This window comes from Subtercola boreus, from assembly GCF_003399625.1.
GTDB lineage: Bacteria > Actinomycetota > Actinomycetes > Actinomycetales > Microbacteriaceae > Subtercola > Subtercola boreus_C.
In genome coordinates this window covers 56,022-113,381 of sequence record NZ_NBXA01000006.1, presented here as the reverse complement: position 1 = coordinate 113,381, position 57,360 = coordinate 56,022, and the positions used below count along the sequence as shown (strand labels likewise).

At 67.2% G+C, this 57,360-nt stretch carries 51 protein-coding genes, 1 tRNA gene and 1 other RNA gene (2 of these 53 running past the window's edge); 15 read left to right on the top strand and 38 right to left on the bottom strand.

Going from position 1 to position 57,360, the window contains the following annotated elements; genetic code table 11:
• From B7R21_RS03600 to B7R21_RS03585, 4 genes are all read left to right on the top strand, one after another.
• Positions 1–676 carry the 3' portion of a hypothetical protein gene (locus B7R21_RS03600; protein ID WP_116281886.1) on the top strand. 554 nt of this gene lie to the left of the window's left edge, so the window shows 676 of its 1,230 coding nt (coding positions 555–1,230); the start codon falls outside the window, past its left edge; the stop codon is at positions 674–676.
• A 579-nt stretch (positions 677–1,255) separates the two neighbouring features.
• Positions 1,256–1,756: a glycosyltransferase family 4 protein gene (locus tag B7R21_RS20370; protein ID WP_216364099.1), complete on the top strand. Its 501-nt coding sequence runs from the start codon at positions 1,256–1,258 to the stop codon at positions 1,754–1,756.
• Positions 1,756–3,168, top strand: a complete 1,413-nt coding sequence (locus B7R21_RS03590) for an O-antigen ligase family protein (RefSeq protein WP_116281885.1) — start codon at positions 1,756–1,758, stop codon at positions 3,166–3,168. Before B7R21_RS20370 ends, B7R21_RS03590 begins: the two co-directional genes overlap by 1 nt.
• The gene (locus B7R21_RS03585; protein WP_116281884.1) at positions 3,165–4,433 is read left to right on the top strand and encodes an acyltransferase family protein; all 1,269 of its coding nucleotides are present in this window, start codon (positions 3,165–3,167) and stop codon (positions 4,431–4,433) included. Before B7R21_RS03590 ends, B7R21_RS03585 begins: the two co-directional genes overlap by 4 nt.
• On the opposite strand, the gene B7R21_RS03580 is transcribed toward B7R21_RS03585, so the two are convergent.
• The 5 genes from B7R21_RS03580 to B7R21_RS03565 form a co-directional block, all read right to left on the bottom strand.
• Positions 4,414–5,913 (bottom strand): cellulase family glycosylhydrolase, encoded by a 1,500-nt coding sequence (locus tag B7R21_RS03580; RefSeq protein WP_172592034.1) that lies wholly within the window; start codon positions 5,911–5,913, stop codon positions 4,414–4,416. The genes B7R21_RS03585 and B7R21_RS03580 overlap by 20 nt on opposite strands.
• Before the next feature lie 43 nt (positions 5,914–5,956).
• Positions 5,957–6,196, bottom strand: a complete 240-nt coding sequence (locus B7R21_RS19955) for a hypothetical protein (protein ID WP_172592033.1) — start codon at positions 6,194–6,196, stop codon at positions 5,957–5,959.
• Between the two features lie 31 nt (positions 6,197–6,227).
• Entirely contained in the window at positions 6,228–6,740 is a 513-nt protein-coding gene (locus B7R21_RS03575) for a DUF1707 SHOCT-like domain-containing protein (protein ID WP_116281882.1), read from the bottom strand.
• Positions 6,737–7,843: an aspartate-semialdehyde dehydrogenase gene (locus tag B7R21_RS03570; RefSeq protein ID WP_116281881.1), complete on the bottom strand. Its 1,107-nt coding sequence runs from the start codon at positions 7,841–7,843 to the stop codon at positions 6,737–6,739. The genes B7R21_RS03575 and B7R21_RS03570 overlap by 4 nt, the downstream gene beginning before the upstream one ends.
• Before the next feature lie 67 nt (positions 7,844–7,910).
• Complete coding sequence (locus B7R21_RS03565; RefSeq protein WP_116281880.1) at positions 7,911–9,209, bottom strand: aspartate kinase; 1,299 nt, start codon at positions 9,207–9,209, stop codon at positions 7,911–7,913.
• A gap of 78 nt (positions 9,210–9,287) precedes the next feature.
• On the opposite strand from B7R21_RS03565, the gene B7R21_RS03560 reads away from it, so the two are divergent.
• Together B7R21_RS03560 and B7R21_RS03555 are read left to right on the top strand one after the other, a co-directional pair.
• Positions 9,288–9,722 (top strand): cupin domain-containing protein, encoded by a 435-nt coding sequence (locus B7R21_RS03560; protein WP_116281879.1) that lies wholly within the window; start codon positions 9,288–9,290, stop codon positions 9,720–9,722.
• Between the two features lie 27 nt (positions 9,723–9,749).
• A complete protein-coding gene (locus B7R21_RS03555; RefSeq protein ID WP_116281878.1) occupies positions 9,750–11,438 on the top strand; it encodes a putative Ig domain-containing protein in 1,689 nt (562 codons plus the stop codon).
• Positions 11,439–11,480: 42 nt separating this feature from the next.
• Here the strand turns inward: B7R21_RS03555 and B7R21_RS03550 are convergent, their stop codons facing one another.
• From B7R21_RS03550 to B7R21_RS03540, 3 genes are read right to left on the bottom strand one after another with little or no spacing between them, the layout of a single operon-like run.
• Positions 11,481–13,274, bottom strand: coding sequence for an AtzH-like domain-containing protein (locus B7R21_RS03550; RefSeq protein WP_116281877.1), 1,794 nt, complete (start codon positions 13,272–13,274; stop codon positions 11,481–11,483).
• Between the two features lies 1 nt (position 13,275).
• Positions 13,276–13,875 carry a recombination mediator RecR gene (recR, locus tag B7R21_RS03545; RefSeq protein WP_116281876.1) on the bottom strand — a complete coding sequence of 200 codons (600 nt, stop codon included), beginning with the start codon at positions 13,873–13,875 and terminating at the stop codon, positions 13,276–13,278.
• Positions 13,876–13,878: 3 nt separating this feature from the next.
• Positions 13,879–16,659, bottom strand: a complete 2,781-nt coding sequence (locus B7R21_RS03540) for a DNA polymerase III subunit gamma and tau (RefSeq protein WP_116281875.1) — start codon at positions 16,657–16,659, stop codon at positions 13,879–13,881.
• Positions 16,660–16,776: 117 nt separating this feature from the next.
• Here B7R21_RS03540 and B7R21_RS03535 point away from each other — a divergent pair, with 117 nt between their 5' ends.
• Positions 16,777–17,205, top strand: a complete 429-nt coding sequence (locus B7R21_RS03535) for a GNAT family acetyltransferase (RefSeq protein WP_116281874.1) — start codon at positions 16,777–16,779, stop codon at positions 17,203–17,205.
• A 1-nt stretch (position 17,206) separates the two neighbouring features.
• Here B7R21_RS03535 and B7R21_RS03530 read toward each other — a convergent pair whose 3' ends face one another.
• The 3 genes from B7R21_RS03530 to ffs all read right to left on the bottom strand — a co-directional run bounded on the left by B7R21_RS03530 (position 17,207) and on the right by ffs (position 20,870).
• Positions 17,207–18,418: an acetate/propionate family kinase gene (locus B7R21_RS03530; protein WP_116281873.1), complete on the bottom strand. Its 1,212-nt coding sequence runs from the start codon at positions 18,416–18,418 to the stop codon at positions 17,207–17,209.
• On the bottom strand, positions 18,415–20,607 hold the full coding sequence (gene pta / locus B7R21_RS03525) for a phosphate acetyltransferase (RefSeq protein WP_116281872.1): 2,193 nt from the start codon (positions 20,605–20,607) through the stop codon (positions 18,415–18,417). Before pta ends, B7R21_RS03530 begins: the two co-directional genes overlap by 4 nt.
• Positions 20,608–20,773: 166 nt before the next feature.
• Positions 20,774–20,870, bottom strand: an RNA gene (gene ffs, locus B7R21_RS03520) — signal recognition particle sRNA small type.
• A 95-nt stretch (positions 20,871–20,965) separates the two neighbouring features.
• Between ffs and B7R21_RS03515 the strand changes: the two genes are divergently transcribed.
• Positions 20,966–21,619, top strand: a complete 654-nt coding sequence (locus B7R21_RS03515; protein ID WP_116281871.1) for an SDR family oxidoreductase — start codon at positions 20,966–20,968, stop codon at positions 21,617–21,619.
• Between the two features lie 69 nt (positions 21,620–21,688).
• Positions 21,689–21,776 (top strand) — tRNA-Ser (locus tag B7R21_RS03510).
• Positions 21,777–21,878: 102 nt separating this feature from the next.
• Here B7R21_RS03510 and B7R21_RS03505 read toward each other — a convergent pair.
• From B7R21_RS03505 to B7R21_RS03490, 4 genes are all read right to left on the bottom strand, one after another.
• The gene (locus B7R21_RS03505) at positions 21,879–22,088 is read right to left on the bottom strand and encodes a hypothetical protein (RefSeq protein WP_116281870.1); all 210 of its coding nucleotides are present in this window, start codon (positions 22,086–22,088) and stop codon (positions 21,879–21,881) included.
• A gap of 62 nt (positions 22,089–22,150) precedes the next feature.
• The gene (locus B7R21_RS03500) at positions 22,151–23,251 is read right to left on the bottom strand and encodes a hypothetical protein (protein ID WP_116281869.1); all 1,101 of its coding nucleotides are present in this window, start codon (positions 23,249–23,251) and stop codon (positions 22,151–22,153) included.
• Positions 23,252–23,320: 69 nt separating this feature from the next.
• Positions 23,321–24,595: a saccharopine dehydrogenase family protein gene (locus tag B7R21_RS03495; protein WP_116281868.1), complete on the bottom strand. Its 1,275-nt coding sequence runs from the start codon at positions 24,593–24,595 to the stop codon at positions 23,321–23,323.
• A gap of 46 nt (positions 24,596–24,641) precedes the next feature.
• Positions 24,642–25,838 (bottom strand): ROK family protein, encoded by a 1,197-nt coding sequence (locus B7R21_RS03490; RefSeq protein ID WP_116281867.1) that lies wholly within the window; start codon positions 25,836–25,838, stop codon positions 24,642–24,644.
• A 152-nt stretch (positions 25,839–25,990) separates the two neighbouring features.
• On the opposite strand from B7R21_RS03490, the gene xylA reads away from it, so the two are divergent.
• The 3 genes from xylA (at position 25,991) to B7R21_RS03475 (ending at position 30,316) form a co-directional block, all read left to right on the top strand.
• On the top strand, positions 25,991–27,181 hold the full coding sequence (gene xylA / locus B7R21_RS03485; protein ID WP_116281866.1) for a xylose isomerase: 1,191 nt from the start codon (positions 25,991–25,993) through the stop codon (positions 27,179–27,181).
• Between the two features lie 2 nt (positions 27,182–27,183).
• Complete coding sequence (locus B7R21_RS03480; protein WP_116281865.1) at positions 27,184–28,758, top strand: xylulokinase; 1,575 nt, start codon at positions 27,184–27,186, stop codon at positions 28,756–28,758.
• Positions 28,759–28,939: 181 nt separating this feature from the next.
• Complete coding sequence (locus tag B7R21_RS03475; RefSeq protein WP_116281864.1) at positions 28,940–30,316, top strand: hypothetical protein; 1,377 nt, start codon at positions 28,940–28,942, stop codon at positions 30,314–30,316.
• Positions 30,317–30,345: 29 nt separating this feature from the next.
• Here the strand turns inward: B7R21_RS03475 and B7R21_RS03470 are convergent, their stop codons facing one another.
• From B7R21_RS03470 to B7R21_RS03435, 8 genes are all read right to left on the bottom strand, one after another.
• On the bottom strand, positions 30,346–31,278 hold the full coding sequence (locus tag B7R21_RS03470) for a sulfurtransferase (RefSeq protein WP_116281863.1): 933 nt from the start codon (positions 31,276–31,278) through the stop codon (positions 30,346–30,348).
• Positions 31,275–32,450, bottom strand: a complete 1,176-nt coding sequence (locus B7R21_RS03465) for a glycerate kinase (RefSeq protein WP_116281862.1) — start codon at positions 32,448–32,450, stop codon at positions 31,275–31,277. The genes B7R21_RS03470 and B7R21_RS03465 overlap by 4 nt, the downstream gene beginning before the upstream one ends.
• A gap of 185 nt (positions 32,451–32,635) precedes the next feature.
• Entirely contained in the window at positions 32,636–33,610 is a 975-nt protein-coding gene (nrdF, locus tag B7R21_RS03460) for a class 1b ribonucleoside-diphosphate reductase subunit beta (RefSeq protein WP_116281861.1), read from the bottom strand.
• 104 nt (positions 33,611–33,714) lie between these two features.
• A complete protein-coding gene (nrdE, locus tag B7R21_RS03455; RefSeq protein WP_301182547.1) occupies positions 33,715–35,877 on the bottom strand; it encodes a class 1b ribonucleoside-diphosphate reductase subunit alpha in 2,163 nt (720 codons plus the stop codon).
• Positions 35,862–36,263, bottom strand: coding sequence for a class Ib ribonucleoside-diphosphate reductase assembly flavoprotein NrdI (nrdI, locus tag B7R21_RS03450; RefSeq protein ID WP_116281860.1), 402 nt, complete (start codon positions 36,261–36,263; stop codon positions 35,862–35,864). Before nrdI ends, nrdE begins: the two co-directional genes overlap by 16 nt.
• Positions 36,264–36,319: 56 nt before the next feature.
• Positions 36,320–36,553, bottom strand: coding sequence for a glutaredoxin-like protein NrdH (gene nrdH, locus B7R21_RS03445; protein ID WP_116281859.1), 234 nt, complete (start codon positions 36,551–36,553; stop codon positions 36,320–36,322).
• Between the two features lie 274 nt (positions 36,554–36,827).
• Positions 36,828–38,120 carry an MFS transporter gene (locus B7R21_RS03440; RefSeq protein WP_116281858.1) on the bottom strand — a complete coding sequence of 431 codons (1,293 nt, stop codon included), beginning with the start codon at positions 38,118–38,120 and terminating at the stop codon, positions 36,828–36,830.
• Positions 38,121–38,255: 135 nt separating this feature from the next.
• Positions 38,256–38,984 carry a cyclase family protein gene (locus B7R21_RS03435; RefSeq protein WP_253259615.1) on the bottom strand — a complete coding sequence of 243 codons (729 nt, stop codon included), beginning with the start codon at positions 38,982–38,984 and terminating at the stop codon, positions 38,256–38,258.
• A gap of 157 nt (positions 38,985–39,141) precedes the next feature.
• Between B7R21_RS03435 and B7R21_RS03430 the strand changes: the two genes are divergently transcribed.
• Positions 39,142–40,119, top strand: coding sequence for an ROK family protein (locus tag B7R21_RS03430; protein ID WP_116281856.1), 978 nt, complete (start codon positions 39,142–39,144; stop codon positions 40,117–40,119).
• A gap of 207 nt (positions 40,120–40,326) precedes the next feature.
• Positions 40,327–40,575, top strand: coding sequence for a hypothetical protein (locus B7R21_RS03425; protein ID WP_116281855.1), 249 nt, complete (start codon positions 40,327–40,329; stop codon positions 40,573–40,575).
• Between the two features lie 24 nt (positions 40,576–40,599).
• Here the strand turns inward: B7R21_RS03425 and B7R21_RS03420 are convergent, their stop codons facing one another.
• The 13 genes from B7R21_RS03420 to B7R21_RS03360 form a co-directional block, all read right to left on the bottom strand.
• A complete protein-coding gene (locus tag B7R21_RS03420; protein ID WP_116281854.1) occupies positions 40,600–41,754 on the bottom strand; it encodes a cystathionine gamma-synthase in 1,155 nt (384 codons plus the stop codon).
• A 121-nt stretch (positions 41,755–41,875) separates the two neighbouring features.
• Positions 41,876–43,240, bottom strand: a complete 1,365-nt coding sequence (locus tag B7R21_RS03415; protein ID WP_116281853.1) for a cystathionine beta-synthase — start codon at positions 43,238–43,240, stop codon at positions 41,876–41,878.
• A 91-nt stretch (positions 43,241–43,331) separates the two neighbouring features.
• The gene (locus tag B7R21_RS03410) at positions 43,332–45,203 is read right to left on the bottom strand and encodes an ABC transporter ATP-binding protein (RefSeq protein ID WP_116281852.1); all 1,872 of its coding nucleotides are present in this window, start codon (positions 45,201–45,203) and stop codon (positions 43,332–43,334) included.
• A gap of 96 nt (positions 45,204–45,299) precedes the next feature.
• Entirely contained in the window at positions 45,300–46,280 is a 981-nt protein-coding gene (locus B7R21_RS03405) for a carbohydrate ABC transporter permease (protein ID WP_116281851.1), read from the bottom strand.
• A complete protein-coding gene (locus tag B7R21_RS03400) occupies positions 46,277–47,419 on the bottom strand; it encodes a carbohydrate ABC transporter permease (RefSeq protein WP_116281850.1) in 1,143 nt (380 codons plus the stop codon). Before B7R21_RS03400 ends, B7R21_RS03405 begins: the two co-directional genes overlap by 4 nt.
• Before the next feature lie 93 nt (positions 47,420–47,512).
• Positions 47,513–48,871, bottom strand: coding sequence for an ABC transporter substrate-binding protein (locus B7R21_RS03395; protein ID WP_116281849.1), 1,359 nt, complete (start codon positions 48,869–48,871; stop codon positions 47,513–47,515).
• A gap of 245 nt (positions 48,872–49,116) precedes the next feature.
• Complete coding sequence (gene rplL, locus B7R21_RS03390; RefSeq protein WP_116281848.1) at positions 49,117–49,500, bottom strand: 50S ribosomal protein L7/L12; 384 nt, start codon at positions 49,498–49,500, stop codon at positions 49,117–49,119.
• A gap of 3 nt (positions 49,501–49,503) precedes the next feature.
• Positions 49,504–50,022 (bottom strand): 50S ribosomal protein L10, encoded by a 519-nt coding sequence (rplJ, locus tag B7R21_RS03385; protein WP_116281847.1) that lies wholly within the window; start codon positions 50,020–50,022, stop codon positions 49,504–49,506.
• Positions 50,023–50,244: 222 nt separating this feature from the next.
• Positions 50,245–50,961, bottom strand: a complete 717-nt coding sequence (locus tag B7R21_RS03380) for a YqjF family protein (RefSeq protein ID WP_116281846.1) — start codon at positions 50,959–50,961, stop codon at positions 50,245–50,247.
• A 52-nt stretch (positions 50,962–51,013) separates the two neighbouring features.
• Positions 51,014–51,868: a DUF1684 domain-containing protein gene (locus B7R21_RS03375; RefSeq protein WP_116281845.1), complete on the bottom strand. Its 855-nt coding sequence runs from the start codon at positions 51,866–51,868 to the stop codon at positions 51,014–51,016.
• Positions 51,869–51,896: 28 nt separating this feature from the next.
• Complete coding sequence (locus B7R21_RS03370; RefSeq protein ID WP_253259614.1) at positions 51,897–53,408, bottom strand: sensor histidine kinase; 1,512 nt, start codon at positions 53,406–53,408, stop codon at positions 51,897–51,899.
• Positions 53,405–54,169: a response regulator transcription factor gene (locus tag B7R21_RS03365; protein WP_172582171.1), complete on the bottom strand. Its 765-nt coding sequence runs from the start codon at positions 54,167–54,169 to the stop codon at positions 53,405–53,407. Before B7R21_RS03365 ends, B7R21_RS03370 begins: the two co-directional genes overlap by 4 nt.
• An 83-nt stretch (positions 54,170–54,252) precedes the next feature.
• Complete coding sequence (locus B7R21_RS03360) at positions 54,253–55,095, bottom strand: NAD-dependent epimerase/dehydratase family protein (RefSeq protein WP_116281843.1); 843 nt, start codon at positions 55,093–55,095, stop codon at positions 54,253–54,255.
• A 58-nt stretch (positions 55,096–55,153) separates the two neighbouring features.
• Between B7R21_RS03360 and B7R21_RS03355 the strand changes: the two genes are divergently transcribed.
• Positions 55,154–55,789, top strand: coding sequence for a YqaJ viral recombinase family protein (locus B7R21_RS03355; protein WP_253259613.1), 636 nt, complete (start codon positions 55,154–55,156; stop codon positions 55,787–55,789).
• 9 nt (positions 55,790–55,798) lie between these two features.
• Here the strand turns inward: B7R21_RS03355 and B7R21_RS03350 are convergent, their stop codons facing one another.
• Together B7R21_RS03350 and B7R21_RS03345 are read right to left on the bottom strand one after the other, a co-directional pair.
• Positions 55,799–56,842 (bottom strand): hypothetical protein, encoded by a 1,044-nt coding sequence (locus B7R21_RS03350; protein ID WP_147305789.1) that lies wholly within the window; start codon positions 56,840–56,842, stop codon positions 55,799–55,801.
• On the bottom strand, positions 56,832–57,360 hold the 3' end of the coding sequence (locus B7R21_RS03345; protein ID WP_172592032.1) for an Ig-like domain-containing protein. It continues 2,198 nt past the right edge of the window; 529 of the gene's 2,727 nt are visible here — the last part of the coding sequence; its start codon lies beyond the right edge, outside the window — the gene reads right to left on this strand; its stop codon occupies positions 56,832–56,834. The genes B7R21_RS03350 and B7R21_RS03345 overlap by 11 nt, the downstream gene beginning before the upstream one ends.

Sequence of the window (57,360 nt, the reverse complement as noted above, 5' to 3'; positions counted from 1 at the left end):
ACCCGGGGGGCTCCGGGAGAACGTGCTGCTGCTCGGCGACGCGTTCATCATCAGCCTCTACCTGCAGGGCGACATCGTGCTGCTGGGCATCCTGACCTCCGACGAGGCCGTCGGTGCCTACTCGGTGGCATCCCAGATCGCCCTCGCCCTCTCCGTTCTCGGCCAGCTCTACGCCCAGGGTTTCACCGTGCGGCTGCGGGAGCAGCACGGAGACCCGGCCGCCGGCCCGAGACCGCGGCTGCTCGTGGGGCTGGCGGCGTTCTTCACGCTCGGCACCTTCGCCGTCGGGGTCCTCCTGCTGCTCATCGGGTACCAGACCGGGATCGGCCTGGTACTGCTGGTGATGAGCGTGTTCGCCGGGCTCCGCACGATCGACAATGCCTGGACGACGGTGCTCTACATCCAGCGGCGGGATGCGCCGAGGATCGCGCATGCCGGGGTGGCCCTGGCAATCAAGTTCGGAGCCATCCTGCTGCTGGTCCTGCTCCTCGGCGGACCGGGTTCGCTCGCCGCCGCCGTGGCGGCCGTCGCCGCGGAGGTCTACCTCTGTGTCATGTACACCCGGCTCGTCCACCGCCCGCAGGTGGCTCGGGGAGCCGTGGCATCCCGGGAGATCGCGGCGACCCGGGAGAACGTGGCGACCCGGGAACAGACAGGGCAGAGGGAGCACCGGTGACCCGTATCCTCGACTTCCTGCTGGCCAAGGACCCGGTGCTCGAACGAACCGGTGACATGGCTATGGCCTCACTCGTGATGGAGCTCGCCGCCGAAGCGTACGCGGTGCGCTACATCTGCCTGTCGAAGACCTCCGGTGCCCGCGGCACGAACATCCTGGTCGAGAAGCCGCGGGTGTCCGCACCGCACCTGCTGCTGAGAGCGGCGCGCGAGCGCCAGAGCCTCGTGCACACCCGTTTCAGGGTGCCGGCCCTCACCCGCGCCATCGAGTCGAGCGGCGCGGACACCTTCGTGGCCGACCACTCCTACATGGCCGAATCGTTCGCCGACTCGTCGAGAACGGGCGGTGACCTCCGGGTCAACTCGGTCGTGTCGGAGTCGTACGTCTGGCATTCCTCGCACGGCATCGTCGGGCGGGTGCAGAGATCCGCGATCGAACGCGACCAGCTCCGGGTCGCCCGCCTGGCTCGCTCCCTCGCCACCTATGACGCCGAGGAGGCCGAGCAGTACCGGGCGCAGGGTGTCGCGCACGCCCGCTGGCTCGAGCTGAGCCTCGAACCGGCCCCGCGTCACGAGCACACTGGCAGCGCGCCTCGCCTTCCTGGGCGACCGCACCTGGGCGCCCAACCAGGAGGGCTACGAGCAGCTCCTCGCCTGGTGGCCGCGGATCGCAGCGGGAATTCCGGATGCCGAACTCGTCATCATCGGAAAGCCCGGCCGACTGATTCCGCTGCCGGACGGCGTTCGCGACCTCGGCTTCGTCGACGACCTCGACGGTGCGCTCAACTCGAGCCGCGCCATCCTCGCCCCCCTCCGCACCGGCGGCGGCGTGCGGGTCAAGATCCTCGATGCGGTGAGGCGCGGCATCCCGCTGGTCGCCACCGGCACCGCCATCGGGTCACTCGGCGGCATGTTCGACCTCCGGGCCAGCAACACCGAAGACGACTTCGTCGCGGCCGCCCGGCGCCTGCTGCTCGATCGTGCGGCGTCCCGGCAGGAGGGCGCTCGCCTCTACGAAGAGAACCGGCAGCGCTGGGAATCACGCGTGCCCCACACCGCCGTCGCAGAGTGGCTCGCGTGATGCGCCGCCGCATCCTGGTCGTCGTCGCCGTCGTGGTGGGCGTCGGAATCATCTTCGCCGCGCTCCGCCAGGGCTCGTTCATCTCGATCTCGGTCGGACTGCTCGTGCTCGTGTCGCCACTGCTCCTGCTCGCGGGCATCCGGAGGCCAGCTCTCTACGGCTGGCTCTTCGGGCTCGTACTCGGCGCCGCCCCCTTCGCCACACTGCCCGGAACCGGCACCCAGCTCGTGTTCTTCCTCGCCGCACTCTTCGTCGTCGTCGCGGTCGGCCATGCGCGCGAGCGGCGCCGGGAGACCCGCACGACGACGCTGGCGATCTGGATGGCGGTCACCATCGCCGCCTGCCTGATCTCCATGATCGCCACCTTCGACGGCGCTGAGGCGCTGAACCAGTGGGCGCGCTGGGCTCTCGCCTCCGTGCTGGTCTGCGTCGGCGTCTGGATGTCGCCCCTTCTCCGCATCGCCCTCAGCCGCTCCTACGTGGTCGGCACCTGCATCGGCGCCGTGCTGTCGATCATCCTGAGCGTCGTCGACAAGACCGGTTCCTTCGTGCAGGGGCTGACGTTCGTCGGCTACGGCGGCGCAGGCAGCCCGATCGTTCGAACCGTCGAGGTCAGCGGCTCCCTGTCGGTGCGGGCGACCGGTCTCTACACCGACCCGAACACCGCCGGCCTCTTCTTCGTCATGGCGCTGGGGGTCGCTGCCTTCGTGTTCAGGGGCTCCGCGCGGGTTGTGACAATGGTCGTGCTCACGCTGGGGATCGCCGCAACGCTCAGCCGCTCGGCCATCCTCGCGGTGATCTTCGCGGCATTCATCGTGCTGATCGTGCAGAAGCAGTCGACCGTGCGACGCATCGTGATCGGCCTGGTGAGTGCGATCGCTCTGGCCTTCCTCGCCCTCACCCCGAGCATCGCCGGCCGCCTCACGAATTCGTTCAGCAACTCCGACAAGGGCGCCCTCGACCGGTTCGCGGCCTACGCGAACTACCCCGGGCAGCTCGAAGGCCACTGGCTGTTCGGCCGTGGCTGGGCGCTCCGGGAGTTCACCGACTCGTACTACGGCTATCTGGTCAACCATGTGGCGAACACACCCCTCCTCGTGGTCTACCGCGGCGGCATCTTCGCCGGTCTCGCCTTTCTGGCACTGCTCATCGTGGGTCTCGCCATCTCCGTGCGGGGCCTCCGTTCAGACGACATCGGGTTCGGCATGATGGGCGCGGTCTTCTTCGGCCTCGTGATCGTGGCCTTCCAACTCGACTTCCCCGTCGTCACCCAGCCGCCGCTCACGATGGCCTTCTCGATCCTGCTGATGAACCTGGGCGTCGCGGGAGGCCGGCCTCTCGGGCCGATACCTGGCATCCGTTCGCCGCAGACCGCGTTCATCCCTCAGCGACAGGGGGCTCTCACACCATGAGCCAGCAGCTCCTGATGCCCGCGAACAACACGCTGCCGAAGCGCTTCATCGGCCTCGACGGACTGCGTGGCGTGCTCGCGATCTGCGTCGTGCTCGTTCACGCGACAGCCCAGTTCAACCCCCAGGTGCTCAACACCCTGCACATCGAGATCCTCGGCCAGGCGATCGTCGTGTTCTTCGTCCTGTCTGGCGTGCTGATCTACTGGCCGTTCCTGAACGCGATTCTGGATGATCGCCCACTCCCCTCGCTCAGAAAGTACGCCAGGGCGCGCTTCTTCCGGGTGTACCCGGCCTACGTCGTCGCGTTCCTGGTCGCCAACTTCGCGCTCAGCGCCGTGTTCGTGACGAACGCCATGAAGACCGTGCACGCCGACAACGACGCGGGCACCGGAATGATCACGAACCCCTGGTCTGTGCTGGCGCACCTCACTCTCGTTCAGAACGTCGTCCCCCGGGAGCTTCAGACCGGGCTGAGCGCCTCCTGGACACTGACGAGCGAGCTGACGTTCTACCTGCTGCTGCCCGTCTTCTGCGTCGGGGCTGCCACGCTCGCCCGTCGCCTGAAGATGAACAGGGTGCTCGCCGCAGCGCTGCCGGGCATCCTGCTGGTCGCCATCGGTGTCGCCTCGCACATCGCCTCGGTACTCTGGCTCCGGCAGAGCGGCATCAGCCTGCTCGACTCGGAGTGGGGCGCAACGTGGCAGGCGGTCTTCACTCGGAGCTTCTTCAGCTGGGCCGACAACTTCGGCTGGGGCATGCTCGTCGGCGTCGCGGTCTCGGTCTGGTACCGCCGCGGCGGGTTCCGTTTCGGCCGACTCCCCGTGCGAACGCTGGCCTGGATCCTCGTTCCGGTCGGTCTCGTGGCGTCGGGCATCAGCTTCCTCCGTTTCCCCACGTTCATCGGCGTCTTCTTCGCGATCTTCAGCACCGGTCTCGTTCTGCTGCTGATGATCCCGCTGAAGAGTGGAAAGACCTGGGGATTCGCCCGCATCCTCGACAACCGGGTGCTCTTCTGGCTCGGAACCATCTCCCTGAGCCTCTACGTCTGGCACTTCCCGGTGATCATCGTTCTCTACCGGCTCGGCTGGATCGCGGGCAACGACTGGTCCGGCTGGGTGTGGAACACCGCGCTGGTCTTCGCCGTCGCCGTCGCGATCGCCTCCCTCAGCTACCGGTTCGTCGAACGCCCGGCCATCCGGTCGCTCCGAACGACGAAGAAGCCGGCCGAGAGCGACCGGCCCTCGATCAGTACCGCGTCACGGTGACGATGCCGGTCGTCGCCGACCAGACGATCCGGCCGTGCTGGAAGTCGTTCGCCCTGCTTCCGTCGGCGGCGTACGTGTACTCGTCGGTCTTCGCCGCCCCGAGGGCAGACGTCCACTTCGCGAGGATGACGCCGGCCACGGCATGGGCACCCGTCGCAGCCGTGTAGAAGATGCGGAAGCCGCCCTTCCTGTCGTAGTCCTGGTATGTGTTGGCGAAGGAGGTCTTCTGCACGAACTGGTACCGCCGGGCCAGCGTCGCGACGGCCGGCGGTGAGCTGAACCAGCCGTTCGGCGTCTGGTACCGAGTGCCGTTCTCGCACTCCTGGGCGGCGCCGGTGCCCATCGGATAGTTCACGGAGACCACCGCACCGAGCGCGGGATCGGCGTTCGCCTTGAACGCCTTGCCCCTCGTGCCGAGCGGGAGCCCCGAGGCCTGGAGCTGCTTGACGACGTCGAGGGACTGCTTGGCGACGAACGTCGACGAGACGACGCCGAACGTCTCATTCGTGTTGTCGGTGACCGTGAAGATGAGGAACGGACCGGCGTAGGAGACCTCTCCCCATTCGATGAGCGAATCGTGGATCAGGCCGGCCTGTTTCGCCTCTGTCACTCCCCCTGTGCCGGTGGGAGCCCCGAACTCGGTGATCCAGATCTTCTTCTGGCCGTCGCCGTTGGCCTTCATGAGGGCGTGGATCTCGATCATCCGCCGGGCGGGCGTGTTGTCCCAGAGCGACGCCTTCGCGAGGTCCTGTGTGAAGTCGTAGGGGTGGAACGAGAACGCGTCGAAGAATCCACCCGCGCCCGCGGCGTACATGGCCGTGGCGAACCGGATCGGGTTCATCATCCCGTCGGCATCGGGCGCCGGGCCGAGCACCCCCGCGATGACGGTCGCCGCCGGGTCCGCCGCCTTGATCTTCGGATAGGCGGCCTTCACCATCTGGCCGTAGAAGGTGGGATCCGGATCGGGAGCGTAGTAGTCCCTCGAATTCGGTTCGTTCCAGATCTCGTAGGCTGCGATCTTCCCCTTGTACCGCTTCGCGACGACACCGGCGAACGTGGCGTAGAGCGCTGTCGTCTTCGGCCGCATCGTGCCGCCGTCATTGCCGCCGTTCAGGGCCGCCCAGCGGGGGCAGGTCGTGATGATCCCGAGGATCGTGAGGTTGCGTGCGCGGGACTCCGAGACCGCATAGTCGAAGATGCCCCAGTCGAAGGTTGTCTGCGTGGGCTGTGCAAGCACCCACATGATGTCGAAGCGAACCAGCGTTCCGCCCGATGCGACGATCGTGTCGAGCGTCTTCGCGATGTTCGCGTGGGTCTCGAAGAGCAGAGAGGAGCCGGTGGAGTAGCCGACTGGAAAGGGTGCGTACCGCGTGGCGGCGGAGGCCGATGCCGCGCTGCCCACCAGTGTCGGCAGCGCAACGACTGCGGTGCCGGCCGCCGCCCCCGCGAACAGTTGCCGACGAGTCACCAGGACTGACATTGCCGCACCCCGCCGCTCGGCGACCGGCCAGGGTGGCTGGTCTTTACCGGAGCGTAGCCCATTCGGGGGGTGCGTCTTCACGGAGAACACCCGATTGGGTGAACCGGTGGAGCCCCGGGCAGGGGTCGCGGAGTACCACGGGCCTCCACACCCCGCGGGAGCCGGCGAGTTCCCGTTCGGCACGGCGAACGGCTCGCCCGAAGGCGAAGGCGACCAGGAGGGAGGCAGCCGCCCAGGCGAGTGTGCAGGCGGGGATGACGATGAGGAGAAGGAAGGAGGACATGACCTTCTCATCATAGCTGAGAAAATCTCAGTCAGTCACGATCTCTCCGTCGATCCCCGTCCCGATCGCGGCCGGGGCCGCGGCCGCTCCCGCCGTAGACGAGGATTCCGGTGACCGGCACGAGCAGGAACCACAGCCATGCATAGGCGTATCCGAAGAAGTGCGCCGTGATGAAGAAGAGCACGAGGGCCACAAAAGGAGCGATCGAGACGATCAGCACGCTGGTCGAGCCGCGCTGGCCGGTTCTCGGCAGCTCGGCGTCGAAGGTCGGTTTGTGCGGGGTGTCGAAGCCCTGCGCCGACGGAGACGGGAAGGAGGCTGGATAGCGGGCATCCTCGATGTCATCATCGTCCGGCAGGTCGCGGAACACCGGCGCCAGATCACCCCGTGTGAGCGCCGAACGCACTGCGTTCGAACGCTCGACGACCTCGGACGGCTTCAGGCGCCCCTGTCTGGCATGGGCCTCGATCCTGGCAACTGCCGCACTCCGTTCGGAGTCGGAGAGCCTGATGTTCGAGAGGGGGTCCCTGCCGGTGTCGGTCATGCTCCTATTGTGGCGGCCTCGGGCTCGGCGTGCATAGGAGATTCCGCAGCGCGGCGGGCGAAGATCTCGGCGATCTGCACAGCGTTCAGAGCGGCGCCCTTCCGCAGGTTGTCATTGCTGATGAACAGCGCGATGCCGCGCCCATTCGGAACGCCCTCATCCTGCCGGATCCGGCCGACGTAGCTGGGGTCGTTCCCGGCGGCCTGAAGGGGGGTCGGAACCTCCGACAGCTCGACGCCGGGGGCACTCCCCAGCAGCTCGGTGACCCGCTCGGGGCTGATCGGCTGGGAGAACTCGGCGTTGACCGAGAGCGAGTGTCCGGTGAAGACGGGTACGCGCACACAGGTGCCGCTCACGAGCAGGCCCGGGAGTTCGAGGATCTTGCGGCTCTCGTTACGGAGCTTCTTCTCTTCGTCGGTCTCGTTGGAGCCGTCATCCACCAGCGAACCCGCGAGCGGGATCACGTCGAAGGCGATCGGCCGCACGTACTTGACGGGCTCGGGGAACTCGACGGACGCCCCGTCGTGCACGAGGTCGAGCAGCCTTCCGGAGGCGACCGCGGCCTCGGCCTGCGTGGCGAGCTCCTCGGCGCCGGCGAGGCCACTGCCGGAGACGGCCTGGTAGGTGCTCACGATGAGTCGCTCGAGACCGGCCTCGGCATGCAGCACCTTCAACACGGGCATCGCGGCCATCGTGGTGCAGTTCGGGTTCGCGATGATGCCCTTCCGGGCCTCGTCGATCGCGTGCGGGTTGACCTCGCTCACTACCAGCGGCACATCGGGGTCCATCCGCCAGGCGCTGGAGTTGTCGATCACGGTCACCCCCGCGGCAGCGAACACCGGGGCGAGCGCCCTGGAACCGGTCGCACCGGCAGAGAAGAGGGCGATGTCGAGACCGGACGGATCGGCGGTCGCGGCGTCTTCGACGACGACCTGCTCGCCTCGGAACGTGAGCGTGGTGCCGGCCGAACGTGCCGAGGAGAAGAACCGGATGCTCGCAATCGGGAAGTCTCGCTCCTCGAGCAGCTGGCGCATGACCTTGCCGACCTGCCCGGTCGCACCCACGACACCGACGTTCAACCCTGAAGTACCCACTTGGCCCATCCCTCTTGTCCGAGCATCCAGTGTACCGATCGCCGGTAGCCGGATGCCCGGTGTGACGCTGTCCGCGTCAGCGGCCCGTGCCGCCGTGCACGATCGCCTCGTCGTCGGAGTCCAGGCCGAACGCGGCGTGGACCACCCGCAGCGCATCGTTCACGGTGTCGGCGCGGGTCACGACAGAGATGCGGATCTCGCTCGTCGAGATCATCTCGATGTTGATCCCCGCCTCGTACAGTGCTGTGAACAGCTTCGCCGAGACGCCGGCGTTGGTGCGCATCCCTGCGCCGACCAGTGCGAGCTTGCCGATCTGGTCGTCGTACTGCAGGGCCTTGAACCCCACGTCGCCCTGCTCGGCGGTCAGGGCGGTGAGCACGGTCTGGCCGTCGGACTTCGGCAGCGTGAACGAGATGTCGGTGAGCCCGGTCGACGCGGCCGAGACGTTCTGCACGATCATGTCGATGTTCGCGCCGGTCTTCGCGACGATGTTGAAGATCTGGGCGGCCTTGCCGGGGATGTCGGGAACGCCGACGACGGTGATCTTCGCTTCGCTGAGGTCGGTCGCGACCCCCGCGATGAGTGGCTCTTCCACAGGTGTCTCGCTGTTCTCTCGTGCCGTGTCCGGGGCGGGCTGTTCGGGTGCGTTGTAGACGATGGTGCCCTCGTTGTTGTTGAACGAGGAGCGCACGTGCAGGGTGACGCCATGGCGCCTGGCGTATTCGACGGCACGGATGTAGAGCACCTTCGCACCGTTCGCCGCGAGCTCGAGCATCTCCTCGCTCGAGATGCGGTCGATCTTCCGCGCGCGCGGTACGAGCCTCGGGTCGGCGGTGTAGATGCCGTCGACGTCGGTGTAGATCTCGCAGACGTCCGCGCCGAGCGCTGCGGCGAGCGCCACGGCGGTCGTGTCGGAACCGCCCCGCCCGAGAGTCGTGATGTCCCCGGTGCCGCGGTTGAAGCCCTGGAAACCGGCGACGATCGCGATGGCGCCCTCGTCGAGAGCGTCGCGGACCCGCCCAGGGGTCACGTCGACGATGCGGGCCTGGCCGTGCCGGGCATCCGTGATCATGCCTGCCTGGCTGCCGGTGAACGACCGGGCATCGTGGCCCATGCTCCGGATCGACATCGCCAGGAGCGCCATCGAGATGCGCTCACCGGCCGTCAGCAGCATGTCGAGCTCGCGGGGGGCAGGAATCGGCGTGACCTGGTGAGCCAGGTCGAGCAGCTCGTCGGTCGAGTCGCCCATGGCACTCACGGCGACCACGACCTCGTTGCCGGCCTTGCGGGTCTCGACGATGCGCTTGGCCACGCGCTTGATGCTCTCGGCATCGGCGACGGAGGATCCGCCGTACTTCTGTACGATCAAACTCACTGGGGGGTGCTCCCGACATCACGGTGAAAGGCGACTCCCCATCCTAGTTGTTCGAACCCCGACCCCGAGGAGTCCTCCGTGCCCGGAGCCGCACCCATCGTCCGCAACATCGCCGACCTTCCCGGCCACCTCATCAGCGAAGGCGACACGGTCGTGCTCGCCGAACTCGCCGGCCCCGCGCAGGGCAGCTCCGCGAGTGTCTTCCTCGAGATCTGGGAACCCGGAGGCGCGCAGCCCCTCAACTCGCACGCCGACTCTGCGGAGACGTTCATCGTGCTCGCCGGAACCGGGGCAGCCCACTCGGATGAGGCGACGCTCCCCCTCGGGCCGGGCGACGTGCTGACCCTGCAGCCGGGCTCGGAGCACCGGATCGTGAACACCTCGGCGACCGAGAAGCTCTACACGATCACCATCATGGCCTCGGACGGCGGGTTCGCCTCGTTGGTGACCGGCGGCACGCGGGTTCCGCTCGCCGCGGCGGACATCGGAACGCTGGTGTCCGCTCTGGCTTAATCGAGCAATGCTCAGTAGGGTGGCGGCATGAAGACCCTGACCGGCCGGGACGCCCGGATCGCCCCCACACGAACGACCGTGACCCATGCCGCGTTCGTCTGCCCTGTACTCCTCGTCGGCTCCCTCCTGCTGTCGGTCGGACTGCTGTCGGTCGGGGCACCTCTGGGCGCGCAGGCGTTCTCCAGCTCCTTCACTCACGTCGGTGGCACACCGGGAGCCGTGGCCGTCGACAGCACGACGCACATGGTCTTCGTGGCCGACTCGTCCTCCGACGAAATCGCGCTGTTCGACGGCAGCCTGGATGTGCAGCCGGTCACCCGGGTGAAGGTGGGCAGCCATCCTGTCGCCATCGTCGTCGACGAAGGGGCGAGGCGGGTGTTCGTCGCCGACTCCGACTCCGGCACCGTCTCGGCATTCGATGCCGACGATCCGGATCCGACGGCCGTCGTCGCCATCCGGGTCGATCATCCCGCGGGGCTCGCCCTCGATCCATCGACACACCTCGTCTACGTGACCAGTTCCTCGACGAACAGTGTCCTCTCCTTCGACGGCTCGCCGGGTGCTGGCAGTCCCGCGATCAGGAGCGTTCCCGTCGGTCAGGAGCCCGTCGGGATCGCCGTGGATTCCCGCGCCGGAGTGGTCGCGGTCACGAACACGCGGGACAACACCGTCTCCCTCTTCGCGGCACGCACGTCGGCGGCCGATGGCAGCACTCCGGCGACCGCCATCACGACCGTCGGGGTCGGATCCTCCCCCTCGGGAATCGCCATCGATCCGACCAGCCACACGGCAGTCGTCGCCAACCTGCGCGACAACACGGCCTCGCGCTTCGATGTCACGCTGCCTGCCCCGGTGGTGTCGACGGTCGCTGTGGGCCGGGCTCCCCTGGCCGTCGCCATCGATCCAGGAACGCACGACGCCTTCGTCGGCAATTCGCTCGGCATCACGGTGTCGCAGTTCGATGTGACAGCCGCCTCTCCGCCCATCCTCGAGCTGCCTCTCGGCAAGGCGCCGCACGGGGTCGCCGTCGACGAGAGCCTCGGCAAGGTCTACGCGTCGAATTCCCTGAACGAGACCGTCTCTGGCCGGGCGCCGGCGGTACCGGAGGCTCCGTGGATCCTCGCCGACTCCCTCCAGGCCGCCACGGTCGGTGTCTGGTACAGCCACGTCTTCGAAGCCCGGGGAACACCCTCACCCACTCTGAGCCTCCGCGGGGACCTCCCCGACGGCATGGCGTTCGACGCCGCCACGGGTCAGCTCTCCGGCACTCCCACGTCAGAGGCAGCGGTGTCGGTGACGCTGGTCGCCCACAACCTGGCCGGACCGGATGCGACCAGCACGTTCGAGCTCGTCGTGAACCAGAAGGCCCCATCCCTCACCCCGTCGGGAACTCTCCGTACAGCGAAGGTCGGTGCCGCCTACAGCTACCATCTCGCACCGACCGGCAGCGCTCCGGCGAAGTGCTCTGTCACGGCGGGAACCCTCCCCTCCGGCATCACCCTGACCACCTCTGACTGCTCCCTGGCAGGTAAGCCGCGGACAGCGGGTACCTCGGACTTCGCGGTGACGGCGATCAACTCGGGTGGCACCACGAAAATGAGCTACCAGATCATGACCGCACCGGCGGGCGGCGGCACCGGGTGTCCCGACGACGTGGGGCGAGCCGGGGGCGAGGCCGATGGATCGGGCACGGTCGAGGTGAGGCCCGGCTGCTGACGAACGGCCGCACCTCTGGCCACTGCCTCTCCCGCTCCCTCGTCAGTGGCGCGGGGTTGCCAGCCCGATGAGCTGAAGATCGGCCCCGCGGGCACCGATCAGGCAGAGCCCGACCGGCAGTGTGCCGACCCGGCCGTAGGGCAGGGTGAGGGCGGGGAGCCCCGACAGCGACGCAAGGCAGGTCAGGCGGAGGGTCGCACCGCGTACGCGATCGATCTCGGCCGGCGAGGCATCGAGGGCCGGGGCCGGTCCTGAGGTCGACGGCAGCGCGAGCGCAGTGCCGGAGGGCACCAGCTGCTCCAGCCGGAGGGTTGCCTTCGCAAGGATCTGCCGAGCATCCCGGGCCTCGCCCTCTGTGATGCCGCTGGCAAGACGGAACCGCTCGGCAATCGCCGGGTCGAGCGCCCCGGGATTCGCCTCGACGAATGCACTGTCTGACCCCCAGGCCTCGTACTGCTGCACTGTGCGGAAGGCGTCGAACCACTGCTCGAGCTCCGCCGGATCGAGCGCCACGGCAGCCGCGCTCTGCACCACCTGCGCTCCCGAGGCGAGGGAGAGCGCACGCACACCGGCCTCGAGACTCAGGCGCGCATCCGGATCAGCCAGCGCGGTGAGAGCAGGGTCGACCAGGAGGGTCGAGATCTGCGACTGCTCTGCTGACGCGTTCAGACCGACCCCGGTGGAGAGCAGGGCACGGGTGCCTGCCGCCAGCACCGGGAGCTCCCGCGCAAGAAGGCCGACGGTGTCGAACCCGGGAGCAAGCGGAACGAGACCCTCGCGGGACACGGCATCGTGGGTGGTGCGGAGACCGTAGAGCCCCGTGTACGACCCCGGCACCCGAATGGAGCCGGCAGTGTCGGTGCCGAGCCCGAGGTCGGCGAGCCCGAGCGCCACCGCCGAGGCAGGACCACTCGTGGACCCACCGGGGATGCGTCCCGGGGCAGCAGGGTTCGGCGGCGTGCCGTAGTGCACGTTGGTTCCCGCGATCGAGAACGCCAGCTCATCGGTCTGGGCGAGCCCGGTGATCTCGGCGCCCTCGTGTGCGAGCGCCGCCACCGCCGGAGCCGTCGCGGTCTCGGGATTCCGGCTGGCGCGGTAGCTCGGATTGCCGGCGCCGATGGTCTCGCCGGCGATGGCGAACAGATCTTTCACGGCAACCCGCACCCCGGCGAGCGTTCCGACGCGGTCCGTGCCGTCCGGGTAGGCGACAGACGACGAAAGCGGACGTCGATCTTCGGGCGTGGCCCAGATCGCCCGCGCTTCGGCTGCCGTGAGCGTCGGTGAGCTGAACTGCATCCCGGGCACGGTCGAGACATGCGCGACCGTGACGGCCCACCTGCCGTCGACGCGCTGCCACAGTTGCGTCTGGCTGCCGGTTCCACGGTCTCCCCGCAGAGTCTCGGCAATGATCACTGCCGCGTCTTCGGAGATCGGGCGCAGGTGCACGCGGCGGAGGAAACGCGCGGGAACAGGGGGCCGCGCCGCGCGGAACACGGCGATGTTGTCGTGGCCCACCAGGGCCGATCCGGCCTCACTCCGCACGGTTCCGCTCCCGCCTGCGAAGAGTTCGTCGAGCTCGGGCACGTCGTTCGTCATCAGCGCACGCTCGTACCGCCAGAAGGCGGCGAGCAGGCCGGGGTCTCCGAGCCACTCGGGCGCCCGTGTGCCGGGCGTTGTTCCGTCGTGCTCGTGAGGCGGGGTGGTCTCTCCCGTCGTGTTATGGGGATGTTCGGGTGGGCGTGGAACGGCAGGTGGGGTGGAGCCGTCAGCGGCGGAACCACCGCGACCGCCCGGCGTACCGGCGCCGTGCCCGGGAGCAGGAGGACGCCAGCGCATGCTACTGCTCGACCAGCCGTCGGCCCTCGAACGCACGACCGAGGGTGACCTCGTCGGCGTACTCGAGATCGCCGCCCACCGGCAGCCCGGATGCCAGTCGCGTGACCCGGATCTCCAGTGTCGTGAGCAGGCGCGACAGATAGGTGGCCGTCGCCTCGCCTTCGAGGTTGGGGTCCGTGGCGATGATGACCTCTTCGACCGTAGCGTCTGCGAGACGCCTCATGAGTTCCCGGATGCGCAGGTTGTCGGGGCCGATACCGTCGATCGGGCTGATCGCTCCACCGAGCACGTGGTAGAGCCCACGGAACTCGCGCGTGCGCTCGATGGCCACCACGTCCTTGGCCTCCTCGACCACGCAGATGACATTCTGCGACCGTCGCGGATCGCGGCAGATCGCGCAGGTGTCCTGCTCCGAGACGTTTCCGCAGATCGAACAGAAGTGCACCTTGTCGCGCACCTCGATGAGCACCTCGGCAAGCCGGGTGACGTCGAACGACTCCGTCTGCAGAATGTGGAAGGCGATGCGCTGTGCGGACTTCGGACCGATGCCGGGCAGCCGTCCGAGCTCGTCGATCAGTTCCTGAATGATTCCCTCGTACACGGCCTAGCCTTCCCGCTCGGGCGCCCGACGCGGCACCACGGGACGTTCCTCGATGAAGCTCGCACCGAGGATCTCCCGCACGACCGCCTCCCCGTAACGCTGCTTCTCACCGAACTGGGGAACGGGTCGATCGGATGCCGCGGACCGACCCGGGCGTGCGGTCGCAGCCGGCGGGGTCGAGCTCGGCGTCGTCGACGCGGCCGGTGGCTGGATCGAATTCTGGCGGGGTGCGGGTGCCCTCGGCGGCAGGCCGAACGACTCGTCGGAGGGACCGGTCGCCAGGGGGATGTCGTCATCGGCGCCGGCCCATGACGCGGACGGGTCGAAGTCGGGAACGTTCCCCTCGGGGATGTCCTCGGGGATGTCGTCCGGGATCTCGGATGCCGGGATCTCCGATGCCCGAATCTCCGCCCGCGGGGTGGCGGCGGCCGAGGCGGAGGGCCCCCGGTCGGCGGATCGCGGAATGTCGACCGCCACCGAGCCCACGCGCACCGGTTCCTCGGGCTCGGGGCTCGACACGGGGATCGCCACAACGGGCCACGAGGTGGTCGGGGCTCCGCCCGACGTGGCCGGGCGACCGAGGGGTGTGCCCGCGGCGTCCTGCTGCTGCCGGCCGGGCGAGGTGGGAGCGGTGGTGGGTGTCGCGGCCGGCGCAGACGTCGTAGGCACGGACGTCGTCGGCACCGACGTCGTAGGGACCGACGTCGTAGGCACCGACGTCGCAGGCACCCGAGCCGCGGTAGTGGGCGACGCAGTAACGGATGACGCCACCGCCGGCCCCCCGCCAGTGTTGGGGACCCCCGCGGCGGCCCTGGCCTCGGGCGAGCCGGGATTCGTTGCGTCGACACGAGCGATGAACTTCACCCGGAGCCCGAGCACGTCGACGATGGCCTGGCGGAGCACCTCGCTGACACCCTGGCCCGGAACCTGCTGCTGCTTGAAGTTGTCGACATCGTTCTGGCTCGGGAACGTCAGCGTCAGAACATCGCCCTCGAGCGCCCGGATCGAGCCGGTGTAGACGACCATCCATGCCGACCGCTTGCTCTTCTCGACGGTCTCAAGGATCTGCGGCCAGGAATCGCGCAGCTGCGCGAAGGTCACCGGCGAGCCGGTCGTGGCCGGCGGTGTCACGCCCGCAGCGGCAGGCGCAGCAACTTCCGCAGCGGCAGACGCTGACGCCCCCGCAGAGGCGGGAGCAGAAGCAGGAGCTGACGCTGGCGGAGCACCGACATCGTGCGGAGCGACGGTCGGCGCGTCGACATCCGTCGCATCGCCCGCAGCCGCACTGCCTGCAGGAGCGTCACCGCGGGGCGCAGTGGGCGCGGGCTCTGGCGCGGCCTCAGCCCGTGGCTCCTGTACCGGCGCACCTGCCACGGCAAACGAACCGGACGGCCGATCGATGCTGTAGGCGCGTTCGGGCGGCGAGTCGGTGGCCCTGGCCCGCGACGATGCCCCGGAACCCGAATCGGAGCCGGTGCGGTTCGACGATCCGTCACCAGCTACGACTGCCCGTGTACCGGAAGCTACCGAACCAGAACCCACCACGCCGGCAACAGACGAGCCGGATCCGGCGGAGCCACCGGCCGGGATCGCCGTCGCCCCCTCGATCGCACCGTCTACGCCCACGCGGCGTTCGAGCCGTTCGACGCGAGCCAGCGCGCCCCGGGCAGTGTCGTCGCTCGCCGGAACCAGCACCCGTGCGATCATCAGCTCGAGGTGCAGGCGGGGCGAGGTCGCACCCGTCATCTCGGTGAGGGCAGCATTCACGATGTCCGCCGTGCGGGACAGTTCGGCCGAACCGAACAGGGCGGCCTGCTGCTGCATCTGCAGGATGTCGTCGCTCGGCATTCCCCGGAGAACCGCTGCCGCGCCTTCTGCTGACCGCGTCGCGGAGACGATGATGACGTCACGCAGGCGTTCGAGGAGGTCTTCGACGAACCGGCGCGGATCCTGCCCCGTCTGGATCACCCGGTCGACCGCACCGAAGGCACCCTCCGAGTCGTGGGCACCGAGTGCGTCGATCACCTCGCCGAGAAGCGACGCGTGGGTGTAGCCGAGCAGCGCCACAGCGCGTTCGTACTCGATGGTGTTGCTCTCGGAGCCCGCGATCAGCTGGTCGAGCAGCGACAGGGTGTCCCGGGCGGATCCTCCACCCGCCCTCACCACGAGAGGAAGCACCCCGGGCGCTGCCGTGATGCCCTCGATCTCCGAGAGCGCCTGCACGTATTCGAGCAGTTGCGCGGGCGGGATGAGCCGGAAGGGGTAGTGGTGCGTGCGCGACCGGATCGTTCCGATGACCTTGTCGGGCTCCGTCGTCGCGAAGATGAACTTGATGTGCTCCGGAGGCTCTTCGACGATCTTCAGCAGCGCATTGAAGCCCTGCGGCGTGACCATGTGCGCCTCGTCGAGGATGAAGATCTTGTACCGGTCGCGGGCGGGAGCGAACACCGCACGCTCGCGGAGGTCTCTCGCGTCATCGACACCGTTGTGGCTCGCCGCGTCGATCTCGACCACATCGAGCGAACCGGATCCGTCGCGGGAGAGCTCGACACAGCTCGGGCAGACCCCGCACGGCGTGTCGGTCGGGCCCTCCGCGCAGTTGAGGCAGCGGGCGAGGATGCGCGCCGAGGTGGTCTTGCCGCATCCCCGGGGGCCACTGAAGAGGTAGGCGTGGTTCACCCTGTTCGTGCGCAGCGCCGTCATCAACGGCTCGGTGACCTGCGACTGGCCGATCATCTCGCCGAACGTCTCAGGCCTGTAGCGGCGGTAAAGGGCTGTGACCATGGAGCAATCGTATCCGCCACCACTGACGCCCGGCCCCCCGCCGCAGAACCTGTGGAGAGGTCACGACCAGACGGGCCCTGTGGAGAGCGGGCGGAACCGATCTTCTAAGCTCGAACGATGCTGATTCGCCCGTTCGATCCCTCAGACACCGAGACCGTCATAGCCCTGTGGAACGCCTGCGGACTTGTTCGCCCCTGGAACGACCCGCTCACAGACATTCAACGGAAGCTCACCGTGCAGCCGGAGCTGTTCCTGGTCGGCGTCGACGAGGAGACGCCCGGCGGCGAGGTCGTCGGCAGCGTGATGGTGGGCTTCGACGGCCATCGGGGCTGGGTGAACTACCTGGCTGTCTCACCCGAGCACCGCGGCCACGGTCACGGACGGGCCTTCATGGCCGAGGCGGAACGTCTGCTCATCAGCATCGGATGCCCGAAACTGAACCTGCAGGTGCGAGCGGGAAACGAGGGCGTGCTCGCCTTCTACGAAGCACTGGGCTACGCGCCCGACCACACCGTCAGTCTCGGGAAGCGCCTCATCGCCGACTGAATCAGATCACGGACAGCGACTGCCGGGCGATCTCCAGCTCCTCGTTCGTCGGCACCACGAGCACGGCCACCGCCGAGTCGTCTGCAGAGATGAGGCGCGGCCCGCGCTCCCCCGACGCGTTCCGCTGCGGGTCGATCCGGATGCCCAACCGTTCGAGGCCCTCCAGCGCGCGACCGCGCACAGCCACGCTGTTCTCCCCCACCCCGGCCGTGAAGACGATCGCGTCGACTCCGCCGAGTACCGCGATATACGAGCCCACGTAGTGCTTCAGCCGGTGCAGGTACACGTCGAGCGCCAGCGCTGCTGCCTCATCACCCGAGTCACCCGCCTCGACGACGTCGCGCATGTCTCCCCGCCCGCTCAGACCGATCAGCCCACTTCGCCGGTTCAGCAGCGTGTCGAGCTCGTCGAAGCCGAGGCCGGCCCTCCGGTGCAGGTGCACGAGCACGGCCGGATCGAGATCGCCCGACCGGGTGCCCATCACCAGGCCTTCGAGCGGGGTGAGACCCATCGAGGTGTCGACAGACCGGCCACCGTCGACAGCGCACGCCGACGCCCCGTTGCCGAGGTGCAGCACGATGGTCTTCAGCTGTTCCAGGTCGCGGCCGAGGAACTCTGCCGCGACCTCGGAGACGAACTTGTGGGAGGTTCCGTGAAACCCGTAACGGCGCACCCGATGCTTGTCCGCGAGCTCTCTGTCAATGGCGTAGGTGTAGGCCGCCGCGGGAAGAGTCGCGTGGAACGCGGTGTCGAACACCGCGACGTGGGGCACGTCGGGAAAGGCCACCTGCGCCGCCGTGATGCCATCGAGGTTCGCCGGGTTGTGCAGCGGTGCGAGCTCGGAGAGATCTTCGATGTTGATCTTCACGAGGTCGGTGACGACAGTCGGTTCGAAGAACCGCTTGCCCCCGTGCACGACCCGGTGACCCACCACGATCGGCGGGTTCTCGGTGAGCGAGGGCCCGTGCGACGCGAAGGCCTCGATCATGACCCGGAACGCCGCGGCGTGGTCCGCCACCGGCTCCGATCCCCGGAACGTCTCGTCGGCAGCATCGCCCGCCGTCGAGCTGGCTGACACCGTGTGCTTGACCGAGCCGGCATCCTCCCCGATCCTCTCGATGAGTCCACTCGCCAGCACGGTCTCGCCCGTCATCTCGAGCAGTTGGTACTTCAGCGACGACGAACCGCTGTTGATGACGAGAACGGCGCTCACAGCCCGGCTCCGGCCGGCGTCCGGACCGGAGCCACGACGGTTGCGGCCTGGATGGCGGTGATGGCGATCGTGTTGACGATGTCCTGCACGAGGGCTCCCCTCGAGAGATCGTTGATCGGTTTGTTCAGGCCCTGCAGCACCGGGCCGACCGCGATCGCGCCGGCGCTCCGCTGCACCGCCTTGTAGGTGTTGTTCCCCGTGTTCAGGTCGGGGAAGATGAACACGGTCGCGCGACCCGCCACCTCTGAGCCGGGCATCTTCGCCGCCGCAACCGCTGCATCCGCGGCTGCGTCGTACTGGATCGGCCCCTCCACGAGCAGGTCGGGCCGGCGCGAGCGCACGAACGCCGTCGCCTCCCGCACCTTCTCGACATCCGCCCCAGATCCCGAGACGCCTGTCGAGTACGACAGCATGGCGACCCGGGGGTCGATGCCGAACTGCACAGCCGTCTCCGACGACGAGATCGCGATGTCAGCCAGTTGCGTCGCCGTCGGGTCCGGGATGACCGCGCAGTCGCCGTAGACGAGCACCCGGTCGGCGAGCGCCATCAGGAACACGCTCGACACCACAGACACCTCGGGGCGGGTCTTGATGATCTCGAAGGCGGGCCGGATCGTGTGGGCCGTGGTGTGCGCTGCCCCGGACACCATTCCGTCGGCCAGCCCGAGGTGCACCATCATCGTTCCGAAGTACGAGACGTCGCTCACCGTGTCCCTCGCCATGTCGAGGGTGATGCCGCGGTGCGCCCGGATGCTCGCGTACTGTTCGGCGAACCGCTCCCTGAGTTCGGGGTCGAACGGGCTCACGATGTCTGCGTCGTCGAGGGTGATGCCGAGCGACGTCGCGCGCGAGCGGATCTCGTCTTCTTCCCCGAGGATGGTGAGGCGTGCGATGCCCCGCGTCAGAACGGTTGCGGCGGCACGCAGCACCCGGTCATCCGTCCCCTCGGGCAGCACGATGTGCTTCTGGGCCGAACGGGCGCGGTCGATGAGCCCGTATTCGAACATCAGCGGGGTGATGACGGTCGAAGAACTGATGTCGAGCAGTTCGAGAAGTTTCGCGCCGTCGACGTACTGCTCGAACAGCGCGAGCGCGCTGTCGTACTTGCGCTGCGAGTCCGCAGCCAGCCGGCCCCTCGTCGAGGTGATCCGCACCGCGGTGTCGTAGGTGCCGAGCGGCGTGCTGATGATCGGAAGCGAGGCCTCCAACCCGTCGATCAGTCGTTCAATGGGCTCCGGGAGGTCGAAGCCACCGTTCAGGATGATTCCCGACAGGCTCGGGAACGTCGCCGAAGCGTTGGCCATCAGCGCAGCCAGCAGAACCTCTGTGCGATCGCCGGGGATGACCACGACGGCGCCCTCCATGAGCCGGGGCAGAACGTTCACCATCGACATGCCGGCCACCACCACGCCGAGCGCCTCGCGACCCAGCAGGCGCGGATCGCCCTTGATCATGACTCCACCGGTCGACTCGACGAGGTTCGCCATGCTCGGCGCGACGAGCAGCCGGTCTTCGGGAATCGACCAGATCGGCACCCGGGAGCGCTTCGCATCGACCGACGTCGAGATCGCCAGCGCCGAGAGAGCGTCGGCTGCCGCCCGTGCGATCGAATCGCGGATCTTCTCGAGGTTCTCCGGGTCGCTGCGGTTCGCCACGATTCCGAGCAGTGTCGCGTGAGCCGCCTTCAGCTCCACCAGGGCCAGCTCGGTGATCTGCCGCATGTCATCAGGGCTACGGGCGTCGGAGTGACCGAGGAGTTCGGTGGCACCCTGGCCCGCCCGGCCACCCAGCACGAGCAGCACGGGGGCGCCGAGGTTGGCAGCGATCCGCGCATTGAAGGAGAGCTCCGAGGGGCTGCCGACGTCGGTGTAGTCGGAGCCGAGGATGACGACCGAGTCGCAGCGGCGTTCGACGGCTTTGTAACGCTCGACGATGCGCGAGAGCGCAGCATCCGCGTCGGCGTGCACCTCCTCGTACGAGACGCCTATCGCGTCGTCGTACTCGAGGGCGACACCGTCGTGCTCCAGCAGCATCTCGAGCACATAATCGCGCTCGTGAACCGATCTCGCAATCGGGCGGAACACACCCACCCGGCCGACGTTCCGCCCGAGAATGTCGAGCACGCCGAGGGCGATGGTCGATTTGCCCGAGTGCCCCTCGGCAGAAGTGATGTAGATGCTGCGAGCCACGGTTCTCCTTGCGGTCCAGGCGGCCCTGCTGTGCGGGTCGCCGGTTCCACCCTAGGGAGCCGGGGCTGGGTGCGCACCCCCTGTGGACTGATGATCAGCAGTCTGTCGGCTGTGAGCGAGAAGAGGTCTGGGCTCCAGTGGAAGCCCAGCGGAACGCCGTCGAAACAGAAAGGACCCCCCGCGCACCCGCCAGAGCCCGGTTACCCTTGCTGCATTTCTGCCCTGGGGGAGTTGGCCTGGATGGCGCCACGCGGGGAGCCGGTGACCAGTTTAGCCGACAGTAGCTCCCTCCGAGTCGCGCACCCGTGTCCCGGGTCGCCGACTTGGCAGATCACGCCCCGGGGCGTTGGATGGAGGCATGAGAATCGCAATCGCCGGCGGCCACGGAGTTATCGCCCTCCACCTCGAGAAACTGCTGTCCGACCAGGGCCACGAGGCAGTGGCGATCATCCGCAATCCGGAGCAGGCCAGCGACGTGCTGGCCGCCGGCGGCATCCCTGTCGTCATCGACCTCGAGAAGGTGGATGCCGCCACCCTCGCACTCGACCTCACAGGTGTGGACGCGGTGGTCTTCGCGGCAGGGGCGGGTCCGAATTCGACGGCTGAACGGAAGAACACCGTCGACCGGGACGGCGCGATCCTGCTGGCCGACGCAGCGGAGAGCGCGGGCATCCGCCGTTACGTGCTGGTCTCCTCGATGGGGGCGGACGACTTCGACCCGGAATCCGACGACGTTTTCCAGATCTATCTCGCCGCGAAGGCAGCAGCGGATGCGAACCTCCGTGAGCGCGATCTGGACTGGACCATCATCCGTCCCGGCGGGCTGACCAATGACCCCGGCACGGGCGAGGTCATGCTCGCCGAGAGCACCGGACGGGGAACGATCCCACGCCACGATGTCGCCGCCCTGATCGCGGCTTCCCTCATCGACGGAATCGCCATCCGCGCCCAGTTCGAGGCGATCAGCGGCGACACCCCGATCCCGGAGGCGTTGGCGGCCGTGCGCTACTGATTCGAGCGATCAGCGGGAATGCCGTAGGATGCTCTTTGGTCGTTTCTCTACCGGGGAGGCGGCCCGCCAGGAGAATTCGCCTAGTGGCCTATGGCGCACGCTTGGAAAGCGTGTTGAGTGAAAGCTCTCGGGGGTTCGAATCCCCCATTCTCCGCCACAACAGTGCCGTACCCGTACCCGCATCCGGGAACACAGGCCGTACGACGAACGGCCCGCTCGATGCGGGCCGTTCGGGGTTGGGATCTAGTGGGGATGGGTTCTAGCCGAGTTCGTTCTCGGTGATGGCGTCGGAATGCAATGCGATCCAGAGCTCGGCGGCATGCTTGTCGGCAGCCGTGTGGAGTTCGGAGCCGGTGAGACTCTCGACGATAAACGGGCGGTCTCCGTGCCCGTTCTCCCGGCGAATGTTCGCGACGTGCACGTCGCCGATCCAGATCTCTTCTGCTTCTTTGCCTGCGTTGTCAGCCATGGCTTTACGCTACAGGTTCCGGCCGGTGATTTCTGTCCGCCAGCCGGAACCTCCAGCGATTGCTACGAGTTGCGCGCGCGGCGCCGACGAGCCACGGCCAGGCCAGCAAGAGCGCCGAAACCGAGCACTGCGACGAGCACACCGAGGCCGACGATTCCGACGACGGGCGCTCCGGTCTCGGCGAGCGATCCCGTTTGGCCGCCGGTCCCGGGCCGCGGAACGACTACCCCGGCGGTCGACGTCGACGTCCCGGTCGGAACGGGCGTGGCGGTGGCCCCGGGCGTCGCCGGCGGAGTCGCGGGCGGCGTGGTCGGGGTGACTGCGGCCGCAGCCCCGGACAGCGGCACGGCCACAACCAGCGCAGCCGTCTCGACGGTTCCCGTAACTGCGAACCCACCCACTCTCGCACTCCCCGTGAACGAACCCGTGGCGAGAGGCGAATAGGTCAGTTCGAATGCTGCCGTGCCTCCCGGGGCGATGATCGCGCCGACGGAGCCGAAGGAGGACGCGGTGATCTTCACGGTCGGTAGCGGATTCCCCGCCGAGTCGACGATGCTGATGTCATTCGTCGAGAAACGGATCGGCAGCACGCCGTCGACGTTGAGGGTGACCTCCTGCGTGGCGAACCCGCCGAGGCTGACGGTGCCGAAGTCGGCTGATGTGCCGCCTCCCGCGGTTGTGGCGGTGAAGTGCGCCGGATTCGTGGCGATCGACGTTCCCTTGAACGTGAGCGCCAGGTTCTTGGTCTTGTTGTCGGCCTGATCGGTCACAACCAGCGTCACCGGAACGGAAGAGACCGTTCCGACCGCAGGCACCGTGTAAGTCACCTTGAACGTGCCGTGTCCGTTCTTCGGTATGACGGTCAGTGCGGAGAAACTCCCTGCGGTCACGGTGAACGGTCCCGTCAGGGAAGTGAGAGGAGCAGGATCGATCGCTATCGAATCGTCACCACCGTTCGTGATGTCGAACTCCCGGATCACCACAGTCCCCGCCTTCGCAGAGCCAAAATCCGGGTTGCCCGATGCGAAGAACACGTCGAACGGCGCGGCGCTCGCGGGCGCGGCAGCGACACCGCCCACGAAGACGGCCGCGCCGATCAACGCGAGGGTGGCGACAACGCGTCGGCCGAGGCCGGACGGTCGGGAGGAGGCGCGCAGGGTCATGGTGGTCCAACTTTCGTGGCGAGACAGAGTCACGCAACGGTAGCTTAAAACCGAGCAAACCTCAATGCATCAGACCGCGCGGTCCTCGAGCCCCCAGGCCTGTCCGTAGCCGCCCTCCTCGACCGGCAGAGCCATCAGCTCGAGGAACGGCAGCGCGTCGAACGCCTCGGGACCGAGCACACCGACCCCGCCCCATACCCCGAGCGCCAGCAGTTCCAGCGCGATCACGGGGTTGAGCGCCGTCTGCCAGACCACGCACTGGGACTCGTACTCGCGCATCGTCCACTCGTTGTCGGCCACGTGGTAGAGGTAGACCTCCCGCGCCTGCCCGTCGAGCCCCGTGCCTGTCACCCACAGTCCCGCGCAGGTCTTGCCGGTCATCCGGGGTCCGAGCGTCGCCGGGTCGGGGAGCCCCGCCGCCACGACATCACGAGGCGAGACAGCCACCGGGCCGGCGGCCGAGCGCACGGTCAACGGCGCCGTCTTGTCGAGTCCGAGCTGGTGGAGCGTCTTCAGAATGGAGATGAACTCGTTGCCCAGCCCGTATTTGAAGGTCACCCGCTTCGCATCGACCCACCGCGGCATCAGCAGCACCTCTTCGTGCTCCACGTTCACGCACTCGACCGGCCCGATGCCATCGGGAAAGTCGAAGATCTCCGGCTCACTGAACGGCTCGGTGGTGTACCAGCCGCGCTCCTTCTCCCACACGACCGGCGGGTTCAGGCACTCCTCGATGGTGGTCCAGATACTGAACGACGGTGCGAAGATCTCCTCCCCCGACTCATCCCGGACGACCAGGTTCGCCCCGTCGCGCGTACCGAGCTCGTCGATGTCGCTGAAGAGATGGTCTGCGGCGTAGCGTGCGAACACGTCGCTGAGCCCGGGCTCGACGCCCATGCCGACGAGCGCGAGAGTGCCCGCCTTCTCCCAGTCGGCGGCCTGGGCGAACTGGTCGTCACCCAGCTTGATGCCGGTCTCGGAGTGCGGCTCGGTCGGGTGCGGCTCCGAGAGGCTCATCGCCATGTCGAGGTAGTTCGCTCCGGCTGCGAGCGCACCGGCGAAGATCGCCTGCACGAAACGCGGCTCGACAGCGTTCATGACGTGGGTCGCTCCGTGCTTGCGGGCTACCTCTTCGACACTCGACGCGTCGGAGGCGTCGATCCGGTCGGCCAGGAACTTCTGTGCAACCTCCGGTCCGTGCTTCGCCTGGATCCAGGCTACGGTCGACTCCGCCCGGGCCAGGTCGTAGTCGGTGACGACGATCACCTCGAAGAAGGCACGCCTCGCCGCGATCTTCGCGATCGAGTTTCCGACACCACCGGCACCCACGAGCAGAATTCTCATGGCGAGAGACTACCGCGAGCGAGGGATGCCCGTCAGCACCTCCGCCTCAGAACACCGTTCCGGCAGGGTCGGCCAGCAGGTCGGCGAAGACCAGCTCCGCGGCACCCGTCGTCAGCAGCCGGGAACGGAGCTGGGCTCGCTCGAGACGCACCGGCTCGGCCAGCCCGACGACGGATGCGGCCTCGACGGAAGCGCGGAGCCGCGCGGGGTCGGCCTCGTACAGCGACCCGAGAAAACCGCCCAGGATAATCGACTCAGGGTTGAACACGCTGACGAAGGTGCCGATGGCGAGCGCCAGCACGTCGAGTTGGCGCTCGATCTCGGGTCGGGCATCCGGAACCGCCGCGATCAGCGCGTCGACCTCGTCGAGCCCGGCGCTGTCCCGCCCGAGCACCTGCAGCAGAAGCCCGAGGTTCACCTCGGTCTCGAGGCACCCGCGCTTGCCGCAGTGGCACCGGATGCCCGAACTGTTCACCAGCGTGTGGCCGAGTTCTGCGGCGTAGCCCCGGCTGCCGCGCAGCATCACCCCGCCCGCGAGGACGCCGCCCCCGATGCCGCTCGCGCTGCCGTTGAGGTAGACGAGATCCTGCACGCCGCGGCCTGCGCCGAAGATGCTTTCTGCCACGGTCGCGAGCGCGGCATCGTTGGCCACCGCGGCACGGAGCCCGAGGGCTGCGGCGAAGGGTTCGGCGACCGGTTCGTCACGCCAGCCGAGGTGCGGGGCGAGCGCGACGACGCCGTCCCGCGAGTTCACGAGCCCGGGCACGGCGATCCCCACCCCCGCTACGCGGAACTCGGCCTGGAGCTCGTCGCGCATCCCCTCGAGAATTTCCTGCACGATCCGGATGCTCGCCCCGACCGTCGGCACCGCATCCGTCTCGCGGCGCACCAGGTGATGCAGTAGACCGCCGAGCCCGACGATGCCGACCGTGACCGCGTCGATGTCGGGGTTGACCGTGATCGCCACGACCTTCCCGTTCGCGTGAACGATGGGACTCGGCCGACCCACCCGGCCGGAATCGGCGGGTTCCGTCTCATAGGCCAGGCCGAGCTCGTCGAGTTCGGCGACGAGGGCGCCGGTGGTCGACCGGTTCAGGGCGGAGAGACCGGTGAGCTGCGCCCGGGACTGGGGGCCACCGTGGTGCAGGAAGGTCAGCACGGTCGAGAGATTGTGCCGACGGGTCTGGTCGTTGCTGTTGCCGACGCCGGGCGACAGGCGGCGAGGCGCACTGGCCAGAACCATGGGGCCTCCCGGATCGATGTTCGAAGACAGTGTGCCAGCCCTTTGACACCAGCCCAGCATCCGCAATATGTTGTGTGTGGTAACTTTTTATCACGGACACCCTCTGAACACCATGTCCGACTCACCAACGATGCTGACTGGAGCACCCTCGCATGTCGCTGACGCCCACCCGCGCTGACAAATTCTCTTTCGGACTCTGGACGATCGGCTACAACGGTTCCGACCCGTTCGGCGGCCCCACGCGCTCGCACCTCGACGTGGTCGAAGCCGTCGAGCGCCTGAGTGAGCTCGGCGCCTACGGGCTCACCTTCCACGACGACGACCTCTTCGACTTCGGTTCGACCGACTCGGAGCGCCAGACGCAGATCGACCGGCTGAAGGGCGCCCTCGCTTCGACGGGGCTCGAAGTTCCGATGGTCACCACGAACCTGTTCAGCGCACCCGTCTTCAAAGACGGCGGATTCACGTCGAACGACCGTGCCGTGCGCCGGTTCGCCCTCCGCAAGGTGCTCCGCAACATCGACCTCGCCGCTGAGCTGGGCGCGAAGACCTTCGTGATGTGGGGCGGCCGCGAGGGCGCGGAGTACGACGCGGCGAAGGACATCCGCTCGGCTCTCGAGCGCTACCGCGAGGCCGTCAACCTGCTGGGCGACTACGTCACCGACAAGGGTTACGACATCCGGTTCGCGATCGAGCCCAAGCCGAACGAGCCCCGCGGCGACATCCTGCTGCCCACCGTCGGGCACGCAATGGCCTTCATCCAGACCCTCGAACGCCCCGAGCTGGTCGGTGTGAACCCCGAGGTCGGCCACGAGCAGATGGCCGGGCTGAACTTCGCTGCCGGCATCGCCCAGGCGCTCTACCAGGGCAAGCTCTTCCACATCGACCTCAACGGCCAGCGCGGCATCAAGTACGACCAGGACCTGGTGTTCGGCCACGGTGACCTCTACAACGCGTTCGCGCTCGTCGACCTGCTGGAGAACGGATCCCCCGAGGGCGGCCCGGTCTATGACGGCCCGCGCCACTTCGACTACAAGCCGAGCCGAACCGAGGACATCACGGGCGTCTGGGACTCGGCGGCCGCGAACATGCGCACCTACCTCCTGCTGAAGGAGCGCGCGGCAGCCTTCCGGGCAGACCCCGAGGTACAGCAGGCCCTGGCCGCCTCCCGTGTGCCCGAGCTGGCCGAGCCCACGCTCAACCCCGGCGAGACCTACGCCGACCTGCTCGCCGACCGTTCGTCCTACGAAGAGTTCGACCCGACCCCGTACTTCGACGGCAAGGGCTTCGGCTTTGTGCGCCTCAACCAGCTCGCGCTCGAGCACCTCACCGGCGCGCGCTAGCCATGACGCTGGTCGCGGGAGTCGATTCGTCGACCCAGAGCTGCAAGATCGTGATTCGAGACGCCGAGACCGGTGTGCTGGTGCGGAGCGGGCGCGCGCCGCACCCCGACGGCACGGCGGTCGACCCTGCGGCGTGGTGGAGCGCGCTGCAGGCGGCGATCCGGGATGCGGGTGGGCTCGACGATGTCGCCGCGATCTCTGTCGGCGGCCAGCAGCACGGCATGGTGGTTCTGGATGCCCGGGGCCGGGTCATCCGCGACGCGCTGCTCTGGAACGACACGAGGAGCGCCCAGGCGGCCTCAGACCTGCTCGCCGAGATCGGAGCAGGCGGGCCCGCCGGTTTCGCCGAGCGCGTGGGGTCGCTGCCGGTCGCTTCGTTCACCGCGACGAAGTTGCGCTGGCTCCGCGACGCAGAACCGGCCAACGCGGCGCGCGTCGCCGCCGTGGCGCTCCCCCACGACTGGCTGACCTGGCGCCTGCTCGGGTACGGCCCCGAGGGCGAGAGTCCGCTCGGACCGGTTCTGGATGCACTGGCCACCGATCGTTCGGATGCAAGTGGAACCTCCTACTGGAGCCCTGCCGCAGAACGCTACGACTTCGACCTGTTCGAGCAGGCCTTCGGCCGAACGGCCGTCGAAGCGGCGGGCGTCGAGTCGGCCGCGGACGAAGCGGTGGACGCCGCAGAGCGGGCGGCCAACGATGCCGTCATCGTGCCCCGCATCGTGCAGACGGGGCACGTCGTCGGAACGACTGTCGCCCACGGCGGCGACCTCTCCTATGAGGGCGACGACCCCGGGAACACACCCGAGGTCGTCGGGGTCGTTCCCGCCGGCATCCTCGTGGGCGCGGGGATGGGCGACAACGCCGGCGCCGCACTGGGGCTCGACGCAAAAGCGGGTGACGTGGTGATCAGCATCGGCACGTCGGGAACGGCGTTTGCCGTGACCGATCACCCGGTTGCCGACCTCACCGGCACTGTCGCCGGGTTCGCCGATGCCGCCGGCGGGTTCCTGCCGATCGTGGTGACGCTGAACGCCGCGCGCATCCTTGCATCGACCAGTGAACTGCTGGGGGTCGACTACGACGAGTTCGCGCGGCTCGCGCTCTCCGCAGCCCCGGGCTCCGGCGGCGTCGTGCTGGTGCCGTACTTCGAAGGGGAACGCACCCCGAACCTCCCCGACGCCACGGCGACACTCGTCGGGCTGACGATCGCGTCGACCACCCGCGAGAACCTCGCCCGTGCTGCGATCGAGGGCATGCTGTGCGGGCTCGCCGATGGAGTGGGCGCGATCCGCGAGCTCGGGGTCGCCACCCAGCGAGTGCTGCTGGTCGGGGGCGCCGCACAGAACGAGGCGGTGCAGGCCGTCGCGGCGCAGGTCTTCGACGTGCCGGTCTCGGTGCCGACGCCGGGCGAGTACGTCGCAGACGGCGCGGCCCGGCAGGCCGCGTGGACGCTGTCGGGCGCGAGGCCCACGTGGCCCATCAGTTTCGTGGCCGAGCTCGCGGTCGACACGGTGCCGGTGATCGCCAGGCAGTACGTCGAAGCTCAGGCGCTGGGGTCCCTTCCGCGCGGCTGAGAGCGAGCCGCGCGGTGCTGTCACGGAGGGCGCCCGCCAGGAAGGGCGGCCCTCCGCAACGGCGGGTGTTCCCCGCGTTCGCCGCGGCGCGCCTTCCTCGGCAACCCGCCGTTCACCGCGGCGACACTCGCGCCTGTGACGATGCTCGTGCCCGCAGCATCCGTCGACCGAAGAGGCCCCCGTGACCCTGACCACCCCCGCCCGCCTCGGTGGCGCACTTCTCCTCTCGGCGCTGTCCCTCGCGCTGGTCGGCCTGGCCCCGGTCTCCGCCTCGGCAGCGCCCGCCGCAGCCGCAGCGGGCACCGTCTCTGACGGCGCCTACATCCTGTACGACTCCGGCACGGAGACCCGCTTCCCGGCCGGGCACGTGGCTCTGTGGGATGACGACCTCGTGGCCTCCCCCAGCAGCAGCGATCCCCGCGCGCACTTCACCTGCGCCAGCGACGCCGAGAGCGTGCAGACCTTCATCAGCCCCGTGGGCTCGGAGCGCACTCGGGCATCCTGGATCGGCTACGCCGACAGCGGCTTCTTCTTCGGCTCCAAAGACGTGCTCGAGCCCTCGGCCAACCTCAGCGCCCAGATCCTCGGCTCGGCCGGCCAGGCCAAGGCCCGGGGCGGCGACTACAGCGTCGGCCTCGCCTGCCTGAAGTTCAACGGCGTGCAGTTCGCGAGCGCCGGCCTCTGGTTCACCACTGTGCACGTGACCCCGGGCAGCGGTTCCTGGACGTACGACCAGGCCCCGAACCCCCTGAAGCTCACCGTCGGCAAGCCCTCGATCTCGGGCTCGGCAGTGGTCGGCTCGAAGCTCACCGGCGCTGCGGGCACCTGGGGGCCGTCGCCCGTGACCCTCACCTACCAGTGGAGCCGCAGCGAGGTGCCGATCGCCGGCGCAACCAGCACCACCTACACCCTGCAGCCGGCGGACCTGGTTCGCGCCATCACCTTCATCGTCAAGGGCGCCAAGAGCGGCTATGAGACATCGGCCGCGTCCAGTAAGGCGACGAGCCCCGTGATCGACAGGTTGACGGCTACAGCCACGCCGACCATCAGCGGCACCCCGACCGTGGGCGCGGTCCTCACCGCCAAGCCCGGAACCTGGTCGCCGGCGCCTGTCACGTTCACCTACCAGTGGAACCGCAGCGGAGTGAAGATCACCGGCGCCACGAAGTCGACCTACACACTGGCGGCGGCGGATGCCCAGACCACCGTGACCGTCACGGTCACCGGCTCGAAGTCGGGGTATGGCGCGGTCGCGAAGACCAGTGCCACCACGAAGGCGGTCGCGAAGGGTGCGCTCGTCAGCACTGTCCCGACGATCTCGGGCACGGCCAAGGTGGGCTCGGTGATGGCCGCCAGACCCGGAACGTGGTCGCCTGCCCCCGTCACCCTCACCTACTCCTGGAAGCGCGCCGGAACAGCGATCGCGGGCGCGACCTCAGCGAGCTACACACCGGTCGCGGCCGACGCCGGCAAGACACTGACGGTGACCGTCACGGGTGCGAAGTCGGGCTACGTGTCCGCTACTTCGACGAGCAAAGCCGTCACTGTGGCGAAATAGGGCCTGGCCCGCCCGGCGCGCCGAATCCCTCACTCCCCTGTTGCGACCTCGCGGTCGGTGTTCGACCACGCCGACCAGGAGCCCGGGAACACCCGCGGCTCGAAACCCGCGATCGTCAGCGCCACCGCGTCGGCCGCAGCAGTGACACCCGATCCGCAGTACACGCCGACCGGGGCATCCTGCCGGGCGCCGACGGCCTCGAACCTCGCGCGGAGCTCCGACGGGCTGAGGAATCGACCGTCAGCGCCGACATTTCCCGTCGCCGGCGCACTGCGGGCCCCCGGGATGTGCCCGGCTCGCGGATCGATCGGCTCCACCTCGCCCCGGAATCGTTCCGGCGCACGAGCGTCGAGCAGCACCCCGCTCCGGCCGAACTCGGCTGCGGCATCGATGTCCAGCCACGGAAGAGCCCCGTAGGCGAGCGTCACCGAACCCTCCCCTGCGGCGACCGGATCGCCCGTCTCGAGTTCGAACCCGGCGGCGAGCCACGCCTTCAGCGCGCCGTCGAGCAGCCGAACATCCGAGACGCCAGCGCTTCGGAGCAGCCACCACGCACGGGACGATGAGAGATTGGCCAGGTCGTCATAGACCACGACCGTGTCACCGTCAGCGATTCCCAACGATCGCGCCGCGGTCTGCAGCGCGTCGATCGCGGGCACCGGATGCCGTCCCTCCGTCTTCTCGCCGTGCCGGGCCAGCTGCGTGTCGAGGTCGACGTACCGCGCCCCCGGAATGTGCCCCTCACGGTAGAGCGGGAGCCCGGGCGGCCCGCCGAGCTTCCACCGCACATCGAGAACCCGCACCCGCGGCCCGCGATCGCTGGCGAGCAGTGCCGCCAGCTCCTCGGCGCCGATGAGTATCGCGCCCGTGTCGTCGCTGGCCCCGTTCCCGCTGCGCCCGCCGCCGGCAACGCCCCCGCCGCCGGCACCGCCGCCGCCGCCGACCCCGCCGCCGTCACTCATGCGCCTTCTCCACCCGACGTCTTCGCGCCGCCGTTCGCCAGCGCACGCCCGGCCGCCCAGAGGAACGGCAACGGGTTCTCCATCGCCGCTTCGGAGCTCCCGGCCAGCTCGCTGAGCGACACCGAGGCCGCGAAATCCTCCGGATCCGCGCCGATACTGCCCGCCACGAGAAGCGGGAACGTCTCGTGCTTCCGGGCGAGCCCCACGACGAACGACGGCACCTTTCCCGCGGCGGACTGACTGTCGAACCGCCCCTCGCCCGTGATCACCACATCGGCCTCGCTGATCTGACGCTCGAGGCCGACAGCATCCGCCACCGTCTCTGCACCGCTCCGGATGATCGCACCCCACAGTGCCAAACCGAACCCCGTTCCACCGGCGGCACCGGCGCCCGGTGCTTCGGGGTCGGCCAGATGTGCGGCCGACCTCGGTCTCGTCGTCTGCGCGGCCTCCCCGACGATCCGCGCGAAGGCCGCGAGGGAGCGGTCGAGCTCGGCGACCTGGTGCACGTCGGCACCCTTCTGCGGGCCGAACACCGCCGCAGCGCCTTCGGCTGCCAGCAGGGGATTCGTGACATCGGTGATGATCTGGGCACCGCCCTCCGGCAGATCGCGGAACCCGCTGAAGTCGACCGAGACGAGCCCGGCGAGCCCACCGCCACCCGGCCGAATGGGGTCGCCCTCTGCGTCGAGGAACCGCGCGCCGAGCGCCGTCAGAGCGCCGACGCCGCCGTCGGTGGAGGCGCTCCCGCCGATGGCGAGCAACAGCCGCTCAACGCCGTGGTCGAGCGCCTTGACGATGGCCTCTCCGAACCCGTTGGTCTGGGCATCCATCGGCCGAAGCGTCGACAGCAACGTGATGCCGCTGGTGTTGGCGAGTTCGACGACACCCGTGGTCCCGATGCTCTCTTCGCCCGGAACGAGCAGCCACTCGGCCTCGACCGGTTCACCGGCCGGCCCGGTGACCGTGATCGGCATCCGCTTCGACCCGGGGATGGCGAGCGCAAGCGCCTCGATGGTGCCCTCGCCACCGTCGGCCATCGGGGTCAGAACGACCGTGTCGCCGGGTCTGGCCTCACGCCAGCCCCCGCCGATCGCCTCCGCCACTTCGACGGCGGTCGCGCTCCCTTTGAAGGAGTCGGGGGCAACGACGACCTGCAGCGTGGGGCTCATGCTCCCATCCTGCCCCACCGCCCCCACCCTCGCACCGTCTGGGACGCGCCCCATCACCCGCAGAGCGCCGGGGCGAATTTGCAGCGACGCGCCCACCCGACCATCAGCGACGCTGCGCCGCAGCAGCGGCGGCGCAGCCAGCAAACACAGTCCCCTTGGGACTTCTGACCGACGCTATGCGTCGCTCAGAAGTCCCAGTCTTCGTCTTCGGTGTTCACGGCCTTGCCGATCACGTACGAAGAACCCGATCCACTGAAGAAGTCGTGGTTCTCGTCGGCATTCGGCGACAGGGCCGACAGGATCGCCGGATTCACGTCGGTGACGCTCTTCGGGAACATCGGCTCATAGCCGAGATTCATCAGCGCCTTGTTGGCGTTGTAGTGCAGGAACTTCTTCACGTCTTCGGTCAGCCCGACCTCGTCGTACAGATCCTGCGTGTACTGGGTCTCGTTCTCATAGAGGTCGTACACCAGAGAGAACGTGTAGTCCTTGATCTCGTCGCGCTTGGCCTGGTCGACCTTCTCCAGACCCCTCTGGAACTTGTAGCCGATGTAGTACCCGTGCACGGCCTCATCGCGGATGATCAGCCGGATCAGGTCTGCCGTGTTCGTCAGCTTTGCGCGGGACGACCAGTACATCGGCAGGTAGAACCCCGAATAGAAGAGGAATGACTCAAGCAGGGTCGAGGCGACCTTCCGTTTGAGCGGATCGTTGCCGTGGTAGTCGTCGAGAACGATGTCTGCCTTCTTCTGCAGGTTCGGGTTCTCGGTCGACCAGCGGAACGCCTCGTCGATGTCCTTGGTGTTCGACAGCGTCGAGAAGATCGACGAGTACGACTTGGCGTGCACCGACTCCATGAACGCGATGTTCGTGTAGACGGCCTCCTCGTGCGGGGTGATCGCGTCGGGGATGAGGCTCACCGCGCCCACCGTGCCCTGGATGGTGTCGAGAAGCGTCAGGCCCGTGAACACCCGCATGGTGAGCTGCTGTTCGGCAGGCGTGAGCGTGTTCCACGACTGCACGTCGTTCGAGAGCGGAACCTTCTCGGGCAACCAGAAGTTGTTGACGAGACGGTTCCACACCTCGACGTCTTTGTCGTCCTGGATCTTGTTCCAGTTGATCGCCTGCACGTTCCGCGCGAGCCTGAGCTGTTCAGCCACGATTCTCTTCTTTCGAGCTGCGGATGATCGCAGCGAGGTTGTTACAAATGAAAGGTCAAGGCCTACGCATCACAGGGCGCACTGAATGGATGGCTCGCCGTGCATTACAAAGCACATGACACGCAACCCTCGATCTCGGTACCCTCCAGCGCCATCTGGCGGAGGCGGATGTAGTAGATCGTCTTGATACCCTTCCGCCAGGCGTAGATCTGCGCCTTGTTGATGTCGCGAGTCGTGGCCGTGTCGCGGAAGAACAGCGTCAGCGAGAGACCCTGGTCGACATGCTGGGTCGCAGCCGCGTAGGTGTCGATGACCTTCTCGGCACCGATCTCATAGGCGTCCTGGTAGTACTCCAGGTTGTCGTTCGTGAGGAACGGCGCGGGGTAGTAGACGCGACCGATTTTGCCTTCCTTGCGGATCTCGATCTTCGACGCGATCGGGTGGATCGAGGCCGTCGAGTTGTTGATGTACGAGATCGAGCCGGTCGGGGGCACCGCCTGCAGGTTCTGGTTGTAGATGCCGTGCTCCATGACGGAAGCCCGAAGCGATGCCCAGTCCTCCTGCGTCGGGATGTGGATCGAGGCGTTGTCGAAGAGCGATGCGACCTTCACGGTCGACGGCGTCCACGAGGCATCCGTGTACTTGTCGAAGAACGAACCCGACGCGTAGGTCGAGTCGGCGAAACCGTCGAACACCTCGCCACGCTCGATCGCGATGCGGTTGGAAGCCCGCAGCGCGTGGAACAGCACCGTGTAGAAGTAGATGTTCGTGAAGTCGATGCCCTCGTCGGAGCCGTAGAACACCCGCTCCCGAGCGAGGTAGCCGTGAAGGTTCATCTGGCCGAGGCCGATGGCGTGCGAGCGGTCGTTGCCCGATTCGATGGAGCGCACCGAGGTGATGTGGCTCTGGTTCGACACCGAGGTGAGTCCGCGGATGGCCGTCTCGACGGTCAGGCCGAAGTCGGGCGAATCCATCGTGAGCGCGATGTTCAGCGACCCCAGGTTGCAGGAGATGTCTTTGCCGATGTTGTCGTACGAAAGGTCTTCGTTGTAGGTCGTCGGCGTGTTGACCTGGAGGATCTCCGAGCAGAGGTTCGACATGTTGATGCGACCCTTGATCGGGTTCGCCTTGTTCACCGTGTCTTCGTACATGATGTACGGGTAGCCGGACTCGAACTGGATCTCGGCCAGCGTCTGGAAGAACTCGCGGGCCTTGATCTTCGACTTGTGGATGCGCGGGTCGTCGACCATCGCCCGGTACTCCTCGGAGACACTGACGTCACCGAAGGGCACGCCGTAGACCTTCTCGACGTCGTACGGCGAGAACAGGTACATGTCCTCGTCGTTCTTCGCGAGCTCGAATGTGATGTCGGGCACCACGACGCCGAGCGAAAGCGTCTTGATGCGGATCTTCTCGTCGGCGTTCTCCCGCTTCGTGTCGAGGAAGCGCATGATGTCGGGGTGGTGCGCCGAGAGGTACACCGCACCCGCACCCTGGCGGGCACCGAGCTGGTTGGCGTAGCTGAAGGAGTCTTCGAGCAGCTTCATGACGGGGATGATGCCCGACGACTGGTTCTCGATCTGCTTGATGGGAGCGCCGGACTCCCGGATGTTCGACAGCAGCAACGCGACACCGCCGCCCCGCTTCGAAAGCTGCAACGACGAGTTGATGGCGCGGGAGATCGACTCCATGTTGTCTTCGATCCGCAGCAGGAAGCATGAGACGAGCTCGCCGCGCTGGGCCTTGCCTGCGTTCAGGAAGGTGGGGGTCGCGGGCTGGAACCGACCGCCGATGATCTCCTCGACGAGGTTGATCGCGAGGGTCTCGTCGCCGTCGGCGAGGCCGAGCGCGGTCATGACCACGCGGTCTTCGAAGCGCTCGAGGTAGCGCTTGCCGTCGAACGTCTTCAGCGTGTACGAGGTGTAGTACTTGAACGCCCCGAGGAACGTCTCGAAGCGGAACTTCTTCGAGTACGCGAGGTCGTTGAGCTTCTGGATGAACTCGAACGAGTAGCTCTCGATGAGAGCACTCTCGTAGTACTCCTTCTCGACCAGGTAGTCGAGGCGCTCGCGGAGGTTGTGGAAGAACACCGTGTTCTGGTTGACGTGCTGCAGGAAGTACTGCTTCGCCGCTTCTTTGTCTTTGTCGAATTGGATGTTGCCGTCGGTGTCGTAGAGGTTCAGCATCGCGTTCAGCGAGTGGTAGTCGAGACCCGTGGCCGCGCCTGTGAGACCACCGGACGGCGCCTCGATCAGTGTGCTTTCCAAAATTCTTCCAATCCTGTTGTGACGGCCTCGACATCGTCGGGCGTACCGAATACTTCAAACCGGTAGAGGGTGTCGACACTGCATTTCTGCGCGACGATGTCACCCGCGAGACAGTAGGCCTCGCCGAAGTTCGTGTTTCCTGCGGCGATGACGCCCTTGATCAGGGAACGGTTGTGTGAGTCGTTCAGAAACCTGATGACCTGTTTGGGAACAGCGCCTCCGGTCGTCCCTCCCCCGTAGGTGGGCAACACGAGAACGTAGGGCTCATCGACTTTCAGTGGCGCTTCGCTGGCGTAGAGCGGGATCCGGTGAGCCGGTGTGCCCAGCTTCTCGACGAAGCGCCTGGTGTTGCCTGAGACGCTGGAGAAATAGACCAAATCAGCCATGCGAGATTGCTCTCCCCGAGATCGGAGCGACTGGGAGGCACAGGCGCTTTATATATTCAGGCTACGCGCGAAGCGAGTTCGGCGATCTTGTCGGGGCGGAAACCCGACCAGTGGTCGTCGTCGGTGATGACGACGGGAGCCTGGAGGTAGCCCAGCTCCTTGACGGCCGCAAGGGCCTTCTCGTCGACCGAGACGTCGAAGATCTCGTATTCGAGACCCTTGTTCTCGAGGGCGCGGTAGGTGGCGGTGCACTGAACGCAGGAGGGCTTGGTGTAGACCGTGATTGCCATGTTTTGCGCCTTTCTCTTCAAACTCGGTGACAGGAGTACAACACTACATCTAGTTGTCAGCTTCAGAACAGACCCCTAGATGAAGTAGTTACATCCGTGTAATTATCCACAGCTTCTGCGGAGTTTCCACACCTTCTCAACACCCTGAGTGCACAGGCCATTCCGCGTATTCAGGCCTCACAGGGGCGATCTGTGGATAACCGCACCGCCGTGGTCTGAGGACAACTTCGACCACCGACATCCGAACCACCGGGCGTGTCGCGGGCCTGCCCCACTAGGAGCGTGCGCGCCCGCTCACGGCGAGCGCCACCAGGGCGAGAGCGGTCGCCAGCAGGAAGCACGCGGTGAACGAGAAGCCGCTCGCCGCCCCGGCCGTCGCGAAGATCGCCGCCGTCAGAGCCAGGGACGACGCCGCCCCGATCGAGTCGGAGATTGCCAGCGCCGAGGAGTTGAAGCCCTGGTTCGTGACACTCGAGAGCCGGAGCATGGCGACAGACAGTCGCGGGTACATGGCCCCCATCCCCGCTCCCGCGAAGAGCCAGCCGACGATGGCCAGCACCGGCGAGAGGGCGAAGATCGAACACGCGAGCACGATCGCCAGCGCGAAGAGCACCAGCAGGATGCCTGCCCTGATGCTCGCCACGTCGCTGATGCGCTCGGAGTACCTGCCCTGCAACCACGACGCCCCGGCCCAGGAGAGCCCGGCGAACGACAGCGCCAGCCCCGCCAACGCCGGTGTCAGCTGGTACTGGCTCGTGAAGAAGTAGGGAAGGTACGTCTCTGCCGCGAAGTAGGCCCCCGACACCAGCCCGCGCAGCAGGATGACCGTGGGGAGCCCCTGCCGGGCCAGCAGGGCGCCCGGCGGGAGGAGGGTTCGGAGCGAGACGACGGCGATCACGATGGCGGCCACCGCGAGCATCCAGACGACCGTGCCGTCCAACCGGTCGGCGAGCTGGCCCGACAGGCTGGCAACCAGCACTGCGCACGCCGCCACCACCGACCAGACGATGCGGGACAGCTTCCACAGCCCGCCCGTCGACACCGCCTCGAACCCGCGCATGACCGGAACGACCATGCCCATCGCGAGGATCACCAGCACCACCACACCGAGGAACACCCAGCGCCAGCCGACGGTCTCTGCCACCACACCGGCGACGAGCGGCCCGACGAGAGACGGGATGACCCAGGCCGCGGCGAAGGCGGCGAAGACCTTCGGGTGCAGCCGTTCGGGGAAGACCCGGGCGACCAGCACGAACAGCGCCACGGTGAGCCCGCCGCCACCGAGCCCGGAGACCAGCCGGCCGAGCACGAGAAGCTCCATGTTCGTCGCCAGCCCGGCGACCAGCAGCCCGCCCGCGAAGAAGATCACCGAGGCGAAGACGGGACGGCGGGGGCCGGTTCGATCCGACCAGTTGCCGGCGACCACCATCCCCACGACGCCGACGGCCAGCGGGCCGGAGAAGGCGAGCGCATAGAGCGACGCCCCGTCGAACTCGGCGCTGATCGTCGGCATCACCGTCGTGACGGCGAGCGCCTCGAACGCCGAGAGCAGGATCATTGCGAGCATCCCGACAGTCACCCAGCGATAGGGTCGCCCGAGGATGCCCGCGCCCGAGTCGCTCGGCCGGGCATCCTGACCCGTCGCCGACCCCGTGCTCAGCTCACAAGGCTACGGGAGGCCGCCGACACCGCGTGCGGAAGGTCAGGCGGGGCCGTCCACCGTCGCAAAAGCGCGAACCGGGAAAGTGCCGAAGCCCGCCACCTTCGGCGGCACAGCGGTGAAGCGCGCGCCGCGGAACGGCAGAGAACCGAGGTTGGTGAGGTGCTCGACGACGTGGATGCCCGCATCCAGCAGCAGCGTGTGCGCGGGCCGCTCGCCGCCCGACTCAGTGTCGTCGATGTTGAGCGAGTCGATTCCGACCAGCGCGACGTCGCGTTCGATGAGCAGCCGCGCGCCGTCCTCGGTCAGGAACGGCGACCCACTGGCATACGAGGGGGTGCCGAAGAGCGCGTCCCAGCCGGTGCTCAGCAGCACGGCTGTGCCGCGGAGATCTTCGGTGCCGAACGCATCCGCCGTGATGCCCCGGCCGTCGAAGCCGGGCCCTGACTGGTCTTCGGGAGACGGACCATCTGTCTGCTCGCCGGCGATGGCGGGGAACGAGAAGACCACGGCGGGCAGTTCGGCGAGCGTCTCGAGGCTGAGCGTCGAGAGGTCGCCCCCGTCGGCGTAGCGGTGGAACGGGCTGTCGAGGTAGGTGCCGGTGTTGCCGATCATCGTGATGATGTCCATCGCGAACTCTGTGCCCTCGGCGTACTTCGACCTCGAGTCCTCGCGGGTCAGGTGCGGCGTGAAGCGGGGCGCAGGGAGGCCCGGGTAGGTGACGAGGCCTTCGGTGATCGTGTGGCTGAGGTCGATGAAGCGGCGGCTCATGCGGGGACCTTCCTTATCGGTGGGGCGGGGGCGTCGGAGGTGCTGCCTCTGGGGGCATGGCCCAACCATGGCAGACCGGAGCACTCCGCCTGAATGGCAGAAATGACAATGATGTGGTGCTTTCTGCCAGCTCACGCACTGCGGCTAGAGTCGAGAGGTGAACGACGACGCTCCCCTCCCGCTGGCCGACACGGCTCCCTCCGAGCAGGATGACGGCGGTGCGCCCCGGCTCGTCACCGTCGCCGACATCGGTGGCAGCCACATCACCGCGGCCGTTGTCGGGATGCACGGCAGCAGCGCCCGCGTCGTCGCGTCGGCGGGCGCCGACACCGACCCCCACGGGGCAGGCACGGAGATCCTCGACATCTGGGCATCCGCCTGCCGCGACGCCGTCGCCCAAGCGGGTGGTGACGCCCGTGCCGACGCGGCCTGGGCCATCGCGATGCCCGACCCGTTCGACTATGAGCGCGGGGTGGGCACCTTCGAGAACGTCGCGAAGTTCGAGAATCTCTCCGGGGTCGACATCCGCGGGGAGCTCGCCGCCCGGCTCGGTGCAGAACCGTCTGCCGTGCGATTCGTGCACGATGCGAGCGCCTACGGCATCGGCGAATGGATGTTCGGGGCAGCCTCCGGCCACGATCGCGCCGTCTGCATCACGCTCGGCACCGGCGTCGGCAGCACATTCCTCGACCACGGCACCCCCATCAAGCACCGCGCCGACGTACCGACGAACGGCACTGTGCACCTCCTCGAGGTCGATGGCGGCCCCCTGGAGGACACGGTCTCGACCCGAGCGATCGTCGCCGCCTTCGCCCGGGAGACCGGCGAGACGACCAGCGTGAAGGAGATCGCCGGCCGGATGCGCGCCGGCGATGCGGCCGCGACCAGGGTGCTCGAGCATGCTTTCTTCGCGCTCGGACGCTGCCTCGGCCCGTGGCTCGCCGCATTCGAGGCCAGTGTGCTGGTGGCCGGGGGCTCGATCTCACGCTCGTGGGACCTGTTCGAGCCCGGCTTCCGGGCAGGAGTCGCCGAAGCCGATCCCGCCTGCGCTGCCCGCCTCGAGCTCGCCGCCTCGCGACTGCTCGACGACGCTCCCCTCCTCGGCGCGGCGGCCTGGCTCACCCGCTCGGCCTGATCGCCTCACCGCACTCCGCCCCGCACCCCTTCGGTTCCGCGCATCTTTGTCGCTTCCGCGCCTCCGCGCACAGTGGCGGAAGCGACAAACGGGCGCGGAACGCCATGCGGGGCAGGCAGGCAGGCAGGGGTGCGGGGCGGGGGCGGGTGGGTTGTGAGCCGGAGGAGGTCGGCCTACGGTGGGGTGACCCCGCAAAGGAGACAGATCATGGGCGACATCCCCGGCTTCCTGGCAAGCGAGTTCCCCGACGAGGCACGCCACGTGCCCGGCCAGGAGGCATTCACCGCGCGGAAGGAGGCCGAGGAGGAAGAGTCCGCGGCCGGCACCGCCGACCCTGTCGACGAGAAGCAGATCTTCTACAAGCAGGACGAAGCGAACCCCGAGGACGACGCCGCCGACAGCGCGTCGTCCGGCCGCAACAGCGACGAGTCTACGTACGGCGACGCCGACCTCTGACGCCCGCCGCCGCGGCAGCCGGGATCAGCGCCGGGGCAGTGCCCGATCGAGATCGTCGATCAGGTCATCCACGTTCTCGATTCCCACCGAGAGCCGGATGATGTTCTCGGGAACCTCGAGCGCGGTGCCCTTGACGGACGCGTGCGTCATCTCGCTGGGGTAGCCGATGAGCGATTCCACCCCGCCGAGCGATTCCGCGAGCTGGAAGACCTTGGTCGACTCGGCGAACCTGCGCGCGGCCTTCGGGCCCGCCTTCAACCCGAGCGAGATCATTCCGCCGAAACCCGACATCTGGGTCTTCGCCAACTCGTGTCCCGGGTGCGTCTCGAGGCCCGGGTAGTAGATGCGCTCCAGCGCCGGATGCCCGACCAGGTGCTCGGCGATGGCCTGCGCATTGGCGCTGTGCCTGTCCATCCGCACGGCGAGCGTTTTGATCCCGCGAACGGTGAGCCAGGCATCCATCGGCCCGGAGACCGCGCCCGCGGCGAACTGCTGGAACCCGACCTTCGACGCCAACTCCTCGTCGTTCAGCACGACTGCACCGCCGAGCACGTCGGAGTGGCCGCCGAGGTACTTGGTCGTCGAGTGGATGACCACGTCGGCTGCGAGCGAGAGCGGCTTCTGCAGGTAGGGCGAGGCGAAGGTGTTGTCGACGACGACCAGAGCCCCGGCCGCGTGCCCGATCTCGGCGAGTTCCCCGATGTCGCTGATCTTCATCAGCGGATTGCTCGGCGTCTCGAGCCAGAGGATCTTCGTCTTGCCGGGCACGACGGCCTTCTGCACGGCGTGCAGGTCCATCATCTCGACGGTGTCGTTCAGGATGCCCGACTTCTTGTGGATCGTGTTGATCAGGCGGTGGGTACCGCCGTAGACGTCGTTGCCGAGCACCACGTGGTCGCCCGGTTCGAGCGCCGCCCGGAGCAGGGCATCCTCCGCCGCCAGCCCGGACGAGAACGAGAACGCGTGCTTTCCGCCTTCGAGCGCGGCGAGCAGCGTCTCGAGCGACGTACGCGTGGGGTTGCCGCCACGGGCGTACTCGTAGCCGCCCCGGAAACCGCCGATTCCGTCCTGCACGAACGTGGAGGTCTGGTAGATCGGCGGGATGATCGCACCTGTGGTGGGGTCGAACTCCTGCCCGGCGTGGATGGCTGTGGTCTCGAAGTGCTGTTTGCGTGGCATGGCATTCCTAACGCTCGGGTGGGCGCGATTATTCGTGGGGGTTCAGGTTTCGGTCAGGCTGAGGCGCGCAGGCCGGCCGGCCCGGCGGGTCAGTCTGGCGTGGGGTAGGCCTGCCCGGCGGTCAGGCGCTCAGGAAACTGAGCAGGTCCTGCCGGGTGATCACGGCGACAGGCTTTCCCTCGTCGGTCACCATCAGCGCCGACGCCGAACCGAGGAACTGTCGCGCCGCGGCGACGGACTCGTTGATGCCGATCAAAGGGAACGAGGCTCCCTGGAAGGTGCCGACCGTGTCTCCCATGGCCGCAGCGCCGCTGAAGAGGTGTTCGAGCAGAGCCTCCTCGTTCAGCGAACCGACGACTTCGCCCATCACCACGGGCGGTTCCGCAGTCAGCACCGGCATCTGCGACACCCCGTAGGTCTTCATGATCTCGATCGCGTCGTGCACGGTGTCGCTCGGATGCGCATGCACAAGGGCAGGCAGGGATCCGTCTTTCGCACCGATGAGGTCGCGAACGGTGCTCTCGCTCGATTCGCTGGTGAACCCGTAGGAGCGCATCCACTTGTCGTTGAAGATCTTGCCGAGGTAGCCGCGACCCCCGTCGGGCAGCAGCACGACGACCACGGCGTCGGCGGGCAGGTCACGGGCCGCCTTGAGCGCGACGGAGACCGCCAACCCGCTGGAACCGCCGACGAGCAGGCCCTCCTCGCGGGCGAGGCGACGGGTCAGCTCGAACGACTCGGCGTCGCTCGAAGCGATGATGCTGTCGACCACGCTCGGGTCGTAGGCGGTCGGCCAGAAGTCCTCGCCGACACCCTCTGTGAGGTAGGGCCGGCCGGTGCCGCCCGAGTAGACCGACCCCTCCGGGTCGGCTCCGATGATCTGAACCGTGCCGCCAGACACCTCTTTGAGGTACTTTCCGACACCGCTGATGGTGCCGCCGGTGCCGACGCCGGCCACGAAGTGGGTCACCTTGCCCTCGGTGTCGCGCCAGATCTCGGGGCCGGTGGTCTCGTAGTGGCTGAGCGGACCGTTCGGGTTGGAGTACTGGTTCGGCTTGAACGCGCCGGGGATCTCCCGCGCCAGACGGTCGCTCACCGAGTAGTACGACTCCGGGTCTTCGGGAGCCACGGCGGTCGGTGTGACGACGATCTCGGCGCCGTAGGCCAGGAGCACGTTGCGCTTGTCCTCGCCCACCTTGTCGGGCAGCACGAAGACGCACCGGTAGCCGCGCTGCTGGGCCACGAGCGCGAGGCCGATGCCGGTGTTGCCGGAGGTGGGTTCGACGATGGTGCCGCCGGGCTTCAGCAGGCCCTCGCGCTCTGCCGCGTCGACGATCCTCGTGGCGATCCGGTCTTTCGACGAGCCGCCGGGGTTGAGGTACTCCACTTTCGCGAGCACCGTCGCCGCAATGCCGTCGGTGACCGTGTTGAGGCGGACGAGCGGGGTGTTTCCGACGAGGTCGAGGACTGTCTGTGCGTATTTCACCCGTTCAACCTACCAGCGACGTCTGCCGTGTTACCGGAGTCTGCCGTCGTTACCGGAAGTGCCGTCAGAGCCCCGGCCGCCCTCAGGCCGCTCACAGGGCGCCCGCCGAGATCTGCTCGCTGTACAGGTTCGAATAGGCGCCGCCCCGGGCCAGGAGCTCGGCGTGCGTGCCTCGCTCCACGATGAGCCCGTCTTCGACCACGAAGATGACGTCTGCCTTCACCACAGTGGACAGTCGGTGAGCGATGGCGATGGTGGTGCGGCCGCGCGACGCTGTGTCGAGAGCATTCTGCACGACCCTCTCGGAGATGGAGTCGAGGGCGCTGGTCGCCTCGTCGAGAATGAGCACGGCGGGGTTCTTCAGCAGCACGCGGGCAATCGCGATGCGCTGCTTCTCTCCGCCCGAGAGCCGGTATCCGCGCTCCCCGACCATCGTCTCGTAGCCGTCGTCGAAGCTCACGATGCGGTCGTGGATGTTCGCCAGCACCGCCGCAGCCTCGAGCTCCTGCTGGCTGGCCGTCGGCTTCGCGTAACGGAGGTTCTCCGCGATCGTCGCGTGGAACAGGTACGTCTCCTGGCTCACGATGCCGAGGTGGGCCACCAGCGACTCCTGTGTGAGGTCGCGCACATCGATGCCGTCGAACAGCACCCGCCCGCCCGTCGCCTCGTAGAACCGGGGAATGAGGTACGACACCGTGGTCTTGCCAGCACCCGAGGGGCCGACGAAGGCGGCGAACTGGCCCGGCTCGATGTCGAAGGAGACACCGCCGAGAGTTGGCCGCGACTCGGGCGACGCATCTGCGTAGCGGAAGACCACCTCGTCGAACTGCACGCGCCCGGCCGCACGGGCCTCCGGCAACACCCGGGCGCCCGGCCGGTCCGCGATGGCGGGCTTCAGGTCGAGGTACTCGAAGATGCGCGCAAAGAGAGCCCCCGACGTCTGCAGGTCGAGCGCAACCCGGAGCAGCCCGAGCAGCGGGAACAGCAGCCGCGCCTGCACCGTCGTGAACGCGACGATGGTTCCGGCCGTGATGTCGGTGGCACCGTTGCCGAGCAGGAAGCCGGCCACGAGGTAGACGATCGCCGGGATGCTGGAGAGGAAGATACTCACCATCGCGAAGAACCACTGGCCGCTCATCTGCTGGCGCACCTGCAGGAACACCTGATTGTCGTTCTCGGCGGAGTAGCGGCCGATCTCGGTCTGCTGCTGGTTGAAGCTCTTGGCGAGCAGGATGCCCGAGACGCTCAGCGTCTCCTGCGTGATCGCCGTCATGTCGCTCAGCGACTCCTGCGTCTTCGTGGCGATGCGTGCCCGCACCTGGCCCACCCGTCGCTGCGCGATGACGAGGATCGGCATGAGCACGACAGCCACGATCGTGAGCTGCCAGTTCAGCAGGATCAGCGCCACGAATGCCGCGATGACCGTCACCGTATTGCCGAGCACACTCGAAATCGTGTTGGTGAGCACTGCCGCAACACCGCCGACATCGTTCTGCAGGCGGGACTGGATGACCCCGGTCTTCGTCTTGGTGAAGAAACTCAGTTCCATGCGCTGCAGATGGGTGAAGAGACGCACCCGCATCGAGCCCATCACCTTGTTGCCCACCGTCGCCGTGAGGTAGGCCTGCCAGACCCCGATGAGACTCGACGCCACGTAGAGCACGATCATCACACCGACGATCTCGGCGAGCACGGGCACGTTCGGGCCCGATCCCGCGGGGAACAGCCCCCGGTCGAAGGCCTGCTGGGTGAGCAGCGGCGGAATCACCGAGACCGCCGCGGAGACAAGTACGAGCACCACGGTCAGGATGATCGGGCGCCGGAAGGGGCGGAACAGGTCGACGATCCGCCCGAACAGATTCTCGACCTTGGGCGCGTCGGCGTTCCGGGCCCGTTGAGCGTCGGCGTCACCGCCGCCCATCATGGGGCGACCGCCCCCACCTCGCACTCCGACACCACTCATGTTCCCACTGTACGTGCGCTGAAAACACGAAGGCCCCCGCTCGCACAAGCTGTGCAGAGAAGGGGCCCGCGTGGCGGTTGTGGAGGAGAGGAGGGATCAGCCCTTCGTCGCTCCGGCGAGGAGTCCCCGCACGAAGAATCGCTGCAGGGCGAAGAACACGATGAGCGGAACCAGGATCGAGATGAACGCCCCCGCCGTGAGGAGCTCCCACGACTGGCCGAACGACCCGGACAGATCCTGCAGCGCCTTGGTGATCGGAAGGTTGCCACCCGACGTGAAGATGGTCGCCACCAACAGGTCGTTCCAGACCCAGAGGAACTGGAAGATCGCGAACGAGGCGATCGCCGGCATCGCCAACGGAATGATCATGCGGAAGAAGACCTGGCCGTGACCGGCGCCGTCGACCCGTGCCGCCTCGATGACCTCGGACGGGATCTCCGAGATGAAGTTGTGCAGCAGGAAGATCGCGAGGGGCAGGGCGAAGATCGCGTGCGCGATCCACACCTTCGCGAAGCTGTCGGGCACGCCGTTCAGGTTGAGACCCGGCAGCACGTAGAACCCACCGATCTTCACACCGTCGGAGAACAGCGTCAGCAGGGGCACGAGCGCCATCTGGATCGGCACGATCTGCAGCGCGAACACCCCGATGAAGATGGCGTTCTTGAACTTGAAGTCGATCCACGCGAAGGCGTAGGCCGCCAGGCTCGCGACAACGATCGGGATGATCGTGGCCGGGAGGGTGATCACCAGCGAGTTCAGGAAGGCCTGCCCAAGGGAGAGGGCGTTGCCGGCGTTCAGTGCTGCAGCGTAGTTGTCCAGCGTGAACGCCGGGTTGGTGAAGATCGTCCACCAGCCCGTGGTCTTGATGTCGGCTCCCGGGCGGAACGAGGAGATGAACAGGCCGAGGGTCGGGATCGTCCAGACGATGGCGATGATGAGGGCGGCCGTGGTCGCACCTCTCGACGTCATCCGCTTCTTCGCCTTGCGGCTGGTCGTCTCGATGACGGCCTCTCCGCGGGCGAGCTGCCGGCTCGTCGACTTGTCGAACGGAATATCAATCGGAGCTACGGCGCTCATCGGATCTCCCTCTGGTTCTTGATCTGGCGTGCGTTGAAGACGATGATCGGCAGCACGAGCAGGAACAGCACGACGGCGAGGGCCGAACTGTAGCCGTCACGGCTGCCGAGCTGGAACTGGCGCACCATCTCGAAACCGAGCACGGTGGTGTCATTGCGACCGCCGGTCATGGCACTCACGATGTCGTAGACCTTGAGAGAGGCGATCGAGATGGTCGTCAGCACGACGATCAGTGACGAGCGGATGCCCGGAACCGTGACATTGATGAAGGCCTGCCAGGCATTCGTGCCATCGATCGACGCCGCTTCGTTCTGCTCCTGCGGCACGCCCTTGATGGCGGCGGAGAGCACGACCATGGCAAAACCGGTCTGCGTCCAGATGAGCACCACGACGAGGAACAGGGTGTTCCAGGGCTGTGCACCCAGCCAGTCGACCGGCTGTCCGCCGAACCAGATGACGATTTGGTTGAGCAGGCCGATCTGCGAGTCGCCCTGGCGCACGTCGTAGAAGAAACGGAAGATGATCGACGCGCCGACGAACGAGATCGCCATCGGCATGAAGACGAGCACCTTGAAGAACTTCTCCCCGCGGCTCTTGTCGATGAAGTACGCGTAGGCGAGGCCGAAGACCGTCGAGGCGATCGGCGCGATCAGCACCCAGACGATCGTGTTGAGGAAGGCGGTGAGCCCATCTGCACTCGAGAACAGCCAGGAGAAGTTGTCGATGCCGACGAACCTCGAACCGTCGTTGCTCATGAAGGCAGCACCCGCGGTCTTGATCGTCGGGTAGACGAGCCCGATGATGAGCAGGATGAACGCCGGCGCCATGAAGGCGATGAGCTGGAAGAGGTAGCCCGCGCCCTGGCGCGAACGGTAGTCGATCAGGAAGAAGATCCCGCCGAGCACGGCGGCGACAGCCGCGATCCAGATCGCCGAGTTGTAGATGCCGAAGAACACCAGCGCACCGAACGGCACCAGCACGCAGACGGCGAGACGGATGATCGTATAGCGGAGGCCACGTCGCGGCGCTATCTCGACCAGGAAGAGCACGATCGCGATGACCGCGACGAAGGCAAGGATGATGATGGGGATCTGGGCGAGAGGCGGAAGCCCAGCGAGCCACCGGAAGAAACCGGACATGCGAACCCTTTCAGGAATGGGACGGATGGAGAGGGTGCAAGAAGGTCACGCCGACAGCTGCGTCGACGTGACCTTCTTGCGAACCGGTATGCCCTAGGAGGTGTAGCCGGCCTGGATCTCGGTCAGCACGTCGTCGGTGCTCTTACCGTCGATCCAGTCGACCATTCCCTTCCAGAAGCTGTCCGAGCCGACTGCCTTCGGCATGAGGTCGGAAGCATCGAAACGGAACGTGGTCGCCGGGTCCTGCAGGATCTTGATCGAGGCCTTCAGGATGTCGCTCGAGGCGTTGGCCGGGTCGAGACCCTTGTTCGCGCTGATCACACCACCGAGCTTGACGCGGCTGTTCGCCCAGTCACTCGACGCGAGGTACTCCTGCACCTTCTGGGTGTCGGCATCGTTCGAGAACGCGCCGACCATCTCGCCACCACCGGTGACCGCTTCGCCCTTGGAGGCGTCGATGGGCGGGGTGAGGAAGGCCCAGACGTCGCCGTCGGGTGCGACCGTCGCGGTGTTGCCCGCAGCGTTCTTGACTCCGGTGATGAAGCCATCGAAGAACGAGGCCTGGTGGGTCATCGGGCAGGTGCCGTTGGCAACCGGCGTCGCGACGTCACCGAAGGCGGTGGAGTTGATCGACTTCACGTCACCGTATCCAGCGTTGACCAGTGTCGGGTCGAGGAGGATCTTGCCGACCTCGTCGAACGCGCTCTTGATCTTCGGGTCGGTGAACTTCGTGTCGCCCTTCACCCAGCTGTCGTAGGTGTCGGTGCCCGACTGGCGAAGCACGAGGTCTTCGATCCAGTCCGTTCCCGGCCAGCCCGAGGCGTCGCCCGAGTTGAAGCCCGCGCAGAAGGAGGGGGTGCCCGTCTTCTGCTGGATGGTCTTGGCGAGCGCGACGAGGTCGTCGTAGGTCTTCGGGACCTCGACGCCCCACTCCTTGAACTTGGCCGGCGAGTACCAGATGTAGCCCTTGACGCTGGCCATCAGGGGCGCGGCGTACTGGGTGCCGTCGACGGCTCCGTAGTTCGCCCAGTCCTCGGACCAGTTCTTCTTGATGATGGCAGTGAGCGAGTCGGTGGCCTTCTGCACCTTGCCCGACTTGATGGTGTCGTCGAGCAGGCCCGGCTGCGGGAAGATGGCGAGGTCGGGCAGGTCGTTGCCCTGCACCTTGATGCCGATGTTCTTCTCGAAGTCCTTGTCACCGGTGTAGTTGATGGTGATGTTGTTGGCCTTGGACCAGTCGGCCCAGGACTGGTTCAGTTTGACGGCCTCGTCACCGACGATGGTGCCGGTGATGTTCACGACGCCGTCTGCAGTGCCGACGGCAGCAGCCGTCGATGCGCCAGCAGCGTTGGGGTCGTTGGGGTCGCTGGATGAGCAACCTGTGAGCGCCAGTCCGGTGACGGCCAGGACGGCGAGCGGGATGGTGACCCGACGATTCAGGGCAAGCCTCATTTTCTTCTCCTCTTTGAGTGCTGTGACTGCGCAGGCCGTGCTCGTCTCGAGCGGTAGCAAGCGCTTCCAGTGACAAACACTAGGCGGCCGATACGTTCGGGGCAAGCTGGTGGAGAGGATTCTTCACCGCAGATACACAATCGTTACCTGAACTATCCCACACAAATGAGAGCGCGACCATCCGCATGAACAAAGGGCATCCCGACCGAAGCCGGAATGCCCTTTGTGTAAAGCCTGAACGAGAGTTACTTGAGGGTAACGGTCGCTCCGGCAGCCTTGAGCTGCTCGACTGCCTTGTCGGCAGCTTCCTTGTTGACGCCTTCGAGAACCGGCTTGGGTGCTCCGTCAACGAGTGCCTTCGCCTCACCGAGGCCGAGGCTGGTGATCGAACGCACCTCCTTGATGACCTGGATCTTCTTCTCGCCAGCGGCCTCGAGGATGACGTCGAACGACGTCTTCTCCTCGACCTCTTCGGCGGGGGCGGCGGGGCCAGCGGCACCGGCAGCGGCGACGGGGGCCGCAGCGGTGACCTCGAAGACCTCTTCGAACTTCTTCACGAACTCGCTGAGCTCAATGAGCGTGAGCTCCTTGAAGGCGTCGATGAGCTCGTCGTTTGACAGCTTTGCCATTGTTTACTCTCCTTGTGTAGATACTTTTTCGCGCAGTGCCTCGACCGTGCGAACGGCCTTCGACATCGGCGCGGTGAACAGGTAGGCGGCACCGAACAGCGAGGCCTTGGCGGCACCGGCGAACTTCGCCAGCAGCACCTCCCGGCTTTCGAGGTCGGCGAGCTTGTTGACCTCTTCGGCGGTCAGCGGGTTACCGTCGAAGTAACCGCCCTTCACCGTCAGAAGAGGGTTTGCCTTGGCAAAGTCGCGCAGAGCCTTTGCAACGCTCACGGGGTCACCGTGAACGAAAGCGAGTGCGGAAGGACCAACCAGCTCGTCGTCAAACGAGCTGATACCGGCCTTGTTGGCCGCAATCTTGGTCAGCGTGTTCTTTACCACGGCGTAGGTGGCGTGCTCACTGATGGAACGGCGCAGGCTTGTCAGCTGCGCAACAGTGAGACCGCGGTACTCAGTAAGCAGTACGGCCGTCGAGCTCTCGAAAAGATCGGAGAGTTCGGCAACCGTGGCTTCTTTGTTCGCCATGGCGCTCCTTGTGGATACTAATACTGCAAAAATTTGCTGGCAGCCCCGGAAAAACCCACAAAAAAAGCTCCGGCACAGGAGTGCGGAGCTGAAGGCCCGAAACGAATCACAGGCCGGACTTCGAACACCTGCGCGGGCCTCGCGTGAGCGAAACTTTGACCGGTGCGTTCCCACGGATGGGCGCACACCGATGACCAGCGGTCTTTGGCTTTGACAACAGTATCACAGGCGGGTCGGCTTGCCGAACACCGAGTCCACTCCGGGGGAGAACAGCACGGAATCCGGCGGCCGGTTGGCCACACCGGGGAGACCGGCACGGGTGAGGAGGGTGTCGGAGAAGTCCAGCAGCTCGGCCTCCTGGAGTGCCCACGGCTGGTGCCGGTTCGGCATGTGGAGGGTCTGGCCGAGGTGCTTCGAGAAGAGGGCCCAACGGGCGGTGAGGAAGTCGGCGAGGGCATCCGGATGCTCGATCCTCGCGCCGGGTCGCACCGACACCGCAGAATCGACCTCCCCCCGGGGCGTGGTGTGCCGCCTCGAGGTGTAGACGAGCGTGCCCGCCGTCTCGCGCACGCGCATGTGCGACCACACGTAGGGGATGCCGAAGGCCACGCGCGCGCCCACCACCGCTGCCAGGCGCTCGGCCTCGAGCGAGAGGAAGACCACACCCTGGCGCCCCTGGCGATCTCTCGCGTACAGCCGCACGTTCGTCTCGTGGAAGGTGCCGACGTAGGGAACGGCCGGTGACGCACCGAACCGCGTGTTGCGGAGGGTGAAGGGAACGAGACCCACCCATGAGCTGCCGTCGAACTCGTCCGGCACGACGCCCGGCGGCATCAGAGATGCGGCGTCGGCCGTGGGGATGCGCCAGTGCAGGAAGGTGACGTTGCGCCAGTGCTGGCTGAGGATCGGCTTGGGGATCTCGTGCGGAGAAAAGCTCACTCCCCTATCGTCGCACCTCCGGCTGGGTGCCGAGACCCCGGCGCACCCACAGTCAGTGCAGAAGGCCGCCCGACGTGTTCAGAACGTTCTTCTCACCGGCCTCGACCGGCACCCTCAGGCGGTTCTCCAACGGCGGCATGGGGCAGTTGAAGTGGTACGAGAACGCACACGGCGGCAGATACGCGCGGTTGAAGTCGAGGGTCACCGTTCCCGGTCCGCTGCCGCCCTGGCGGGCATCCGGAACCAGCTTCATGAAGCGACCCACACCGTAGGTCGAGTCGCCGCTCGTGGCGTCGCTGTAGACGAGCAACAGGTTGCCGTTGTCCTCGAATGCTGTGAGCGAGAAGTCGATGCCGTCTTTTGTGAAGGTGATCTCGGCCGGAACGACACGTTCGCGGGTCACACCGTTGTCCTTCAGGTGCTCCACACCGATCGCGCGGCCGCCCTCGATGGGAGTGAAGGCCGCCTGCACGACCCAGTCCGGGTCGAAGTCGAACGCCTCGATGCTGCCGAACTCGCGATTGCCCTCCGATTCCGCATCCCAGACCCGGAGGGCGTAGGTGTCCTCTTCGCTGGCGATGACGTAGCCCGTCACGGTGTCGCTGAAGCGCACCTCGGATGGCCGTTCCGCATCCTGGCCCGCCACGACGACGCTCCCGTCGACGAGCACTCCGTCGACCCGGATACCGTCGCCCGCAGCGGCCTCGAGCCGGAGCCCCGACTCGCCCGCCGGGAGCGGGAACCAGAGTCCCGGCACGCCGAACGCACGCTGGCCCTCCGACGGGTCGCCCACGATCCACTCCGTGTTCACCAGTGCGAGGTTGCCCTGCGCGCCTGTGACGAAACGTCGACGCGCCTCGCGGTAGGAATCGAGCTGGGCACGAACATCCTGAATCAGATCGGTCATGTGGGAGAGAACCCGCACCGACCGCGATTTATGCCGGGGTGGCCGCGTGCGGAGTCGGCTGCGGCACACCGGCCACCGGCAGCAGGATGCGGAACGCGGTGCGTCCCGGCGCGCTCTCGACTGTCACGGATCCGCCGTGCGCCTCCGCCACCGCGTGCACGATGGCCAGGCCGAGCCCCGTGCTGCCCGCATGCCGCGAGCGCGAGACGTCGCCCCGCACGAACCGTTCGAACAGGGTCGGCATCAGCGCCGGGTCGATTCCCGGGCCGTCGTCGGTCACGCTGATGACCGCGAACGCTCGGCCGCCGACCGTGATCGACTCCAACCCGGCGGTCACATGAGTGCCGGGAGGCGTGTGCACCCTCGCATTCGCCAGAAGATTCGCGGTGATCTGGTAGATCCGGGGCGCGTCGCCGACGATCTCGACGGGCTCCTCCGGGAGGTCGAGGACCCAGTCGTGGTCCCGCCCGGTCACGTGCGCGTCGCTCACCGCGTCAACGAGGGTCAGCGTGAGGTCGACGGTCTCCCTCGCGATGTCGGGCCGCGAGTCGAGCCGGGCCAGCAGCAGCAGGTCTTCGACGAGGCTGGTCATGCGTTTCGCCTCCGACTCGATGCGGCCGAGCGAATGGGTGACATCATCGGGCAGCTCGTGGCTTCCCCGCCGGGTCAGCTCGGCGTAGCCCCGGATCGACGCCAGCGGCGTGCGGAGCTCATGACTGGCGTCGGCGACGAACTGCCGCACCTTGTCCTCGCTCTGCTGCCGGGAGGTCAGCGCCGAGGCGACGTGTTCGAGCATCCGGTTCAGGGCAGAACCGACGCGCCCCACCTCGGTCTTCGGGTTCGTGTCCCGCTCGGGCACCCGCACGGCGAGCGCGACCTCGCCGCGATCGAGCGGCAGTTCGGCAACGTGAGCTGCAGTCTCGGCGACCCGCTGCAGCGGACGGAGGGCGAACCGGATGATCAACCCACCGATCGCGACGGCGAGCAGCAGCCCCACGACGGTGATGATCACGGTGATCAGGGCCTGCTGGGCGATCGTGGCCTGCACGGAGGCGAGCGAGACGCCGAGCACGACGGACGCCCCGTTCGTGGTCACCAGCGAGACGACCCGGTACTGGCCGAGACTGCCGCCGAGATCGACGGTCACCGGGTTCGCCGACGTCGGCACGGCGACCAGCTGCGCGATCTGAACCGCCGACAGCGTGGCGATCGAGGTGTTGTCGAAGCCGCCCGTCGTGTCCGATCCCGTAGAGACCACGGCTCCCGACGTCACGACGATTCCGGCGGAGCTGATGAGCCCGACGGTGCCCACGGGCTGGCGTTCGAGGAAAGTCGAGGGGTCGTTGTTGCGCAACTGCAGCGTGTAGCCGCCGCTGGGGGGTGCGGATGCGCCACTCGAGCCTCCGCCACCGGGCAGTTGGGCATCCAACCGACTGACCAGCACGCCGTTCAGCGTCAGCGTCGAGACAAGCCCGATCGCGAGGCCCAGCATGGCGATGAGGGCGGCGACGCTCAGGATCAGTCGGCGACGGAGGGTCACGGAGCGGTCTTCAGCATGTACCCGGCGCCGCGCACCGTGTGGATCATCGGCGACTTGCCGGCGTCGATCTTCTTGCGGAGGTAGGAGATGTAGATCTCGACGACGCTCGAGCGGCCGCCGAAGTCGTAGCTCCACACCCGGTCGAGGATCTGGGCCTTGCTCAGTACGCGGCGGGGGTTCCGCATGAGGAAACGCAGAAGCTCGAACTCGGTGGCGGTGAGCTCGATCTCGTCGTCGCCCCGGCGCACCTCGTGGCTGTCCTCGTTGAGCACGAGATCGCCCACGACGACCTCGGGATCGACGGCATCCGTGACCAGCACGGTCGACCGGCGGAGCAGCCCGCGAAGCCTCGCGACGAGCTCTTCGAGGCTGAACGGCTTCGTGACGTAGTCGTCGCCGCCTGCGGTCAGGCCGGCGATACGATCGTCGAGCGAGTCCTTCGCGGTGAGGAACAGCACCGGCACCTCGGCGCCGTCGGCCCGCACCCGGTTCAGCACGGCCAGGCCGTCGATGTCGGGCAGCATCACGTCGAGCACGATGACGTCGGGCTTGAACTCGCGCGCCATGGTCACGGCGGTGCGACCATCGCTCGCGGTCTTCACGTCCCAGCCCTCGTAGCGGAGCGCCATCGAGAGCAGGTCGGTGAGCGTCGGCTCGTCGTCGACGACCAGCGCACGCACCGGCGATCCGTCCGCGCGGGACAGCCTCGGCCGGAGGGCCGTCGACGCGGACGAACTGGACGGGAGCCTTGAGTTTTCTATGGTCACACCCCCCAGTATTCTCAGGTTCCTATGACCCAGCTATGAGCCGTCTACACCAACCCTGTGAGTCTGCCACGGCTGGCTCAGCGGGCATCCCGCCAGCTGTGCTCCGGATCGTAGCCGAGTACGCGCCTCGCCTTCGAGATGGAGAGCAGCGTGGTGTTCTCGCCCAGCTCGCCGCGGAGGGGAGTGTCGGGGAAGACCTCCGCCACCAGTTCGGCGTTGCTGCGGGTCATCACCGTGTCGGCGGCGGCGATGATGAATCGTTCGAATCCCCGGCCCTCCCACTCGAGAGCCCTCTCGACGGCCTGGGCCCCGTCACGGGAGTCGATGTAGCCCCAGAGGTTCCATTTGCGAAGGCGGGCATCCTGATCGAACGACGCGAACTCGGCGTAGTCGGCCGGGTACATCACGTTGGAGAAGCGCAGTGCGACGATCTTCAGCTCCTCGTCCCACCGGGTCAGTTCGATCGCGAGCTGTTCCTCGAGGTGCTTCGTGAGCGAGTAGACGCTCTCCGGGCGCGCCGGGTACTCCTCATCGACAGGAATGTAGGGCGGCGGGGTGTCGAACGGCAGGCCGAGCACCGTCTCGCTCGACGCGGTGACGATGTTCTTGATGCCGGCCCGTCGTGCCGCGTGCAGCACGTGGAAGGTCGACAGCATGTTGTTGTCGAAGGTCGCGACGTCGCTCAGGATGCCCGGGGCCGGGATCGCGGCAAGGTGCACCAGAGCATCCAGACCCGCATGCCGGTCGTTCACGCCGAGCAGCGCATCGATCGTCTGGCCGTAGTCAGTGAAGTCGACACGGATGCTCGTGTCGCGGCTGCCCGCGACATCCAGGTTGAACACCTCATGCCCTGCTGCCGACAACTGTTCGACGACGGTGCGGCCCAGTTTTCCCGAACCGCCGGTGACTGCAATACGCATGGAGCTCCCTTGCTGTGTTGGTTCCATCCTCTCAGCAGAACGGGAGGACAATGGTTCAGTGACGACCGCCTTGACACTGACCTTCCCGTGGGAGGAAGACGAGCCGGTCGCTGCCACCCCACCCGCACATCTGTCGCGCATCGTCGCCGACTCGAACGACAGAGTGGCGTGGATCCGGGCCCGCAGCCGCGGCGTCACGGCGACGGACGCCGCGCGTCTCACGACCCGCAAGTCGGTCGAGAACACCGCCTACGACAAGATCAACGGCAACAACTTCGGCGGCAACGTCTACACCGACCACGGCCGTGTGCGTGAGCCGGTTCTCGCCGGGTGGGTGCGCCGACACTACGGAATCGAGCCGTCGACGACGCTGTTCCACGCGCACGGGCGGCCCCTGCACCTCGCCACGCCCGACGGCATCGCGGTGAACCCGTCCACGGGTGACACCGAGCTCGCCGAGATCAAGACCACCAACAAGGCGTGGCGCTCGATCCCCCGGCACTACCTCCGGCAGGTTTGGTGGCAGCAGTACGTACTCGGCGCCGAGCGCACCCTCGTGGTCTGGGAGCAGCACTCGGCGTTCGTGCCCGTCGCCCCCGACCCCGAGTGCCGCTGGGTCGACCGCGACGACAACGAGATCGAGCAACTGGTGCGGCTCGCCGACCAGCTGCTCGACCTGATGCAGCGGCGCTGACCGGGGCTGCTACCTGGGCGCGGAGGCGGCCTCGATGCCCGCCTTGGTGCAGCTGTCGACCTTGGCATGACCCTTTGGAGTGTCCTCACTGGTCATGCTCCAAGAGTTGTGCACCCATCCGTTCGTGCGGCTCGGCGACATCAGCTCGTCGTCGGTGACATCCGGGTTGTGCCGAAAACCATACGCATGGAGGAGCTCATGCACGATCACCCACTCCGACAGGTTGTCTGCTTCGGGCGTGAGTCTGATCTGGCCGGACACCAATCGTTGAAGACCGTCGCGGCCCGCATCAAGCTTCAGAGGAAAGACGTCTGCATACCTTTCGTCCGCGAACGTGACACCCTCTGGAAAGCTCTGAAAGGTGATCACGGGCGGCACGGCACTGCCCGGCTGCCATTCGACCATCTTCGGCTGCTGACTTCCGCTTCGGGCCTCGTCGAAGGTCGCGAGCCCCGCCAACACCACCGCCCGTTGCTCCGCCGAGAGGTTGTTCGCGAGGCTGTAGGTGTAGGTGCCGACCGATCCGTCAGGGGTGGGCTGTGGAGGCAACCATCCAGTATTTGCGGCGATCTCTGCATCTGAGTAGCGTTCCGGGGCGACGAGGCAGATGTCGTCATTCTTGACGTTTCCCCGTGATTCGATCGCGCGCGCCTTCGCAGACATGGCGCTCATCGCATACTGGCTCTTGGCGAGCGCCTTCTCGCGATCCGACGTGTCGGGGAAGAGCTCGTTGGCCTTGCGGAAGCTGTAGCTGTCGACCTTGAACGGGTCCAGATCGCTGAAGAACGAATAGTCGAAGTTGTCCTCCCACGGCTCCCAGATGACCTTCGTGTCATCTGTCCAGTAATAGGTCGCCTCCGTATTCCAGGTGAAGTTGCCGCCGCAGACCTGGGACACAGACTGCGACCAACCGGGCTCCCCTTCCAGGAACCGGGTCTCGCCCAGCTTGCACTCGCCGTCGGCCACGCCGGCATGGGCTACCGACTGGCCACTGAGCAGCAGCACGAGCGCCCCCGCGACCACGCCTGCGGCTCGAAGAGTTCTACTTGACATCGATGGTCACCGTTCCTGTGGTTGTGACGCCCGCATCGCGGGCCTGGGCCTGGTAGCGGAAGCTGACCTGGCCGGTGAAACCCGCTTCGGGCGTGAACCGGAACGAACCGGTGTTGTCGTCGATGACGACCGTGCCGTGGGCGGGCGGGTAGCCCTCGTTGATGTGCCAGGGCGAGGCCATCGTCGGGAAGACATCGTTGGCGAGCAGGCCGTGGGCCGCATCCACCGTCAGCACGACACCAGCTGCGGTCGCGTAGTGGTCGTCGGCGGCGACAGCCGGAGCCCCGACCGCGACAGTCACCACGGAGGGGAGGCTCGTGCGGCCGGCCGCATCGGTCGCGACCGCCCGGATGCCCGCATCACCGCGGTAGGCAGCATCCGGAGTGTAGGTCAGCACCCCCGCCGCGCTGACCGAAGCCGAGCCGTGGTCGGCCGTGACGCTGAGCGTCGAACCGGGGGCGAGGCACTGCGCATCGCGGATCGGCGTGGCGAGCCCGGCGACGACGACCTGTTTGACG

Excerpts from the sequence above, each read along its gene's own strand:
- B7R21_RS03505 (WP_116281870.1), bottom strand. The coding sequence starts at position 22,088 with ATGGCTGACAACGCAGGCAAAGAAGCAGAAGAGATCTGGATCGGCGAC.
- B7R21_RS03465 (WP_116281862.1), bottom strand. The coding sequence starts at position 32,450 with ATGAGCCCCACGCTGCAGGTCGTCGTTGCCCCCGACTCCTTCAAAGGG.
- B7R21_RS03425 (WP_116281855.1), top strand. The coding sequence starts at position 40,327 with ATGGGCGACATCCCCGGCTTCCTGGCAAGCGAGTTCCCCGACGAGGCA.
- B7R21_RS03480 (WP_116281865.1), top strand. The coding sequence starts at position 27,184 with ATGACGCTGGTCGCGGGAGTCGATTCGTCGACCCAGAGCTGCAAGATC.
- B7R21_RS03500 (WP_116281869.1), bottom strand. The coding sequence starts at position 23,251 with ATGACCCTGCGCGCCTCCTCCCGACCGTCCGGCCTCGGCCGACGCGTT.
- B7R21_RS03580 (WP_172592034.1), bottom strand. The coding sequence starts at position 5,913 with ATGTCAGTCCTGGTGACTCGTCGGCAACTGTTCGCGGGGGCGGCGGCC.
- B7R21_RS03470 (WP_116281863.1), bottom strand. The coding sequence starts at position 31,278 with ATGAGTGACGGCGGCGGGGTCGGCGGCGGCGGCGGTGCCGGCGGCGGG.
- nrdI (WP_116281860.1), bottom strand. The coding sequence starts at position 36,263 with ATGGCTGATTTGGTCTATTTCTCCAGCGTCTCAGGCAACACCAGGCGC.
- B7R21_RS19955 (WP_172592033.1), bottom strand. The coding sequence starts at position 6,196 with ATGTCCTCCTTCCTTCTCCTCATCGTCATCCCCGCCTGCACACTCGCC.
- B7R21_RS03420 (WP_116281854.1), bottom strand. The coding sequence starts at position 41,754 with ATGCCACGCAAACAGCACTTCGAGACCACAGCCATCCACGCCGGGCAG.
- nrdH (WP_116281859.1), bottom strand. The coding sequence starts at position 36,553 with ATGGCAATCACGGTCTACACCAAGCCCTCCTGCGTTCAGTGCACCGCC.
- B7R21_RS03575 (WP_116281882.1), bottom strand. The coding sequence starts at position 6,740 with ATGACCGACACCGGCAGGGACCCCCTCTCGAACATCAGGCTCTCCGAC.
- B7R21_RS03590 (WP_116281885.1), top strand. The coding sequence starts at position 1,756 with ATGCGCCGCCGCATCCTGGTCGTCGTCGCCGTCGTGGTGGGCGTCGGA.
- B7R21_RS03410 (WP_116281852.1), bottom strand. The coding sequence starts at position 45,203 with ATGAGTGGTGTCGGAGTGCGAGGTGGGGGCGGTCGCCCCATGATGGGC.
- B7R21_RS03570 (WP_116281881.1), bottom strand. The coding sequence starts at position 7,843 with ATGGGCCAAGTGGGTACTTCAGGGTTGAACGTCGGTGTCGTGGGTGCG.
- B7R21_RS03440 (WP_116281858.1), bottom strand. The coding sequence starts at position 38,120 with ATGCTCGCAATGATCCTGCTCTCGGCGTTCGAGGCGCTCGCCGTCACG.
- B7R21_RS03360 (WP_116281843.1), bottom strand. The coding sequence starts at position 55,095 with ATGCGTATTGCAGTCACCGGCGGTTCGGGAAAACTGGGCCGCACCGTC.
- xylA (WP_116281866.1), top strand. The coding sequence starts at position 25,991 with ATGTCGCTGACGCCCACCCGCGCTGACAAATTCTCTTTCGGACTCTGG.
- B7R21_RS03400 (WP_116281850.1), bottom strand. The coding sequence starts at position 47,419 with ATGTCCGGTTTCTTCCGGTGGCTCGCTGGGCTTCCGCCTCTCGCCCAG.
- rplL (WP_116281848.1), bottom strand. The coding sequence starts at position 49,500 with ATGGCAAAGCTGTCAAACGACGAGCTCATCGACGCCTTCAAGGAGCTC.
- B7R21_RS03490 (WP_116281867.1), bottom strand. The coding sequence starts at position 25,838 with ATGGTTCTGGCCAGTGCGCCTCGCCGCCTGTCGCCCGGCGTCGGCAAC.
- B7R21_RS03585 (WP_116281884.1), top strand. The coding sequence starts at position 3,165 with ATGAGCCAGCAGCTCCTGATGCCCGCGAACAACACGCTGCCGAAGCGC.
- B7R21_RS03540 (WP_116281875.1), bottom strand. The coding sequence starts at position 16,659 with ATGGTCACAGCCCTTTACCGCCGCTACAGGCCTGAGACGTTCGGCGAG.
- B7R21_RS03550 (WP_116281877.1), bottom strand. The coding sequence starts at position 13,274 with ATGCGCTGGCGTCCTCCTGCTCCCGGGCACGGCGCCGGTACGCCGGGC.
- B7R21_RS03535 (WP_116281874.1), top strand. The coding sequence starts at position 16,777 with ATGCTGATTCGCCCGTTCGATCCCTCAGACACCGAGACCGTCATAGCC.
- B7R21_RS03350 (WP_147305789.1), bottom strand. The coding sequence starts at position 56,842 with ATGTCAAGTAGAACTCTTCGAGCCGCAGGCGTGGTCGCGGGGGCGCTC.
- B7R21_RS03375 (WP_116281845.1), bottom strand. The coding sequence starts at position 51,868 with ATGACCGATCTGATTCAGGATGTTCGTGCCCAGCTCGATTCCTACCGC.
- B7R21_RS03495 (WP_116281868.1), bottom strand. The coding sequence starts at position 24,595 with ATGAGAATTCTGCTCGTGGGTGCCGGTGGTGTCGGAAACTCGATCGCG.
- B7R21_RS03405 (WP_116281851.1), bottom strand. The coding sequence starts at position 46,280 with ATGAGCGCCGTAGCTCCGATTGATATTCCGTTCGACAAGTCGACGAGC.
- B7R21_RS03555 (WP_116281878.1), top strand. The coding sequence starts at position 9,750 with ATGAAGACCCTGACCGGCCGGGACGCCCGGATCGCCCCCACACGAACG.
- rplJ (WP_116281847.1), bottom strand. The coding sequence starts at position 50,022 with ATGGCGAACAAAGAAGCCACGGTTGCCGAACTCTCCGATCTTTTCGAG.
- B7R21_RS03435 (WP_253259615.1), bottom strand. The coding sequence starts at position 38,984 with ATGAGCCGCCGCTTCATCGACCTCAGCCACACGATCACCGAAGGCCTC.
- B7R21_RS03515 (WP_116281871.1), top strand. The coding sequence starts at position 20,966 with ATGAGAATCGCAATCGCCGGCGGCCACGGAGTTATCGCCCTCCACCTC.
- B7R21_RS03395 (WP_116281849.1), bottom strand. The coding sequence starts at position 48,871 with ATGAGGCTTGCCCTGAATCGTCGGGTCACCATCCCGCTCGCCGTCCTG.